The organism is Arthrobacter sp. C152 (assembly GCF_054890965.1).
In genome coordinates this window covers 1-57,671 of sequence record NZ_JBTZSU010000007.1, presented here as the reverse complement: position 1 = coordinate 57,671, position 57,671 = coordinate 1, and the positions used below count along the sequence as shown (strand labels likewise).

The window sequence follows — 57,671 nt, the reverse complement described above, 5'->3', positions numbered from 1 at the left end:
TGGACGACGGCCATGTTCAGCGCATCCCGCTGCACGTTGCCGGGCAGGCGTTCAAGCCGCTTCTCAATGGCGGACAGGTAGCGTGGCAGCTGGCTGAGCTGGGCGTAACCCGTGCGTGCTACAAACCCCGGATAGACCAGCTGTCCCAACTGGCTCTTGATGTCGTTCAGCGCGCTGATCAGGGCAAGGCTGGTGGTGCCCTTCAACTGCTTTTCAATCCGGCGGGTGCTGGCCAGGATGCGTTCCACGACCGCCGTCACGGTAAACACGGTGTCGATCAGCTCGGCCCGCACCAGCTCGTAGAGCTGGTCGAACGCCATGCGGTCCCAGGGCAGCTCCGCAGGAGTGAGCTTGTCGATGGCGGCCAGGGCGCAGTCTGCGATCAGCGCCGCCACGGAACCGTGCGGGTTCTGGCTGAAGGTGAGCTTTTCGGTATTGCTCAGGTGTTCCAGGACGTACCGGTCAGGCGCCGGGACGCGCAGGGCCAGCAGCCGGACCACGCCGCCCCGCATCGCGTCGAGTTGCTCCTCTTCCGTCTGGAAGACACGGAGGGACACTGACGTCCCCCGGTCCACCAGGGCCGGATAACCGGTGACGGTGTGTCCCTTCACCAGGCTGCTGACCTGGCGCTCTATGGTGCCGAACGTCCACTCCGTCAGGCCGTCCTGCTCCGCGAACGTGCCCCCGGCAGGGGATCCCGTGGCAGGGGCGCCGTGGCGGCGGGGCTGCGTCCCGCCGTCGTCCGCTGTGCCGTTCCCGGCCTGGGTCTTTTTGCCGTTGGCGGGCGCCGCGGAGGCCGGTGTGGCGCCGAGCGATTCGGCGATGGCGCGCCGGGTGGCGGGAGCAAGCCGTTCCTGGAGCTCTCCAAGGTCCTTGCCTTCGCCCAGGACCTTGCCCCTGCTGTCCACCACCTTGAAGCTCACGCGCAGGTGCGGGGGCACCGCATCCCAGTTCCAGGAACCGGGCGGAATGATGGCACCGCGGAGGCGCCGCAGCGCGAGCTCCAGCGACGGCTCCAGCCCGTCCGTGGCCGGATCAAAATCCGTTTCGAGGACGGCCACCGCCTGCCGGGCTACATCCGGGGCGGGGACGAAGTTCTTCCGCACCTGCTTCGGCAGTGACTTGATCAGGGCGGTCACCAGCTCAACGCGCTGCCCTGGAATGAGCCAGCGGAACGGCGCGTCCTCCAGCTGGTTTAGGAACAGCACCGGCACTTCCGCCGTGACGCCGTCGGACGGATTGGGTGCCGAGCCCGGGGCCACCGGGTGGAATTCGTAGCTGAGGGGGAGCTCGAAGCCCTTGTGCAGCCAGGTTTTCGGATAGGCGGATTCGTTCAGGCCGTCGGCGTCGTCGCTCAGGAGCAGCGACTTGTCGAAGTCCAGCAGGTCCGGATTCCCGCGCCTGGCATCCTTCCACCACTTATCGAAATGGCGTTCGGACACCACGTCCTGGCCGATGCGGGCGTCGTAGAACTCGAACAGCGTTTCGTCGTCCACCAGCAGGTCGCGGCGGCGCATGCGCGCTTCGAGCTCCTCGACTTCGTTCAGGAGCGCCCGGTTGCGGTGAAAGAACTTGTGGTGCGTACGCCAGTCGCCCTCCACCAGGGCGTGCCGGATGAACAGCTCGCGCGCCACCACCGGGTCCACCCGCCCGTAGTTGATCCTGCGCTGGGCGATGATCGGGACGCCGTAGAGCGTGACCTTCTCGTAGGCCATGACGGCGCCCTGGCGGGTGGACCAGTGCGGCTCGCTGTAGCTGCGTTTCACCAGGTCCGGTGCCACCTGCTCGGCCCAGAGGGGATCGAACTTCGCGGCGACCCTGGCCCAGAGCCGGCTGGTTTCCACCAGCTCGGCGGCCATCACGAACGTGGGGGATTTCTTGAACAGCGCGGACCCGGGGAAAATCGCAAACCGGCTGCCGCGGGCACCGGCATACTCACGCTTGCGCTCATCGAGGATGCCGATATGGCTCAGGAGTCCGGAGAGCAGGCTGATGTGGATGCCGTCGTGGTTGCCCACGGGGTCGGCCAGCCGCTTGTTGTCCAGGCTGATGCCCAGCAGCCGGGCGAGCTGGCGCAGCTGGGCGAAGAGGTCCTGCCACTCCCGGACCCGGAGGTAGTTGATGAATTCGGCGCGGCAGAGGCGGCGGAAGGCCGACGACGAGAGTTCCTGCTGCTTTTCCTGCAGATAGTTCCACAGGTTCAGGTAGCCGGTGAAATCGGAGTTTTCGTCGCGGAAGCGGTTGTGCTTTTCCGCCGCCAGCTGCTGCTTGTCCGTGGGACGTTCCCGCGGATCCTGGATGGTGAGCGCCGCGGCGAGGACCATGACCTCCCGGACGCAGCCGCGTTTGCCGGCCTCGACGATCATCCGGCCCAGCCGGGGATCCACCGGCAACTGCGCCAGTTTCTGCCCGACGGCGGTGAGGCCCCCGCCGCTGGACTCTGCCTTTCCCGTTGCCTTCTGTGGCCGGGGCGGGGCCAGGGCGCCCAGTTCGCGCAGCAGCGTGACGCCGTCGTTGATGGCCCGCGTTTCCGGCGGCTCGACGAACGGGAAGTCCTCCACATCCTTGGGCCCGCGGGCCACGCCCATGGCCGTCATCTGCAGGATGACCGCTGCCAAGTTGGTCCGCAGGATCTCCGGATCCGTGAACTGGGGGCGGGAGTCGAAGTCCTCTTCCGAGTACAGCCGGATTGCGATGCCGTCCGAGACGCGGCCGCAGCGGCCCGACCGCTGGTTGGCCGAGGCCTGGGACACGCGTTCGATCGGCAGCCGCTGGACCTTGGTGCGGTGCGAGTAGCGGGAAATGCGGGCCGTGCCGGTGTCGATGACGTACTTGATGCCCGGGACTGTCAGTGACGTCTCCGCCACGTTGGTGGCCAGCACGATCCGGCGCTTGCTGCCGGGGTGGAAGACCTTGTGCTGCTCCTGCAGGCTCAGCCGTGCGAAGAGGGGCAGTACTTCGGTGTTGGCCAGCCGCCGGTTGGCCTGGATGCGCGCCTGCAGGGCCTCTGCCGCGTCCCGGATTTCGCGCTCGCCGGAGAAGAACACCAGGATGTCGCCGGGCGCCTCGGCAGCGAGTTCGTCGACGGCGTCGCAGACCGCGTCCAAAGGATCCCGGTCCTCTTCGAGTTCGTCATCCGAGGATTCGTCCTCGTCCGTCTTCGGCTGGGAGAGGGGCCGGTAGCGGATTTCCACGGGGTAGGTCCGGCCCGAGACTTCGACGATGGGCGCGGGTTTCTCCGGAGTGCCGAAGTGGTTGGCGAAACGTTCGGGATCGATGGTGGCCGAGGTGATGATGACCTTCAGGTCCGGCCGCTGGGGGAGGATTCGCTTGAGGTAGCCCAGGATGAAGTCGATGTTGAGGCTGCGTTCGTGGGCTTCGTCGATGATGATCGCGTTGTACTTGCGCAGCAGCTTGTCGCGCTGGATCTCAGCCAGCAGGATGCCGTCGGTCATCAGCTTGACCTTGGTTTCCTTGCTGACTTCGCCGGTGAAACGGACCTGGAATCCCACTTCCTGGCCGATCTCCACACCAAGTTCCTCGGCGATGCGCTCAGCCACGGTGCGTGCCGCCAGCCGGCGGGGCTGCGTATGGCCGATCAGCCCGTTGTCCCCGAGCCCCAGTTCCAGGCACATCTTGGGGATCTGCGTGGTCTTTCCGGAGCCGGTCTCGCCGGCGATGATGGTCACCTGGTTGGCGGCGATCGCTGCCATCAGATCGTCGCGGCGCTCGGATACCGGCAGCTCGGCGGGATAGGAAATATGAAAAGTCATGGCTGCAGACAGTCTACTGCGGGGATGCCGGTGCCTTCCGGTTCGACTGTCTGCGGCGGCCGCTGTGACCTAGAAGATGCGGAGGGTGTAGCCGGCGCTTGGCGGGTCCAGCGTGGACCAGTCCTCGTGCGAGGCAGCCGGGGGCGTGTGGCCCCGGCCGCCGCCGAGGAAAGCTGCGGCGGTGGCTGCGGCCCCGAGGAAGAGGATGATGACGATGATGCTTGCGAGGATCTCCATGCCCTCAATGCTTCTCCTGCCAGTGGTCCCCGGACAGTGGCAGGAATGACCAAAAAGCTATAATTCCTGCCATAGTGGGTACATGCTCAAAACTGTGGCTGTGATCGTGGTTCCCGAGTTTTCGATCTTCGAGTTCGGCACCGCCTGCGAGGTGTTCGGGATCGATCGGTCCGGCCGGGGCACAGGCGTTCCGGCTTTCGATTTCAAGGTCTGCACCCCGTCTCCCGGCGATGTCCGGCTGAAATCGGGGCTGTCCATGAATGTCAGCTTCGGATTGGAGGCCACGGAAGACGCTGACCTGGTCATCCTGCCGCCGTATGGTTCGGGCCGGGACCTGCCCGAATCCGTCCTTGAAGCCCTGCGGGCCGCGGATGCCAGGGGAGCGTGGGTGATGTCGATCTGCTCAGGAGCTTTCGGACTGGCCCGCGCCGGGCTGCTCGACGGCCGGCGCTGCACCACGCACTGGCGCTTCTCCGCAGAGCTTGCTGCCCGGCACCCGCTGGTCCGCGTCGATGAGAACGTGCTATACGTCCAGGACGGAAATATCATCTCCTCGGCAGGCACCGCTGCTGGAATCGATGCCTGCCTGCACCTGGTGCGGGTTGAACTGGGAGCGCAGGTGGCATCGGCCATCGCCCGGGACATGGTGGTCCCGCCGCACCGGGACGGAGGCCAGGCACAGTTCATCGAGCGGCCGATCCCCGCTTGCGGCTCGGCACCGATCGAAGCGCTGTTGCGGTGGATGGTGGAGAACCTGGACCGCGAGCACACCGTTAACGACCTCGCCGGACGCGTGCACATGTCCGCCAGGACGTTCGCGCGGAAGTTCAGGTCGGAAACCGGCGCGACGCCCGCTGCCTGGCTCAACTCGCAGCGCGTGCTGCGGGCACAGGAACTGCTGGAATCAACGGACCTGAATATTGACGAAGTTGCCAGGGACTCGGGGTTCGGGCACTCCGTCCTGCTGCGCCATCACTTCGCCAAGGTTCTCGGAACCAGCCCGCAGTCGTACCGCCGGGCCTTCCGCGGGCAGTTGGCCGCAGCCGGCTAGGCTATGGGCCGCCGCCCTCCGGCGCCGTCCGGTCCCGCTCGGCGGCCGCCCGGGCGGTGTCCACCAGTACCCGCCATGGGCCGGTAACCGCGTGTTCGGGCAGTGCAGCCCGGCGCTGGCCGGCCCTGATGGAGTAGAAGAAGCGGTCCGGCCCTGGCGCTTCGAAGGCTGCCGCTGCTGCGCGCGGTGTGCTTGGGACCGCATCCCACGGACACGCCTCGACGAGGGGCTGCCACTGGCTGAGGTCCGTATCCGTCCGGGCATCGACTGTCCAAACCCGGGTCAGCGCCGCGATTCCGCCGGAGCGCTCCACCTTGATCTTCATGGCCTGGTCCCTGGGCTGGGCGCCCGGCTGCCGGCATGCCGGCAGCCGGGCCGCGGCTAAACCTTGACCTTCACAGTGTCCCACGCCTGCCGCACGGCGTCATGCTCCGCCGAGCCGGTGCCAAAAAGCCCCGTGGCGGCCCGGACCGTGGCACGGGCAAACACGGAGAACGTGGCGGCCGGCGGCAATGAACCGCCGGTCAATGCCTCGTACCAGATGTGGCCGGGAGCGTCCCAGGCATAGCCGCCCAGGGCGTCCGCCACGAGGTAGAAAGCCCGGTTGGGAATACCGGAATTGATGTGGACGCCGCCATTGTCCGCACTGGTGCGGACGTAGGAGTCCATGGAGTCCGGCTGCGGGTCCTTGCCCAGCACGTCGTCGCCGTACGCCGTTCCCGGTGCCTTCATGGAGCGCAGGGCCCGCCCCTGCACCTGCCGGGTGAAGAGGCCCTCGCCAATCAGCCAGCTGGCTTCGCCGGTGGCCTGGTTCTTCACGTACTGCTCCACGAGCGCTCCGAAGACATCGGACATGGACTCATTCAGGGCGCCGGCCTGGTTCCGGTAGGCCAGGCCGGCGGAGAACTGCGTCACACCGTGGGCAAGCTCGTGCCCGATGACGCTGACGGACTTGGTGAAGCGTTCGAACACTTCGCCGTCGCCGTCCCCGAAGACCATCTGGCTGCCGTTCCAGAACGCATTGTCATAAAGCCTGCCGAAATGCACGGTCGCCTCAAGGTGCAGCCCGAGCCCGTCGATCGAGTCACGGCCGAACGCGTCGGCGTAGAGCCGGTGCGTGTGGCCGAGCCCGTCGTACGCCTCATCGGTGGCGGCATCCTGCGTGGCCGGCGCACCCTCCTTTCTGGCAAGCCCGCCGGGAAGGGTCTCTGTGCTGCCGGCGTCGTAGATGGTGCGGCTGACCGGCCCCGGCTTGGCCTGGAGCACACCCGGCGCCACGGCAGGAGCGGGCCGGGCGCGGGCAACGTGGAAGGACTCGACATGGCCCAGGGCCTTCCGCGCGGCGGCAGCCGCGGACGAGAACCCCGGCACATCCTGCCGGGCCAGGCGCCGCAGCAGATAGGGCGGGACGATGGAACAAAACGGAACATACATGGCGTAACCCCCTCAGCTAGGTGGTGCCAGCCTATGAAGGGGGACCGACAACCATCGGCAGGCCGGATATATTGTCTCCCCTTCCGCACACGGCGGCAGCGCGCGTGGGTACGGTAGGCCCATGGCACAGACCAAGAAGCCGAAGAAACCCGGCGGAACCCTCCTGACCGTCATCATCGCCTTCCTGGCGAACTTCCTTGTCGCAGCGGCGAAGTCGGTGGCCGCCGTCCTTTCGGGTTCGGCCTCCATGGCGGCGGAGGCAGCGCATTCCTGGGCCGACACCGGAAACCAGGTGTTCCTGTTCCTCGCGGAGCGTCGCTCAGCCCGGCCGCGCGACTCCGGCCATCCCATGGGATATGGCCGCGAAGCCTATGTCTGGTCGATGTTCGCCGCCTTCGGGCTCTTCACCGCGGGCGCGGTGGTGTCCATCATGCACGGCATCCAGGAAATCATTGCCCCGGAGCCGGCGGCCGACTTTACGGTCGCGTACGTGGTGCTTGCCGTGGCGTTCGTCTTTGAGGGCATTTCCTTCGTGCAGGCCTTCCGGCAGACGCGGAAGGCCGCCCGCGAGCTGGAGCGGCACACCCTGGAGCAGGTCCTCATCAGCTCGGATCCCACCCTGCGCGCCGTCTTCGCCGAGGACTCGGCCGCGCTGATTGGCCTGGTGGTGGCCTTCATCGGGGTGTTCCTGCACCAGGTCACGGGCTCGCCGCTGCCCGATGCCGTGGGGTCGATCCTCGTCGGCGTGCTGCTGGCCGTCGTCGCCGTGGTGCTCATCGACCGGAACCGGCGCTTCCTGGTAGGCCAGGGGGTCACGCCCGACATCGAGCGCTCCATGGCGCAGCGCCTGCTGGAGCACCGGGACATCGCCCGGCTCACCTACCTGCATCTCGAATTCGTGGGCCCGAGCAGGCTCTACCTCGTTGCGGCGGTGGACCTGGAGGGGGACCGCCCGGAGCACGAAGTGGCCCGGACCCTCCGGCGGATCGAACGGGACCTGGAGGACCACGCAACCGTGGAGGAAGCCGTGCTGACCCTGGCTACCCTGGATGAGGCCACGCTGCGTTTCTAGACCGCGACGTCCAGGGCAGCAGGGGGCCTGCGGGGCCGCGGCCGCGGCGCAGCAGGTGCGGGACAACGAAAAACCCCGCCGTGTGGAAACGGCGGGGTTTTCTGCTGGTGCCCTCGGTAGGATTCGAACCTACGGCCTTCTGCTCCGGAGGCAGACGCTCTATCCCCTGAGCTACGAGGGCAATCCGGATATCCTGCCTTCCCGGCGGGACGTCCTAGAGCTTAGCACCTCAGTAACCAGAGAACGAATCCGCGTGCACGCGCCGCGCGCCGGCGCTTTTGGCGGCGCGGCGGAGGGACGCCGTGCTGGCCGGCGACCCCGAAACGTACACGTCGCGCGCGGCGATGTCCGGGACAAGGGCCAGCAGCGCAGCCCTGTCCAGCCTGCCCGCCGGGCCTGGGCCGCGGCCACCTCCGGCGGCCAGGCCGGCGGGCGGCTCCGAACCGTCCGCCAGCCGTACCAGCACCCGGACACCTGAGGTCCGGAGCTCATCGGCGTAGGCAACCTCGTCCGCACTCCGGGCGAGGTACAGCAGCACGGCGTCCCGCTGCTGCAGGCCCCCGGACGACACGTATGAGACAAACGGCGTGATGCCGATTCCCGCGGCTATGAGCAGCACCGGCCGCCGCGGGTCCCGCGGAAGGACGAAGTCGCCGCCCACGGAGGTGGCCATCAGCTCGTCGCCGGGCTGCAATTCCAGCAGGGCCTTCTTGGCATGGGACAGCGGCCCGGCAGTGCGCACGCCGAACTTCACCAGGCGGTCCTGCGGGGAACCTGCCAGGCTGAACACGCGGCGCCGCCCTTTTCCATCAGATTTTGCATACGGAAGGTCCAGCTCCATGTACTGGCCGGGCAGGAAGCGCACCGGACGCGAGGGCTTGAAGGAAAACTCCGACGTGCTGGGCGTCAGCGGACGGACGCCCGTGAACTGCAGCCTGACCTTGCCCCGCTGGCCCGCAACGAACGCAAGGAGGTTGCCGAGCAGCAGGGCTGCCTCCGGCGAGTTGGCCAGGAAGCCCAGGTTGTACGGGACGGCAAACACCACTGCGACCAGGGCGGCCAGTGCCAGCTGTTGCCAGCGGCGCGGAGGCAGCGTGAGCGGCTCGGTGAGCATGAACCCCACGAAGAACAGCACGGGGCGCTGCGCCAGGGCCTGCCAGATCCCCATGCCGGCGGACATGCCGGAGCGCATCAGCTCCGCGGAGATGATGGCAGTGGCAAGCAGGACGAACACCGAGGCCATGGGGAACTTCCGTGTCCGGTACAGCACCAGTGCGGCGCCGGGCACCAGCACCCACAGCATGGCGGGCGTCGCGGCCCACCAGGTGGCGATGTTGAGTCCGGTAAGTCCGGTGACGAAGGCTCCGGCAGCGGCCGGGTTGAAGATGTGCCGCCCGCGCCAGGCCAAGGCGTATTTCGACGCCGACGCCAGCACGCAGGCAAGCGCCACGCCGGCCAGGTCCAGGGGCTGGAGGGACGGCCAGAACAGGAAGTACAGCAGCAGCCCGGTGATCAGCGAGGACTCCGTATGGGGGTTGACCCTGAAGAGCGCTGCCAGTGCCCGGTTTGAGGCGTAGGTCAGGCCCAGGCACAGTGCCAGGTGCACCAGCATGGGGAGGATGCCAAACGTCAGCCAGCCCAGCACATTCAGCAGCAGGCTGTAGGCGGCGAGGGCGGCGAGGACCAGCAGGATGAGCCGGTACATGGTGTACCGGCCCACCGCGGTGTCCACGCGTCCGGCCAGGGATGCGGCCGTCCCGGCCGACGGTGTTTCAACAGGGCTCATGAGAACAGTGTCCCTTCAAATTCGGGCGACCAGGCGGCGCTGCCGTCGGAAAAAACCGTCAGCCAGGAGAAATCGAACACGTCCTCCAGTGCGGCGCCGGGGACGAAGAAGAGGGCCGTGGCGAGGGCGTCGGCCACCATGGCGGTGTCTGCGAGGGTCCAGGTGGCGACGGCGGTCCGGACCGGCTGCCCGGTGGTCCCGTCGAGGACGTGGTGCAGTCCGTCGCCCCAGGCGCGCCGGTTGGCAGCGGAGGCGCACAGCGCACGGCCGGCAAGGTCAATGACGCCGATGGCCTTCGCGGGGTCGTACGGGTGCTCAAGCCCCACGGGAATGGGATCGGGTCCCCGTGCCAGCAGGTCCCCGCTGCCGTCAACCACGAAGCTGTCCACGCCGGCGGCCGCCAGTTCGGCCGCCAGCAGGTCCACCGGCAGGCCCTTGCCTGCGGCCCCGATGTCCAGCACCACAGGTGCGCCCGCCGAGAGGGTGCTGCCCTCCCAGGCCAGCACGGACTCCCAGGCCGGCGCGGGCACCGGAGGGCCGGCCGGCACAAGCGAGTACCCGGCGTCATACCCCAGGCGTTCCAGGCTGCCGCCGATGAGCGGGGTCATGGCGCCGCCGGTCAGGCGGTACAGGGTTGCATAGAGGGGCCCGAGGGCGGCGGCCTCGTCCGGGAAGCCGTAGCGGCCAGGCTCCCGCGCCATCGCCGCCACCAGCGAGTCAGGCCGGAAACGGGACCACGCGGCGTCGAACGCTTCAACCCTGTCCAGCAGCCGCGCCCGCAGCGACGGCGGCAGCGGCAAGGCAGTGGAGATGACCCAGCCGGTCCCGATCCCCGTAAACGAAAAGTCCTCCCGGCCGGCGGCCACCCCCTACTGCGCCTCCGCCTTGATCTTCTCCAGGGCCTGGTTGAACCCGCCGCTGGTCAGCGAGGAGCCGGCCACCTTGGACACTCTGAGTTCGTCGATGTTCCGGCCCACCACCTGCGCCGCGATGCCGCCGGCGAATTCGCCCTGGAACTTCCGGGTGTTCGGGTTGGACGGGTGCTGGGTAATCTGCACGCCGGTAACCGTGCCCGCAGCCAGCGTCAGCTGCACGCCCACCGTTTCGGTACCGTTGGGGGAAACGTAGTTCCCGTCCGCGCTGTAGGTCCCGTCCCTGTACACGGACCCGCTGCCCGCCAGCGCAGACGTTCCGGGCGAGGGCGCGGCGGACGCTCCAGCGGTGGTGCCGGGGGAAGCGGGCGCGGGTTCGGCGGCAGAGGGTGCGCAGCCGGCCACCGTGCCGGCAAGGGACAGGCCGGCAATTCCGGCATAGACACCGTTGCGCAGTGCGCCTGCCGGTGCCGCGTTCCTCATTGCAGTGCTTTTCGGCTTGGAGGGTCTCATTAAGGCTCTCGTTTCACTCGTCGGTCACATCCTGCGCCTGTGGCTACGGTCTTCTCAACGCCGGATGGGCCTCAATGGTTCACCGTGTGGCGCGCTTCACAGGCCCGGGCCGGCCGGGCACCCGGCGGGGCCGTCAAATTCTTTGCTGTCACTGGCCCCCGGTAGTCTAGAGGGGTGACTCCCGAAGAACTTTCCCTCGCCATATCCGCCTGCCTCAAGGACGCCGTCGCCGCCGGCGAGATTGCCCTCGCCGCGTCAGCAGTTCCCGAGGACGTGCGAGTGGAGCGGCCCAAGAACCGGGAGCACGGCGACTGGGCCACCAACATCGCCCTGCAGCTGGCCAAGCAGGCCGGCACCAACCCGCGCGAGTTCGCCGGCGTGCTCAGCGCCCGCCTGAAGTCGATCAACGGCGTCTCCGCCGTGGACATTGCCGGCCCGGGCTTCCTGAACATCACCGTGGACGCCGCGGTGGCCGGCGCCCTGGCAAAGGCCATCGTCGAGGCCGGCAAGGAGTACGGGACCAACGCCGCGCTCGCCGGGCGCACCGTCAACATGGAGTTCGTCTCCGCCAACCCCACCGGGCCCCTCCACATCGGCCACACCCGCTGGGCCGCGCTGGGCGACTCCATCGCCCGGGTGCTGCGCGCCTCCGGCGCCGACGTCACTGCCGAGTACTACATCAACGACGCCGGCTCGCAGATGAACACCTTCGCCACGTCCGTCTACTCCCGCCTCCACGGCCTTCCCGTGCCGGACGGCGGCTACCCGGGACAGTACATTTCCGACCTCGGCCACGAGGTCCTCAGCGCCCACCCGGACATCCGCGAACTCACCGAAGTTGCCGCGCTGCCGGTCATCCGGGCTGCCGCCTACGAGGCCCAGATGAAAGACATCAAGGCCACCCTGGCGGACTTCGGCGTCGAATTCGACGTCTTCTTCTCGGAGCAGGAACTGCACGACGCCGGCGCGATCGAAAGTGCCGTTGCGCGCCTTCGCGAACAGGGCCACGTGTTCGACGACGGCGGCGCCGTCTGGCTGCGGACCACCGACTTTGGCGACGACAAGGACCGCGTGCTGATCCGCGCCAACGGCGAGCCAACCTACTTCGCCGCCGACGCCGCCTACTACCTGTCCAAGAAGGACCGCGGCTTCACCGAGAAGATCTACCTCCTCGGCGCCGACCACCATGGCTACATCAACCGGCTCAAGGCCATCGCGGCCGCCGCCGGCGACGACCCCGAGGCCAACATCGAAGTGCTGATCGGGCAGCTGGTGTCCGTCAACGGCGCCAAGCTGTCCAAGCGGGCGGGCAACATCATCGAGCTCAAGGACCTGATCGACTGGCTCGGCAAGGACGCCGTGCGCTACTCGCTGGCGCGCTTCCCCGCGGACTCGCCGCTGACGCTGGACCCGGAGCTGCTGAAGAAGCACAGCAACGAGAACCCCGTGTTCTACGTTCAGTATGCCCACGCCCGCTCCCGCGGTGCCGCCCGCAACGCCGTGGCGGCCGGCGTCGAACGCCACGTGGACGGCCGGGAAAGCTTCGACGCCTCGCTGCTGGACCACGCCACCGAGAACGAACTGCTCTCCTACCTGGGCAGCTACCCCTCCATCGTTGCCAAGGCCGCGGAACTGCGCGAACCGCACCGTGTGGCGCGCCACCTGGAGACCATCGCCGGCGCCTACCACCGCTGGTACGACGCCTGCCGGATTGCCCCCATGGGCGAGGAAGCCGTGACCGACCTCAACCGCACCCGGCTGTGGCTCAACGACGCCACCAGCCAGGTGCTGGCCAATGGCCTGGACCTGCTGGGCGTCTCCGCGCCGGAACGGATGTAACCGCCATGTCAGTAGCTTCGAACACCGCTGCGTCCCCGCTTGCCCCGGAGTGGCTGCAGGTCCCGGCCGACCTGAACGCGCTGCACCGGCCCATGTGGGCCGGCAGCGTGGACCGTAACGACGCAGGCGTCCTCACCGTGGGGGGAGTGGACGTCCATGAACTCAAGGCGCAGTTCGGCACGCCCCTGTTCGTCATGGACGAGTCCGACTTCCGAGCCCGGGCCCGCGCCTTCAAGGATTCCTTCGATGCCGCCTTCGCCGACATCTGCGGCGGCGTGGACGTCTACTACGCCGGCAAATCCTTCCTGTGCACCGCCGTGGTGAAGTGGGTGGAGGAGGAAGGACTGCGCCTGGACACCGCCTCCGGGGGCGAACTGGCCGTGGCGGCCCGCGCCGGAATCGCCGGGGAACGGGTGGCGCTGCACGGCAACAACAAATCCGACGCCGAGATCAACCGCGCCCTGGACATGAAGCTGGGCCGCATCGTGGTGGACAGCCTGGACGAACTGGTCCGGGTGGGCGCACTCGCCCAGGCCCGCGGCGTGCAGGCGAAGGTCATGCTGCGGCTCACGCCCGGCGTGCACGCCCACACCCATGAGTTCATCGCCACTGCGCACGAGGACCAAAAGTTCGGCCTGTCCATGGCGGCGGACACCACCGACGAAGCCGGCGTTTCCGCCGCCGAGGAAGCGGTGGCGGCCGCCTCGGCGCACCCCGGCATTGAACTGCTGGGCCTGCACTGCCACATCGGCTCGCAGATCTTCGAACCGGACGGTTTCGCGCTGGCCGCCGAGAAGCTGCTCAGGTTCCTGGCGGCCATGCAGGACAAGTACTCCATCACCATGCCCGAACTGGACCTCGGCGGCGGGTACGGGATTGCCTACACCCCGGTGGACACCCCGCGCCCCGCAGCGGAGATCGCGACGGCCATGGCCGCCGTCGTGCGTTCCACCTGCGCCGAACTGGGCATCGGTGCGCCGCGCATCTCCATCGAGCCCGGCCGTGCCATCGTGGGCAGCACCACCTTCACCCTGTATGAGGTGGGCACGCTCAAGACCGTCCGCGTGGATGCCCCGGCCGTTTCCGGGGACGGTGACGCGGGCAACAACGTTACGTATCCGCGGCGCTATGTTTCGGTGGACGGCGGCATGAGCGACAACGCCCGGCCGGTGCTGTACGACGCGGATTACTCGGCGATTCTGGCCTCGCGCACATCGTCGGCGGCCCCGCAGCTGTCCCGCGTGGTGGGCAAACATTGCGAGAGCGGCGACATAGTTGTTAGAGATGTATATCTGCCCGAGGACGTGGCAGCCGGTGATCTGCTTGCCGTACCGGGAACCGGCGCCTACTGCTGGGCCCTCTCGAGCAACTACAACTATCTGGCCCGGCCGGGCGTTGTCGCGGTGCGCGACGGATCTGCCCGGCTGATTGTCCGCGGGGAAACCGAAGAAGATCTGCTGAACCGCGACATGGGAGCCTGAATGACGGAAATGCGAACCCTGAAAGTGGCCCTGCTGGGCTGTGGCAACGTTGGGGCCCAGGTTGCGCGGATCCTTATTGAGGACGCCGACGCCCTTGCCGCCCGCACGGGCGCCCGCCTGCAGCTCAGCGGGATCGCCGTGCGCAACGTCAACTCGCCCCGCGACGTTGAACTGCCGCAGGACCTGTTCACCACCGACGCCGAGACCCTGGTCAAGGACGCCGACCTCGTGATCGAGCTGATGGGCGGCATCGAGCCCGCCCGCACGCTGATCCTCTCCGCGCTGCGCAACGGCGCCTGCGTGGTGACCGGCAACAAGGCGCTGCTGGCCCAGGACGGCCCCACGCTGTACGAAGAGGCCGACAAAGCCGGCGTGCAGCTCTCCTACGAGGCCGCCGTGGCCGGTGCCATCCCGATCCTGCGCCCCATCCGTGACAGCCTCTCGGGCGACCGCATCACCCGCGTGCTGGGCATCGTCAACGGCACCACCAACTTCATCCTCGACCAGATGGACACCACCGGCGCCCAGTTCGCCGATGCCCTGGCCGAAGCCCAGCGCCTCGGTTACGCCGAAGCCGACCCCACAGCCGACGTCGAAGGCCACGACGCCGCCGCGAAGGCCGCCATCCTGGCCTCGCTGTCCTTCCACACCCGGTTCGGGCTGGAGAACGTCTACTGCGAAGGCATCAGCTCCGTCACCGCCTCGGACATCGCCGCCGCAAAGGACGCAGGCTTCGTCATCAAGCTGCTGGCCATCGCGGAAAAACTGACGGACGCCGACGGCAAGGACGGCGTGTCCGTCCGCGTGCACCCCACACTGCTGCCGCGCGAGCACCCGCTGGCCGCCGTCCACGGCGCGTTCAACGCGGTTTTCATTGAGGCCGAAAACGCCGGCGAACTCATGTTCTACGGCCAGGGAGCCGGCGGTACCCCGACGGCCTCGGCAGTGCTGGGCGACCTCGTCTCCGCTGCCCGCCGCCTGGTCCTGGGCGGCCCCGGACGCACCGAGACCACCACCGGCCACGTCCCCGCGCTGCCGATCGACGCGGCCACCACCAGCTACTACATCGGCCTGGACGTTGCCGACCAGCCCGGCGTGCTCGCGAAGATCGCCCAGCTGTTCGCCGAACACGGCGTCTCCATCGAAATCATGCGGCAGACCATCCACCGCGACGCGGAATCCAACGTGGAGAGCGCCGAACTGCGGATCGTCACCCACCGCGCGTCAGAGGCTGCCCTCGCAGCCACCGTCGAGGCCGTGAAGGGCCTGGACGTCATCAATTCAGTTACATCCGTTCTGCGGGTAGAAGGAGTCTAAGTGGCTCACCAATGGCGCGGCGTCATCCGCGAATACGCTGACCGTTTGCCCGTAACGGAATCCACCAGGGTCATCACCCTGGGGGAGGGCGGCACTCCGCTGGTGCACGCGCAGAAGCTCTCCGAGCTCACCGGCTCGGAGGTCTACCTCAAGGTTGAGGGCATGAACCCCACCGGATCCTTCAAGGACCGGGGCATGACCATGGCCATGACCGCCGCCGTGGCATCCGGTGCCAAGGCCGTGGTCTGCGCCTCCACCGGCAACACCTCGGCCTCCGCCGCCGCCTACGCAACGGCGGCCGGCCTCAAGTGCGCCGTCCTGGTGCCCGAAGGAAAGATCTCCATGGGCAAGCTCAGCCAGGCCATCGCCCACGGCGCCACCCTGCTCCAGGTGGACGGCAACTTCGACAACTGCCTGGACATCGCCCGCAAGCTCGGCGAGTCCTACCCCGTGTTCCTGGTCAACTCCGTCAACCCCGCACGCATCCAGGGCCAGAAGACCGGTGCCTTCGAAGTCGTCGATGCCCTCGGCGACGCTCCGGACATCCACGTCCTGCCCGTCGGCAATGCCGGCAACATCACGGCGTACTGGAAGGGCTACAAGGAGTACTCCGCGCCCTTCGAGTCGGAAACCGCCGGAACCCTCCCCGCAGTGTCCACCAAGACCCCTGCCATGTGGGGCTTCCAGGCAGCCGGCGCGGCGCCCTTCGTCGCCGGCCACCCGATCACCGAGCCCGACACCATCGCCACCGCCATCCGGATCGGCAACCCCGCTTCCTGGGACGGTGCCGTCGGCGCACGCGACGAATCCGGCGGACTCATCGACGCCGTCACGGACGAGGAAATCCTGAACGCGCACCGCTGGCTCTCGTCGAAGGAAGGCGTCTTCGTGGAGCCGGGCTCCGCCGCGGGCGTGGCCGGCCTGATCAAGAAGCACGCCGCCGGCGAGGTCCCCAGCGGAAAGACCATCGTCATCACGGTTACCGGGCACGGACTCAAGGACCCCCAGTGGGCCCTGCGCACCGAGGACGGCAGCGAAGTCCAGCCGGTCAAGGTCCCCAACGATGTCGTCACCGTGGCAGCCGAACTGGGACTGGAAGAAAAATAGCCTTGGACACCACCTCGCAGGCCGTCGTCGGACTGCACCTCATCGAGCCGGGCCAGCGGGTCACCGTCCGCGTTCCCGCCACCACGGCCAACCTCGGCCCCGGCTACGACAGCCTGGGCCTGGCCTTGGCCCTGCATGACACGCTGACCGTCGAGAGCCTGGACACCGACGAACTGGTGTTCGACCTTCGCGGCGAAGGCGCCGACACCCTGCCGCGCGATGCCAGCCACCTGGTCATCCGGGCCATGGACACGGCGTTTGAACGCCTGGGATACCGCCACGGCGGCCTGAAGGTGACCGCGGAAAACGTCAACCCGCACGGCCGCGGGCTGGGCTCCTCCGCCTCCGCCGTGGTGGCCGCCGTTTCGGCAGCCAACGCCATGGTTCCCGCCGGGGACCGGCGCGGGAAGGACTGGATCCTCCAGCTCACCAGCGAATTGGAGGGCCACCCGGACAACGTCGCACCCGCCATTTTCGGCGGACTGGCGCTGTCGTGGCAGGACAGTGAGCAGTACAGCAGCACCAGTGCGCACGTGGTGGAGTCCGTCATTCCCATCGTGGCGGTTCCCAACTATGAACTGTCCACCGAGGCCGCCAGGGCACTTCTTCCGGCCTCGGTGGGCCACCACGCCGCCGCCATGAACTCGGGACGCGCCGCGCTGCTGATCCACGCGCTCACCGCCAAACCGGAGTTCCTGCTGGCCGGTACCGAGGACTACCTGCACCAGAGCTACCGCGCCGAAGCCATGCGCCCCAGCGCGGCGCTGATCGCGGCCCTGCGCAAAGCCGGGTATGCAGCCGTGGTGTCGGGGGCCGGGCCCACAGTGCTGGTGCTTGCCAACGGCGCAGAACAGGCCGGGGCGGCGCTCGAGTTCATCGAGTCCTTCACCGGCTCGAACACGCCCGACATTGGCTGGCGCGTTCTGAAGCTCGCAGTGGACGTTGAAGGTGCTAAGGTGGACTTGCACCGGCGGTAATTCCGCCTATCTGATCTGCTCCTGCATTCAGTTGCTTTTTGATCGACGACTGTGAATGTATTCCGGTGCCGCCTGCTTGGTCTGTCGCAGGAACCTGCAGCATCCAACTGCCCCTGAACCGTCAGCCCGGTGTTGCGCCACGGGCGCAGCGCAAGGTGAATCAGTATCCGGCCCTGCTGGCCGAAATCCAACCGGCAAGGCCGAAATCCCGGCTGCAGATCTGAACTGCAGCCCAGATCACATCATCGCGCCCAGCTCCCAGTCTGGACGCCGTCGAGGGGGAAGGATCCTTCGTGACCGAAACCACTGAGCTGTCACCAGCTGTGGAACTATCATCTTCTGCAGCCGCTGCGCCGGCTGCAACCGCCAAGAGCAGCGGCCTCGCCGGCCTGAAGCTCGCCCAGCTGCAGGCCCTCGCCAGCCAGCTCGGCATTTCCGGCGGATCCCGCATGCGCAAGGGGGACCTGGTCTCGGCCATCTCCGCCCACCGCGCGGGCACCCTGACCACCAAGGCCCCTGCCAAGGCAGCGGAAAAGCCGGTCGAAAGCCCCGTGGCGCCCGCCGCTGCTGCGCCGGCCCCGGAAGCCGCCGCCGTTGAGGCGCCCGCCTCCGAAGGCACCCGTGCCCGCGGCCGCGGCCGCAGCCGCCGCGCCGTCAGCGACGGGGTCGTCGCCCCCGCAACCGAAGCTCCCGCCGTCGAAACCGCCGCGGCACCGGCCGCCGGTGCCGAAGCCCCGGCCGCTGCTCCGGCGGAAGCCCCCGAGGCAACCGAAGCCGGTGCCGAGCGCCGCCAGCCACGCACCCGAAACCGCCGCCGCGGCGAAGCAGCCGCGGCCCCGGCCCAGGAAGCCCCGGCGGAAACCCCGGTCGAGCAGCCGGCAGCCGAGCAGCGCGCCGAAGCCCCCGCCCCTGCCGCTGAAACGGGCGACGCGGGGCAGCGCACCGAACGCCGTGAAGGCGGCCGCACCCGTGGCCGCGACACCACCTCCCGGGATTCCGACGGTGGCCGCGACAACGCCGGCAGCCGCGAGGCCGGCCAGCGCGACGGCGGACGCGACACCCGCGATTCCGACGACTCCGACGTCGGCAGCCGCCGCAACCGCCGGAACCGCCGCGACCGGAATGACCGCTCCGGCGGCCAGGACCGCGACAACTCCCGCAACGACCGCTTCCGCGACCGCAACGACCGGCGCCGCGGCCGCAACCAGGGTCCTGACGTGGACGATGTCGAAATCACCGAGGACGACGTCCTCCTGCCCGTCGCCGGCATCCTGGACGTCCTGGAGAACTACGCCTTCATCCGCACCTCCGGCTACCTGCCCGGCCCCAACGACGTCTACGTCTCCCTGGCCCAGGTGAAGAAGTACAACCTGCGCAAGGGCGACGCCGTCGTCGGCGCGATCCGCGCACCCCGCGAAGGCGAGGACCGCAACCAGCAGTCCAACCGCCAGAAGTTCAACGCCCTGGTCCGCGTCACCTCGGTCAACGGCAAGACCGCCGAAGAGCTCAAGGACCGCGTCGAATTCGCCAAGCTGGTACCGCTCTACCCGTCCGAACGCCTGCGCCTGGAGACCGACCCCAAGAAGATCGGCCCCCGCGTCATCGACCTCGTGGCCCCGATCGGTAAGGGCCAGCGCGGCCTGATCGTCTCCCCGCCCAAGGCCGGCAAGACGCTCATCCTGCAGTCCATCGCCAACGCGATCACCACCAACAACCCTGAGGTCCACCTCATGATGGTGCTGGTCGACGAACGGCCCGAAGAAGTCACGGACATGCAGCGCACCGTCAAGGGCGAGGTCATTGCCTCCACCTTCGACCGCCCCGCCGACGACCACACCACCGTGGCCGAACTCTCCATCGAGCGCGCCAAGCGCCTCGTGGAAATGGGCATGGACGTGGTGGTCCTGCTGGACTCCATGACCCGCCTGGGCCGCGCCTACAACCTGGCAGCACCGGCCTCCGGCCGCATCCTGTCCGGTGGTGTGGACTCCGCAGCCCTCTACCCGCCCAAGCGCTTCTTCGGTGCCGCCCGCAACATCGAAAACGGCGGATCACTGACCATCCTGGCCACCGCGCTCGTCGAGACCGGCTCCAAGATGGACGAGGTCATCTTCGAAGAGTTCAAGGGCACCGGCAACATGGAGCTGCGCCTGTCCCGCCAGCTGGCGGACAAGCGCATCTTCCCGGCCGTGGATGTCAACGCCTCCGGCACCCGCCGCGAAGAGAACCTGCTCTCGCCCGAGGAAGTCAAGATCATGTGGAAGCTGCGCCGCGTCCTGTCCGGACTCGAGACCCAGCAGAGCCTTGAACTGCTCACCAACAAGATCCGGGAAACCCAGAGTAACGTCGAGTTCCTCATGCAGGTGCAGAAGACGACGCTTGGTGCGAAGTCGGATAACGACAAATAGCTGAGTTCGGGGCGGGCGCTGGAGCGTTCGTGCGGTGGGTGCCGCGCGGATGTTCCGCCCCCGCCCCTTCGCGTTGCAGCTGACGTACTGCGTACGTCAGCTGCAACGCTCCGACAGCGGGCAGGGGCCTTCCCAACGCTCGCAAGCTCGCGTCGGGTCCCTCGGCCCGGCCCTTACGGGCCACTCCCTGGGCGGAACATCCGCGCGGCAGTTACGAGGCTCGCTCACCGTGGCGCGCCGCTTCTTGTGCCTGTTTTAAAATGGGCACGGAACGAAAGAGGTTTAAGAATGTTTGAGTCCGTACAGGGCCTGCTTGATGAGCATGATGCCATCCAGGCGCAGCTGGGGGATCCTGCTGTTTATGCTGACCAGCGGCTTGCCCGGAAGCTGGGGCGGCGGTCGGCTCAGCTTAATGGCATCGTCGAGGCCTACCACAAGTGGGAGGGGCTGCGGGACGACCTTGCTGCTGCCAAGGAGATGGCTGCCGAGGACCCAGAGTTCGCGGCCGAGGTGCCCGAACTCGAAGCTTCGCTTGAAACTGCCGCCGCCAAGCTCCGCCGCCTGCTTATTCCGCGCGATCCTGACGACGCCCGCAACGTGATCCTCGAGGTCAAGGGCGGCGAAGGCGGCGACGAGGCCGCCCTGTTCGCCGGCGACCTGCTGCGCATGTATACCCGGTACGCGGAGTCCCGCGGCTGGAAGACCGAAATCATCTCCGCCACCGAATCCGACCTCGGCGGCTACAAGGATGTGCAGGTGGCCGTCAAAGGCAGCTCGAACGACCCCGCCGAAGGCGTGTACGCCCGGCTCAAGTTCGAAGGCGGCGTGCACCGCGTCCAGCGCGTGCCCGTCACCGAATCCCAGGGCCGCATCCACACCTCCGCCGCGGGCGTGCTGGTCCTGCCCGAAGTTGACGAGCCCGAAGAGCTCGAAATCAGCCCGAACGACCTCAAAATCGACGTCTACCGGTCCTCGGGCCCGGGCGGGCAGTCCGTGAACACCACCGACTCCGCCGTCCGCATCACCCACCTGCCCACCGGCATTGTGGTGGCCATGCAGAACGAGAAATCCCAGCTGCAGAACCGCGAAGCCGGCATGCGCGTCCTCCGCGCACGCATCCTGGCGCACCAGCAGGAGCAGATCGACGCCGCCAACTCGGAGCAGCGGAAGTCCCAGATCCGCACCATGGACCGGTCCGAACGCATCCGCACCTACAACTACCCGGAAAACCGGATCGCTGACCACCGCACCGGCTACAAGGCGTACAACCTGGACCAGGTCATGAACGGCGACCTGGAACCTGTCATCCAGTCCGCCATCGAGATGGACGAACAGGCGCGGCTGGACGCCATCGGCGACTAGCCCCCCGGTATGGCAACAGGGCAAGGCCAGTCCCTCGCGGACGCCGTCACCGAGGCAACCGCCGTCCTGCGGGATGCGGGCGTTCCCAGTCCCCGCGTGGACGCCGAACTCCTCGCCGACCACTTGATGAACGTGGGGCTGGGCCGGCTGCGCGCCCTGATGCTGGGGGACACCCCGGCCCCGGCGGGATATGCCGAACTTGTCGCCGAACGGGCCGGGCGCGTGCCGCTGCAGCACATCACCGGCGTCGCCCACTTCCGCTACCTCGACCTTGCGGTGGGACCCGGGGTCTTCATACCCCGGCCGGAAACCGAGTCCGTCGTGCAGCTGGTGATCGACCACGTGCGCGGCATGTCCCGCCCACGGATCGTCGACCTCGGGACCGGCTCGGGGGCAATCGCCGGATCCATCGCCTCGGAGGTGCCGGGAGCGGAGGTGCACGCCGTCGAATACAGCGCGCTGGCACACGCCTGGGCCTCGAAGAACCTGGCACCCCTGGGAGTCAACCTGGTCCTGGGGGACCTGCGCGACGCGCTGCCGGAACTGGACGGAACGGTCGACGTCGTCGTGTCCAACCCGCCGTACATCCCGGCCGAAGCCGTCCCCAACGAACCCGAAGTAGCCCTGCATGACCCGCCCGAAGCCCTCTACGGCGGGGGAGCGGACGGCATGGAACTTCCGACGGCGGCGGCCGCCTCCGCTGCCAGGCTCCTGCGCCCGGGGGGCTACTTCGTGATGGAGCACGCGGAAGTCCAGGCCGCCTGGATCGCCGCAATGCTCGGCAAGGGACCCTGGAGAAGGATCAGCACGCACCTGGACCTCAACGGCAAGGAGCGCGCCACCAGTGCCATCCTCGCCGGGGCAGACCACACGGAATGAAAGAATAGGCCAGTGACCACAACCTACGACTGCAGCACCGACGACCAGCGCGCCCAGGGACTGGAGCATGCGCAGCGGGCCATCAGCGAAAAGAAGTGCGTGGTGCTCCCCACGGACACGGTGTACGGGATCGGCGCGGACGCGTTTTCGCCCCAGGCCGTCACCATGCTCCTGGTCTCCAAGGGCCGCAGCCGCACCATGCCGCCGCCCGTGTTGATTCCGCGGATCAACGCCCTGGACGGCCTGGCCACGGAGGTCTCCGCCGACGCCCGGAAGCTGGCAGAGGCGTTCTGGCCCGGCGGACTGACCCTGATCCTGCACGCCCAGCCGTCGCTGGACTGGGATCTTGGCGAAACCAAGGGCACCGTGGCGCTGCGCATGCCGGCCGATGACGTCGCCCTGGAGCTGCTGACGCTGACCGGCCCGCTCGCCGTCTCCTCCGCCAACCGCACCGGCCAGGCGCCCGCGCAGACGGCCGCCGCCGCGCGTGAGCAGCTCGCCGATTCCGTCGAGGTGTACCTGGAAGGCGGACCCCGCCCCGTCGCGGGAGAGGCAGGCGTGCCGTCAACCATCGTGGACGCCACCGGCCCGCGCCTGCGCGTGGTCCGCAACGGGGCCGTGAGCCTGGACCAGCTCCGCGAACACGTTCCCGCAGTCCTTGGCCTGGGCGAGATTCCCATGGCGGAGGAACCGGATGCGCCGGAAACGGACGAACCTGGTGCGCCGGAGGCGGAGGAAGCTCCCGCCGCTGGCAGCAGCGCAGTAAGCACCGACAACCTCCCGGGGAACTGACATGCAGCCCAAAGTGGCCGTTGCGGCCGTCACCTTCGACCGGCATGAAGAGCTGGCCCTGCTCCTGGAGGGCCTGGCAGCGCAGACCGCGCCGATCCACTCGATCGCCCTCGTTGACTCCGGCACCGTCCCCGCCACCGGCGTGGTCGAGGCCGGGGGAGCGACGAACATTAACTATCTGCGCTCCGAAGCAAACCTTGGCGGGGCCGGCGGCTTTGCCTACGCCATCCTGGCAGCCATGGCCAGCGGTGCGGAATGGATCTGGCTGATGGACGACGACGGCCACCCGGAGGACGCCAGCTGCCTCGCCGAGCTGCTCCGCACGGCCGCCGAACACCAGCTGGACATCGTCAGCCCGCTGGTCGCCGCGACAGCCGACCCCAACCGCCTGTCCTTCAACTTCCGCATCAACGGGCTGCTGACCAACGACCGCTCGCGCCTGGCGCCCATGGGATACCTCCCCGACATGGTGCACTTCTTCAACGGGGCCCTGATCCGGACCGAGGTCTTCTACAAGATCGGGATCCCGGACGTGAAGTTCTTCATCCGGGGCGATGAAGTGGATTTTCTGTCACGCGTGAAGAAAGCCGGGCTGAAGTACGGCACGCTGGCCACCGTCGCAGTGCAGCACCCCGCCACCTGGACCGAAATGAAGCCCGTGTTCGGCGGCTTCATCACCCCCGTCATCCCCGAGGGTGAGTTCAAGCGGTACTGCTACTTCCGCAACCGCGGCTACCTGACCCGCAAGTACCGGAACCTGCGCTGGTTCAGCGCCGACATCGTCGGTTTCCCCTACTACTTCCTGAAAACCGGGGATTTCAAGGGCCTGGCGAAATGGTTCGCGGCCTATTCCACCGGTTTCCGCGGCAAGGGCTTCGGCTCGCCGGCGGAACTGATGTCCACCAACAGCTAGGCCGCCGTGGAGAACCTGTTCGCCGTCGTCGTGACCTACAACCGCGCCGACTTCCTGCACAACCTGCTCGACTCCTTCACCAGGCTCAGCACCGCGCCGGCGCGCATCCTGGTGGTGGACAACGCCAGCACCGACCACACCGCCGACGTCGTCGCGCGGGCGTCGGCCGCGGGCGGACCGCCCATCCAGTACGAACGGCTGGAGCGGAACGCCGGCGGCGCGGGCGGGTTTTCCCGCGGCGTGGAGCTGGCGCTGGAAGCAGGTGCCGAATGGCTCTGGCTGATGGACGACGACGTCGAGGTGCTCCCCGGCGCTGTGGAGGCACTGGACAGGTTCACGCCCGACTATTCGTGCATGATCGGCCGCAGGTACGACGCCAACGGCAAGCCGTTCTTCTGGCAGCACCACTTCGTCGAGGCCCTGGGCATCTTCCTCCCCGTTTCCCGGGATGTGTTCAAGCATTCGGACGTGTTCCGCACCAACGTGGGAAACTTCGAAGGCATGCTGGTCAGTGCCGCCGTGGCCAGGAGCATCGGCCTGCCCGATCCCCGCTTCTTCATCACGTGGGACGACCTGATCTACGGCTGGCTCGCCGCGCAGAAGACCCCCGTGGTCTACGTCAACGCCTTCGTCATCAGGAAAGTCCGGGCCCAGCGGCAGGTGGACCTGGGCCTGCGCCACCTGAACGACTCGTCGGACCTGAGCCGCCGCTACGTCATGCGCAACCGGGGCCTGGTCGCCCAGTACCTGCGCGCCCATGGCAAGTACAACCGGGCCGGTTTTGCGGCCGGAACCGCCCTGACCTTCCTGAAGGAGCTTCTCCGGCTGGTCCTCGTCGAACGGACCCTCAAGGGGGCCGGGGCGCTGTGGCAGGGGTGGCGCGAATCCCGCAGCATCCTGGCCGACACCGGCTGGGAGCCGATGCCTGCGTTGTCCGCAAATCCGGGACGTTGAACCGGAAGAGATTAGTATCGTCCTAGGCCCCGGCGCCGTCCGACAGTGTTGCGGCGGGGTATTTTGAAACAGGCGCCTGGCCGCCGTGGTAGTGGAAGTCGGCAATCTGAACGTGAGTACGAAATCTGAAACGCGCGCACCTGCCGCGGTACGGGACGAAAAGCCCGCCCTTTGGATCTGGATCCAGCTCTTCCTGGACTCCATGTCCTGGGTCGTGGCCATCGTCCTGGCGCTGCTGCTGCGTTACGAGATGGGCATCCGGGTCGAACAGTTCGCCGGCGCGCTGGTGATCTCCGCCATTGCCATCGTCGCGCAGGTGGGAGCCGGCTACTCGCTGGCCCTGTACCGCGGCCGGTACCCGTTCGGCAGCTTCCAGGAAGCCAGGGCACTGGTCTTCGTCACCGTCATCGCGGCCGCCTCGATCACCGCGAGCCTGCTGGTGCTCTTCGAAGCCATCAACATCGGCCGCAGCGTGGGCCTGATCGCCTTCCCCTTCGCCTGCCTCTTCATGGCCGCCACCCGGTACGCCAAGCGGCTGTACGTGGAGGGCCGGAGCCGGCCCGGGGACGGCGCGCAAAACACCCTGATCTACGGCGCCGGGTTCCTGGGAAACTCACTCGTGACCCGGATGCTGCAGGACCCCGACTCACCGTACTTCCCCGTGGGCCTGGTCGATGACGACCCCGCCAAGAAGCACCTCCGGCTCTCCGGCGTCCAGGTCCAGGGCCGCGGGGACGACCTGCCCGCCATCATCCGCCGCACCCGCGCCACCGTCCTGGTCGTGGCCTTCGCCAACGTCGAGGCCACCGTGGTGCGCCGCATCTCCGACGCCGTGGCAGGACTGAACGTGCGCGTGCTGGTGCTGCCGCCCCTGCGTGACATGCTCGGCAGCGGCGCGCCGGCAGGCTTTTCCGACTTCCGCGACGTTGCGGTCGAGGACCTGATCGGCCGCCGGCCGGTCGATATCAAAGTCGACGAGATCGCCGGGTACATCACGGACAAACGCGTGCTCGTCACGGGCGCCGGAGGGTCGATCGGCTCCGAGCTCTGCCGTCAGATCGTCCAGTTCAGCCCCGCGGAACTGATCATGCTGGACCACGATGAGACCGGACTGCAGCAGACCCAGATCTCCATCACCGGCCGCGGCCTGCTGGCCGGCCGCGATACCGTGCTGGCCAACATCCGTGACGGCGAAGCCCTGCGGGAGATCTTCGAGGACCGGCGGCCCGAAGTGGTGTTCCATGCCGCAGCCCTGAAGCACGCACCGTTGCTGCAGCAGTACCCGGTCGAAGCGTGGAAGACCAACGTCTGCGGCACCCTGAACGTGCTGCGGGCAGCCCAGGGGGCCGGCGTCTCGCACTTCGTGAACATCTCCACCGACAAGGCGGCGAACCCCACCACCGCCCTGGGCCACTCCAAGCGGGTCGCCGAAAAACTGACCGCATGGATGGCGGGGCAGACCGGCCGCACGTTCGTGTCCGTGCGCTTCGGCAATGTCATGGGCAGCCGCGGCTCGATGCTTCCCCTGTTCACCGAGCAGATCAGGGTGGGTGGTCCCGTGACGGTCACCGACCCGGACGTCACCCGGTTCTTCATGACCATCCCGGAGGCCTGCCAGCTGGTGATCCAGGCCGGGGCCATCGGGGCCGGCGGCGACGTACTGATCCTGGACATGGGCGAGCCGGTCCGCATCCTGGACGTGGCGCAGCGGATGATCGCCATGTCGGGCAAGGACGTCGAGATCATCTACACCGGCCTGCGGCCCGGCGAGAAACTGCACGAGGAACTGGTGGGCACCGGCGAACTGGACGAACGCCCGCTGCATCCGAAGATCTCGCACACCCGGGCCACCGAGCAGGATCCGGACAAGCTGGACCTCCACGTCTGGCTGGCCCGCTGCGAGGCCGAGCAGGGCCTTAACGAGGCCATTCCCGACGACGAGTCCGACGACGCCGGCGAGATCCGGGTGGCGTCATGATGCCGCTGGTCCTCGTGGCCGTGATCACCCTGGCGGCCAGCCTGCTCCTTCCCTTTGCGGTCAAACCATGGCTCGTCCGGATGGGGGTGGTGGATGTTCCCTCGGCCCGCTCCTCGCACGTCAAAGTCACCATCCGCGGCATGGGCGTCGCCGCGGCGCTGGCCACGGCCACAGGGTACGCGGCAGCGGTGCTGCTGGGCGTCGTCACCGTGGACCGCTCACTGTCCGCAGTCATGCTCAGCATCATTGCCGCCTGCTCCGCGGTCGGCTGGATCGAGGACCTGCGCGGCATGTCCATCCGTGGCCGCGCGGCCGCCCAGCTGGGCATCGGTGCTGCGGGCTCGGCGCTGCTGATCATCCTCACGGGCCAGTCCTTCTGGTGGCTGCCGCTCGCCGCCGTCGCCATCGCCGCGTACGTCAACATCGCCAACTTCATGGACGGCGTCAACGGAATCTCGGGGCTGCACGGTGTCACCGCCGGCGCCGCCTATGCAGCGGCCGGGATGCTCGCGGAGCAGCCCTGGCTGACCGCGGGCGGAACGGTGCTGGCCATGTCCTTCCTCGGGTTCCTGCCGTGGAACCTGGGCCGCGGGTCGGTCTTCCTTGGCGACGTCGGAAGCTACCTGCTGGGCGCGTCGGTTGCGGCCCTAGCCGTGGCAGGCTTCCTTGGCGGCGTCTACGTCGAGTACGTCCTCTCGCCGATCCTCGTCTACGCCGCGGACACCGGCTACACTCTGCTGCGCCGGATCAAGGCGGGGGAGCGGTGGTACGCATCGCACCGCGAACACGTCTACCAGCGCCTCACCGACGTCGGCTTCTCGCACCTCCAGTCAGCCGCCACCGTCACGGCGTGCACGGCCGCCGTTATCATGCTCGGGTTCGTGGCCGCCACGGCGGCCCTTCCCGTTGTGGCGTTGTGCGTCGCCGGAAGCGTCCTGGTGCTCGCCCTGTACCTAGCCAGTCCGGACCTGATCCGGAGGCGCCGGCGCAGGTCAAGGGTCACGCGTCTTCCTGTGACGTAGCCATGTTCTATCTCGTGTAGAATTTAGGGGCAGCCCAAGCTGCTCCACCACCCTTTTCATCCTGGCGACCAGCCTGTGATGCCGACGATTGGGATCGTATGACCTCCAACGCCGAGTCCGGACCTGCCTCCGGCAACCGACGCGTTGGCTCTTCCGGTCCCACCCGTTCGCTCTGGCTGAACCTGCTCAAGCGCAGCTCGATCGCCGCAACGGCCGGGCTGGCGCTGTGCGCCGTCCCTGCCTTCCTCCTCAACGGGGGAACCGGTGCGGTTTCGAGTTTCCTCGGCGGCCTGCTGGTGATGCTGTTCTTTGGCATCAGCCTCCTGGTGGGCCACTTCGTGGGGCGTAACAACCCTTCCGGTGCCATCGGGATGTTCGTGGCCACCTACTTCATCAAGGTCGTGGGTTTCGCCGTCGTCCTGTTCGTCGTTGGTGCTCCGGCCTGGCTCCACGGCCGCTGGTTCGTCATCGGCGCGGTGGTCGCCGTCGTTCTGTGGCAGGCTGCCGAAATCCACGGTTTCAGCAAAGCCCGCCTGCAGATCTACAACGATCCAGAAGACAAGGGGGCCAGCAATGCGTGACCCGAAGAAGTCCGGTCCTGCCGCACGCGGCAGGCACGGATCAAACGGCTCGGCACCCGCTGACTCCGGGGCTTCGACCGATGGCGGCTACAACGCTGGAATGGCGGTATTCAGCTACATCATTGGCGGAATCATCGTCTGGAGTTTGATAGGGTGGGGACTGGATTACGTGTGGGGAACGCGCTGGATCGTGCTCGCAGGCGCTCTGCTCGGAGCCGTCGGAGGTTTCTACCTTTCCCACAAGCATGGCCTCACCAGCTCCCGCACAAATGCTGGTGACCGCCGTGCTGCCAGCGGACCGTCCCAGGACGGCGACACTAATGCCAAATAATTTCACAGGGGGAACAGCAGGCTGTCAGGCTGCCGGACCCCGCCCAACGCCCAATGATGGACACTGCAGAGAGGAAACGCGTTGATCGCGCTTGCGCTCCCGGCCCAAGATTCAGGAGAGTTCACTCCTCCTGGTATTAACGAAATGCATTTGCCGGCAATCCTGCCGTGGGGTGCCGCAGAAGGATTCTCCAAGCAGATGCTGCTGGTCCTCCTCTCTGTCGTCTTTATCGCCGTCTTCTTCGTGCTGGCCGCACGCAAGCAGCAGCTGGTACCCGGCAAGCTCCAGTTCGCCGGCGAGGCCGCCTACGGCTTCGTCCGCAACGGCATCGCCAAGGACATCATCGGCGGCAGGGACTTCATCAAGTATGTCCCGCTGCTGTTCAGCCTGTTCTTCTTCATCCTGGTCAACAACATCTACGGCGCCATCCCGCTGTTCCAGCTCCCCACGTTCTCGCACGTTGGCGGCGCGTACGTGCTGGCCGGCCTGGTCTACGTCACCTGGATCGCCATCGGCATCAGGAAGAACGGCCTGCGCTACTTCAAGCTCGCCACCGTCCCGTCAGGCGTGCCGTGGTACATCCTGCCCATCGTGATCCCGATCGAGATCATCTCCAACTTCGTCGTCCGGCCCGTGACGCACAGCCTCCGTCTGTTCGCCACCATGCTCGCCGGCCACCTCATCGTGATGATCGCCGGCTCCGGCATCGAGTACCTGATCATGCAGGAGAACATTCTGCTGAAGGGCACCTCCCTCCTCGTCCTTGCCGGCGCGATCGCCATGTACATGCTTGAAGCCCTGATCATGGTCCTGCAGGCCTACGTCTTTACGCTGCTGACCGCGATCTACATCGAAGGCGCACTGCACGCCGACAGCCACTAGGCACGCCGGCAGGGGCGCCTGGCCCCGCGGCAAACACAGTCTTCCCCTCGCGGGGATGAAGCAACCCAAACAACCTGCCACACAAGTGGCATCTTGAAAGGAAAAAAAATGGAAGGCTCCATCAACGGCTCCCTCAACCTCATCGGCTATGGCCTCTCGGCTATCGGCGGTGGTATCGGTGTGGGTCTCGTGTTCGCTGCCTACATCAACGGCGTTGCACGCCAGCCGGAAGCCCAGCGCGTCCTGCAGCCCATCGCATTCCTTGGCCTGGCGCTGACCGAAGCACTCGCCATCCTGGGCCTGGTCTTCGCTTTCGTTCTCAAGTAAACCTTCAGAACTTCAGCGAACATTCAGAACCGAGTAGATAAGGACGGGTGAAATATGCATCAGCTGATCATCTCAGCCGCCGCTGAGGGCGACGTCAACCCCCTTGTTCCCAATGGCTGGGAAATGCTGGTTGTCTTCGTTGGCTTCGCCATCCTCTTTTTCATCGTGGTCAAGTTTGTTGTCCCGATGTTCGAGAAGACCTTCGCCGAGCGTGCCGAGGCCATTGAAGGCGGCATCGCCAAGGCTGAAAAGGCCCAGGCTGAGGCGTCTGCTGCACTCGAAGAGTACAAGCAGCAGCTGACCGACGCCCGCACCGAAGCCAACCGCATCCGTGAGGAAGCCCGCGCCGAAGGTGCCCAGATCCTCGCGGATCTCAAGGAGAAGGCGGCAGCCGAGTCTGCCCGCATCACCGCACAGGCCCACGCGCAGATCGAATCCGAGCGCCAGGCGGCCGTTGTGTCCCTGCGTTCGGAGGTAGGCACCCTGGCCACCACCCTTGCCGGCCGCATCGTGGGCGAAGCCCTCGACGACGACGCCCGCGCAGCTCGCGTCGTTGACCGGTTCCTGGCAGATCTGGAGACCCAGAACGCAGGTGCAGCTAAATAATGGCAGGCGTATCGAGCGAATCGCTGGCAACAGCCCTGGCCGCACTGGAAGCGAAGCTTCCCACGGCGTCGCTGCAGCTGGCAAAGGAACTCTTCGGAATCCTGGGAATGGTGGACAGCTCGGCTGGCTTGCGCCGTGCCCTGACTGACCCGTCCCGCAACGGAGACGAAAAGTCGGCGCTGGTCAGGCAGCTGGTTGGCGGAAAAGTCTCCGCTGATGCTGCTGAGATCGCGGGCGGATTGGCCAGCTCACGCTGGGCAACGGCCCGGGACATCGGCGATGCACTCGAGACTCTTGCCGCAACGGTGGTCATTTCCGTTGCTGAAAACAAGTCGGCCGTTTCTGCCTCCGGAATCACTGGCCTGGAAGAACTGGAGAACGACCTGTTCTCCTTCAACCAGGCTGTTGCCTCCAGCCATGAGGTACAACGTGCTCTGTCCGAGCCGCAGGCAAGCGGTGCAGCCAAGGCTGCGCTTGCCGAAAAACTGGTGCCCGGCATCAGCGAGGAAGCAAAGGTCCTCGTCAGCCAGGCAGTTACCCAGCCGCGCGGCATCAAGGCCACCCGGCTGGTGGAGCGGTTCGCCGAACTGGCGGCCAAGCGGCAGCAGCGCTGGATTGCAACGGTCAGTGTGACCCGTCCCCTGACGCCGACGCAGCTGGCACGCCTGCAGGCGGGCCTGAATGCCCTGTACGGGCGGGAACTGAAGGTCAACGTCAACGTTGATCCGGCACTCATCGGCGGCATCCGCGTCCAGGTGGGCGACGAAGTGCTTGACGCTTCCGTCCTCGCCCGGCTGAGCGAGCTGCAACGCCAGCTGGCCGGCTAGCCGGACAAGCACCAACAAACTGATAGAAACCCCGGTCGCCGTTTGCGGCGATCACAAACAGGAGAGCAGGGACTGCAGATGGCCGAATTGACCATCAACGCCGACGACGTCCGTAATGCGCTGAACGAGTTCGCGGCGTCCTACGAACCCGGGAACGCAGAGCGCGTAGAGGTCGGCCGCGTAACCACCGCTAGTGACGGCATCGCCCGTGTTGAGGGCCTTCCCTCGGTCATGGCGAACGAGCTGCTGCGCTTCGAGGACGGCACCCTGGGCCTGGCCCAGAACCTTGACGTCCGCGAAATCGGCGTCATCATCCTCGGTGACTTCACCGGCATCGAAGAAGGCCAGGAAGTCCACCGTACGGGACAGGTTCTGTCCGTTCCCGTCGGTGACGCCTTCCTCGGCCGCGTCGTTGACCCGCTGGGCGTGCCCATCGACGACCTTGGCGAAATCAAGGCTGAAACCACCCGCGCGCTGGAGCTCCAGGCTCCCGGCGTGACCCAGCGCAAGTCGGTGCACGAGCCGATGCAGACCGGCCTCAAGGCCATCGACGCGATGATCCCGATCGGCCGCGGCCAGCGCCAGCTGATCATTGGCGACCGCCAGACCGGCAAGTCCGCCATCGCGATCGACACCATCATCAACCAGAAGGCCAACTGGGCTTCCGGTGATGTGACCAAGCAGGTCCGCTGCATCTACGTCGCCATCGGCCAGAAGGCGTCCACGATTGCCGCCATCCGCCAGACCCTCGAGGACAACGGCGCGCTGGAGTACACCACCATCGTGGCCTCTCCCGCTTCCGACCCCGCAGGCTTCAAGTACCTGGCACCGTACGCCGGTTCGGCCATCGGCCAGCACTGGATGTACGGCGGCAAGCACGTCCTGATCGTGTTCGATGACCTGTCCAAGCAGGCCGAGGCCTACCGTGCAGTGTCGCTGCTGCTCCGCCGCCCGCCGGGACGTGAAGCCTACCCGGGCGACGTCTTCTACCTGCACTCCCGCCTGCTGGAGCGTTGCGCCAAGCTCTCCGACGAGCTCGGTGCCGGTTCCATGACGGGCCTGCCGCTGATCGAGACCAAGGCGAACGACGTTTCCGCCTACATCCCGACCAACGTCATCTCCATCACCGATGGCCAGATCTTCCTGCAGTCGGACCTCTTCAACGCCAACCAGCGTCCTGCTGTTGACGTGGGTGTGTCCGTGTCCCGCGTGGGTGGTGCCGCGCAGGTGAAGTCCATGAAGAAGGTCTCCGGTACGTTGAAGCTGGACCTGGCCCAGTACCGCGACATGCAGGCGTTTGCCATGTTCGCCTCCGACCTGGATGCCGCGTCCCGCCAGCAGCTGACGCGTGGCGCCCGCCTGATGGAACTGCTCAAGCAGGGCCAGTACTCGCCGTTCCCGGTCGAGGACCAGGTTGTATCCATCTGGGCAGGCACCAACGGCTACCTGGACGATGTCCCGGTTGAGGACATCAGCCGCTTCGAAGCCGAGTTCCTGGAGCACCTGCGCCACAAGTCCTCGATCCTCACCACGCTGGCACAGACCAACGTGCTGGACGACGACACCGTTGCAGCCCTGAAGTCCTCGATCGTCGACTTCAAGAAGGGTTTCTTCGGCCAGGGCGACAACCAGCTGGTAGGCGCCGGCCACGAGGAGCATGAAGCCATCTCCGAGGGCGACGTTGACCAGGAAAAGATCGTCAAGCAGAAGCGCTAGTTCCGCTTCGTCCGGGTGTGCCGGGCCAAATGGCCCGGCACACCCGGCGACGGAATGTTAGGAAAGGATAAGTATGGGAGCCCAGATCCGGGTCTACCGCCAGAAGATCAGCTCGACCACGTCGATGCGCAAGATCTTCAAGGCGATGGAACTGATCGCTACCTCGCGCATCGGGAAGGCCCGTGCGCGCGTAGCAGCTTCACTGCCTTACGCGAACGCGATCACGCGCGCCGTTTCTGCTGTCGCCAGCCAAAGCGAAATCGACCACCCGCTGACCACTGAGCCCGCGCAGATCCGCCGCGCCGCCGTTCTGGTAATTACCTCGGACCGCGGCCTGGCCGGTTCCTACTCGGCCAGCGTCCTCAAGCAGGCGGAAGGTCTCAACGAGCTGCTCCACGCCGAAGGCAAGGAAGTCAAGACCTACCTCGTGGGCCGCAAGGCCCAGGCCTACTTCGATTTCCGGAGCCGCGAGTACGCGCGGGTCTGGACCGGAGGAACCGACGCTCCGGAGTTCGGCACCGCACGGGAAATCGGAGAAGCGCTGCTGTCAGACTTCGCTGCCGACTTCGAAGACGGCGGCGTGGACGAAATCCATGTTGTCTACACCCGCTTCAAGTCGATGGTTACCCAGGAGCCCACGGTCATCCGCCTCCTGCCGCTGGAAGTTGTGGAAGAGCAGGCGTCCGAATCGGATCTGCTGCCGCTCTACGAGTTCGAGCCGGAAACCGAGCAGGTCCTGGATGCGCTGCTGCCGCGCTACATCGAAGCGCGCCTGTTCGCGGCGATGCTGCAGGCCGCTGCCTCGGAGCTGGCTGCCCGCCAGCGCGCGATGAAGTCGGCAGGCGACAACGCAACGGAACTGATCAAGAAGTACACGCGACTGCGCAACACGGCCCGCCAGGCCGAAATCACGCAGGAACTCTCCGAGATTGTTGCCGGTGCCGACGCCCTGGCGTCGTAGCTTCTGCCGCCCTCGGTTCCCGCGGAACCAGCACCACCACAGATAAACTTAACCCCACGCCATCTACTGAGTGAAGTGAGAGAGATGACTGCCACTGCTACCGAACACGTAGCCGCAACGGCCGGTGCCACCGGCCGTATTGCGCGTGTCATCGGCCCGGTTGTCGACGTCGAATTCCCGGCTGACGCAATCCCGTCGATCTACAACGCCCTCACCACCGAGATTACTCTCAACGGTGAAACCAAGACCATCACGTTCGAGACCTCCCAGCACCTGGGTGACAACCTCGTCCGCGCCATCTCCCTGCAGGCAACCGACGGACTCGTCCGCGGCACCTCGGTAGCGGACACCGGTGCGCCCATCTCCGTGCCCGTCGGTGACGGCGTCAAGGGCCACATCTTCAACGTTCTGGGCCAGCCCCTGGACGTTGCCGAGTCGGAGCTGGACATCAGCGAACGCTGGCCGATCCACCGCAAGGCTCCCAGCTTCGCGTCCCTCGAAGGCTCCACCGAGATGCTCGAGACAGGCATCAAGGTCATCGACCTCCTCACCCCGTACATCAAGGGTGGAAAGATCGGCCTGTTCGGTGGCGCCGGCGTGGGCAAGACCGTTCTGATCCAGGAAATGATCACCCGTGTTGCCCGCAACTTCGGTGGTACTTCCGTTTTCGCCGGTGTTGGCGAGCGTACCCGTGAGGGCAACGACCTCTGGGTTGAAATGGAAGAGGCAGGCGTCCTCAAGGACACCGCCCTTGTGTTCGGCCAGATGGATGAGCCGCCGGGAACGCGTCTGCGCGTGGCCCTGTCCGCCCTGACCATGGCGGAGTACTTCCGCGATGTCCAGAACCAGGACGTGCTGCTCTTCATCGACAACATCTTCCGCTTCACCCAGGCCGGTTCCGAGGTTTCCACCCTGCTGGGCCGCATGCCGTCCGCCGTGGGCTACCAGCCCAACCTGGCTGACGAAATGGGCCTCCTGCAGGAGCGCATCACGTCGACCAAGGGCCACTCCATCACCTCGATGCAGGCCATCTACGTCCCCGCTGATGACTACACCGACCCGGCCCCGGCCACGACCTTCGCACACCTGGATGCGACCACGGAACTGTCCCGTGAAATCGCCTCCCGTGGTCTGTACCCGGCCGTTGACCCGCTGACGTCCACCTCGCGCATCCTGGACCCCCAGTACATCGGCAAGGACCACTACAACACGGCCGTCCGTGTGAAGCAGATCCTGCAGAAGAACAAGGAACTCCAGGACATCATCGCCATCCTCGGTGTCGATGAACTCTCCGAAGAGGACAAGATCGTCGTGTCACGTGCACGCCGCATCCAGCAGTTCCTCTCGCAGAACACCTACACCGCCAAGCAGTTCACCGGCGTCGAAGGCTCCACGGTTTCCATCAAGGACACCGTCGAAGGCTTCGCAGCCATCTGCGACGGCGAGCTGGACCACATCGCGGAGCAGGCGTTCTTCAACGTCGGTGGCCTCGATGACGTTGAGCGCCAGTGGGCCAAGATCCAGGAACAGACCAAGTAATATGGCTGAGCTTGAGGTTGAGATTGTCGCAGCGGACCACTTCGTGTGGTCCGGAGCGGCCAAGATGGTCAAGGCCCGCACCAGCGATGGTGAAATCGGAATCCTGCCCGGCCACTCGCCCCTGCTGGCGATCCTGGCCGAAGGTGAACTGGCGATCCAGCCGGTTTCCGGGGACCGTATTGCGGTAGACGTCGACGGCGGATTCTTCTCCGTGGACAACAACCGTGTGGTTATCGTTGCTGACAACGCCCAGCTGGGCGGCTCGGCTACCGCTGGGATCCGCTAGCACGACCTTGATGGACGCAGCAGATTTTCCGTTCATCGCCTTGGCAGTCACTTTCGGATTGCTGATTTTCGCACTGTGCCTTTCGGGGGTGCGCCGCTTCAACCTGCGGCGTGCCCTCGGCACGGTGGACGCCTCCATTTGCATGGCTGGGAACAGCTGGCAGATGGGGGTTTGTCGTTATCAGGACGACTGTCTCGAATGGTTCCGGCTGATCTCGTTGAGCGTCCGTCCCAAGTACACGTTCCGGCGCAGTTCCCTTGAGCTCCTGGGCCGCCGGCAACCTACCGAGGCCGAAGCCGTGAAGGTCCAGCCCGACGTCGTGATCGTCGAACTGCGGTACGAGGGCCATGACCTGCGCCTCGCCATGAAATTCGATGCCTACACCGGCCTGTCCTCCTGGCTGGAAGCGGGACCGGTCATCGGCGTGGGGACCTGGCGCTAGCCAACGTGGACTGGCTCTCAGACATCCGGCTCACGGACGGGCCCCTGTACTGGACCGTCCTGGTATTGGGAACAGGCGCTGCCGCCTTCCTCCTGGTGCCTCCCCGGTGCGCCCCGGCGAGGCTGTGGATCCTGCGCATCATCGGCGCGGCGGCCGCCGCTTTCGCCCTGGTGGGGTCCGTGCACTGGGCCCTGATCAATGTCTTTACCGTCTTTCCCGAGGACCTTCCGGACCCGGTGCTGATGTGGCTGGTGCCCGGCGTCGCGGCCGTCCTGCTGGCCCTTCTCAGGCTGCCGTGGACGGGCTGGCGTGGACGCGGGGCAGGAGTGCTGGCGGCTCTCTTGGTGGTGCTGCTCTCGGCACTGCAGATCAACGCCTATTTCGGGCTGAACAGGACCGTCAGCGACCTCGCGGGGACCGCGTTGGCCCGCATCCCCGCCCTGGAACAGGACCTCATACGCCATGCCGGTGAATCCGACGGGCTGCCGCTGAAGGGCTGGAAGCCCGACGGGGACCTGCCCGCCGGGGGCGTCCTGCGGAAATCCGCGATTCCCGGAACAGCGTCCGGAATGAACAACCGTGATGCCTACATCTACCTGCCCCCGGCCTACTTTGCCCGCAACCGTCCCGCCCTTCCAGTCCTGGTCCTGGTGGCAGGCCAGCCCGGCGGCCCCGCTGACTGGCTCACCGGTGGCGCCATCCGGGGACACATGGACTCCTTCGCTGCGGCCCACGGCGGGGTGGCGCCGGTGGTGGTGATTCCCGATCCCAACGGCTCCCAGTCGGCCAACACCATGTGCATGGACAGCAAGATCGCCAACGCGGACACCTACCTGTCCCAGGACGTGCCGCGCTGGATCAGTTCCACGCTGGCCATCGACACCAACCACAGCCACTGGGCGGTGGGCGGCTTCTCCTTCGGGGGAACCTGCGCTGTCCAGATGGGCACCAGGCATCCCGACGTCTTCGCCGAAGTCCTGGCGTTCTCCAGCGAAGCGGAGCCGGCCATCGCCAAGGAACGCCAGAAGACCATTGACGCTTCCTTCCCGGGGAACCCGGAGGAATTCACCAAACAGTTGCCCCTGGAGATCATGAAACACCAACGGTTCGAGGCCAGCGGCATGTACCTGACCGCGGGCCAGAACGACCCCGAATTCGTGGGGTACCTCCACACCCTGGCGACGGCAGCGGAGTCTGCCGGCTTCACCGTCCGGGCGTACGAAGTGGAACACACCGGCCACTCCTGGGACACCTCGTCGAAACGGATCGCCGATGCGCTGCAGTTCCTGACAGACCAGTGGGGGATCCAGCCGTGAGCGCCCCGACCCGGGACCGCACGGTGGCCCTGATGTGGTCCAGCGTCGGCCGGCCGGCGGTCCGGCAGGCCCTGGAGACGCTGAAGTCGATGCCGCTGACCCTGGTGGTCCTTGCGGTCTTCCTGGCCGCCGGGGCCGCGACCGGCAGCTACCTGGAAGGGCCGCCCGAGCAGCTGTTGTGGCTGGCGTCGGTCAGCGGTCCGGGACTGCGCGACGGCAACTGGTGGCAGCTGTTCACCAGCATCTTCTTCGCCACCAATCCGCTCGCGTACGTCACCGCATCCCTGATGATCGTCCTGCTGCTGGGACTGGCGGAGCGAAGGCTGGGCCGGCGCGCCGCCGTCGGACTGTTCTTCGGCGGCCAGTTCGCTGCCGTGACGGTCTTCCTGCTGGTCACCCAGCTGGCAGTGTACGGCGGCGACGGCTGGCTGGACCGGATGGTCAATGACCGGCTGATCGGGCCGTACGCTCCCGTCCTGACCGCGGGGCTGGCCGCCAGCGCCCGCATGCCGCTGCTCTGGCAGCGCCGGCTCCGTACGGCGGTGCTCTCGATCTCCCTCCTGCTGGTTCTTTACGTCGGGCACGCCGAGACCGTGATCGGCCTGATCGGCGCGCTGCTGGGCCTCCTCGCCGGCTGGTGGATCCAGGGGGACCAGGGGCGGCTGCACCGGCACCGGTCCACCGGCCGGGAGACGAGGAACCTGCTGGCGCTCACCGTAGCCGTCTTTGCCGTGGGGCCCATCCTCACCGGGATCACCCGGGCTCCCACCGGGCCGCTGGCCTTGCTGCGCGATGTGGTGCTCAGCCCCATGCCCACCCTCAGCCAGTTGGTCTTCAACTGCGGCGCCACCGTGGACCCTTCCTGCCTGGAGACGGGCCGGGCCGGATTTGCGGGACCCTTCGGGCTTGCCCTGGCCATCGTCCCGGTCATCCTGCTGCTGATCTGCGCTGACGGCATGCGCCGCGGCCGCCGGCTGGCACTGAACATCGCCCTTGGCATCCAACTGGCGGTGACGGCCCTGGCGGCCGTCTACCTCACCCTGTTCGCCCTGGTCCCGTCACGGCTGCAGGGCCCGCACGCAACACCCCTGTCCTCAGCCTTCGCCCACGTGCTGCCCCTCGTCGTCGTGCCGCTGCTGCTGTCCGTGGTGCTGTGGCTCAACCGGAGGCAATTCCGCGTGCAAACCCAGCCCGGGGCCCGGCGCACACTTGGCGTGGTGGTCGGCGGGACCTGGCTGACCCTGGCCAGTTTCTACACCGTTGCCTGGCTCGGTTCCGGCGGCCTGAACCGCGACGGGGGAGTGCTGGGACTGCTGGCCGAGTTGGCACGGCAGTACGTCCCCGTCCCCATACCGCAGAATTTCCGCCGGGTCTTCGGGGCCCGGGACAGCGCCGAGGCGTTCCTGTTTGCCTATTCCGGCCCCGTGTTCTGGCTCATCACCCTGGTGGCGGTGTGGTGGGTGCTGGTGGGCCGGCACCACGGCCATGTCTTCAGGCGGCAGGACAGGGACCGCGCCCGGGAACTCCTCCACCAGGGCGGCGGACCGCTGTCCTGGATGGCGCTGTGGGAGCCCAACACCTACTGGTTCAGCCCGGACGGCAAGGGCGCGGTGGCCTTCCAGCAGCATGGCACGGTGGCGCTGACCCTCGGCAACGCGTTCGGGGACCGCCGGCACGAGCAGGCCGTCACGGAGGGGTTCCTGGACTACTGCCGCAGCCAGGCGCTGATCCCGGCGCTCTACTCCTGCGACGACACGCTGTGGCCGGTCCTGCGGGACCGGGGCTATTCGCGGGTAGCGGTGGCACAGGAGACCCGCCTCGCCCTGCACGAGCTCGAGTTCAAGGGCAAGGAGTGGCAGAACGTCCGGACCGCGCTGAACCGCGCGGCGAAGCTTGGGGTCGAGGCCGTCTGGGGCTCCTACCATTCGCTGCCCGCGGCCCTGCGCTCCCGGCTCAATGAGGTGTCAGAGGAATGGGCGGCCGGCAAGTCCGTTCCGGAAATGGGCTTCACCCTCGGCGGCGTTGACGAGCTCGACGACGAGGAAGTCCTTTGCTGCCTCGCCGTTGACGGCAACGGCACGGTCCACGGCGTGACCAGTTGGCTTCCGGTGTACGACGGCGGGCGGCTGGTCAGCCGGACACTGGACGTCATGCGCCGGGGCACCGAGGGATTCCCGGGGGTGATGGAGTTCCTCATTGCTTCCGCCGTGCTGGAGCTGCGGGATTCCGTGGATGTGATTTCGCTGTCGGGCTCACCGCTGGCCAGCCGGCCCGACGTCCAGCCGGACTCCGGTGCTGACGCCGGTGCCGACGGCACGGCCGGCGGCGGCTCCCGTGATGAGGAGGCGGAGAACCTGGTCCGGATCCTGGACCTGGTGGGCCATGCCCTGGAGCCTGTCTACGGGTTCCGCTCGCTCGCGGCTTTCAAGTCCCGGTTCAAGCCCGAGTACCGCGCCCTGTACCTCTACTACCAGGACCCGCTGCACCTGCCGGCGATCGGCAGGGCCCTCACCAGGGCCTACCTCCCGGGGCTGTCCCTGGCCCAGGGGGCCCGCCTGGTGCGGAAACTGGTGTCATGATGCTGGTGCCATGATGTCCGGGCCGGAAGGATTTCCCTTATAGCGCCGGGAAACAAGGCGGTTTATCCGCGGTTGTTCCAAGGAGCCGGAATGCCTCCGGGCCACGGCATAAAAAATGATCCCCCGGCGCAATTGCCGGGGGATCATCGAATTCCGTTGACGGCCGCGCAGGCGGCCGGACGGGGTAAGACTAGACGACCGTTACGCCGGTGGCCTGCGGGCCCTTGGCGCCCTGGCCGATCTCGAACTGAACGCGCTGGTTCTCGTCGAGGGTCTTGAAGCCGCCGGTCTGGATCTCCGAGTAGTGAACGAAGACGTCGCCGTCGGAGTCGTCCGGGGTAATGAAGCCGAAGCCCTTTTCAGCGTTGAACCATTTGACGGTTCCCTGTGCCATTTATTTCTCCTCATTGTGGAACTTATTTAAGAACGGCACACCTCGCGCCGGTCTTGGTCACTCCGCGAGAAGAATCCTGGATTGCCTTGCCTGGAAAGGGCTGGCGCTGCAGGAGCTTCGCGCTCGCAACATGTCTTGCGAGCATGAAAAACACCTACACAAAGACTGAGACAAGAATTTCATGCCCGTTCCCGCAGGTCAACGGCCCGAACAGGAAATCGGATAAATTTTGGGTAAAAAGCCCGTAACTAGAACAGCCGCGATTCGATGTCATCGACGCCTCGCATGGCGTCGTAGTCGAGGGTGACGCAGTCGATGCCGCGGTCGTTGGCGAGGACCTTGGCCTGCGGTTTGATCTGCTGGGCGGCAAAGATCCCCCGGACGGGCGCCAGCAGCGGGTCGCGGTTCAGCAGCTCCAGGTAGCGCGTCAGCTGTTCCACGCCGTCGATGTCACCGCGGCGCTTAAGCTCAATCGCCACGGTGGCTCCGTCGGCGTCCCGGGCCAGGATGTCCACCGGCCCGATCGCGGTGAAGTACTCCCGCCGGATCAGGGAGTATCCCGGCCCCAGCGTCTCGATCTGCTCGGCCAGCAGCCGCTGCAGGTCCGCTTCCACCCCGTCCTTGATCAGGCCCGGGTCCACCCCGAGGTCGTGGGAGGACTCACTGAGTTTTTCGTGGATGTTGATGATGAGCCGGTCATCGGTCTTGGCCGACTGGACGGTCCACTGCTCCACCACGCCGAGTTCCAGGTCCACGTCGTCCGGCGAGGACACCCGGAGCGTGGCCGGCGGGCTCATCCAGTTCAACGGCTTGTAGGAGCCGCCGTCCGAGTGCACCAGCACGGAACCGTCCGCCTTCACCAGCAGCAGCCTGATGGCCAGCGGGAGGTGGGCTTTGAGCCGGCCAACATAATCAACGGAGCAATGGGCTATCACAAGTCGCACGCCGTACAGACTACCCGGTGGGCCGCCGGTGGGCCGTGCCGGCGCCCGGCGCCGCCCGCGGCCTGGGGCAGAATGGATACATGCCGCGCTCCAACCGTCCCCGCCGTCCAGCCTCCGGCAAGGGTGCCGCCTCCGGCAGGGGAGTGGGGCGCAGGAACAGTGCCGACGTGCCTGAACTGGACCTGGAACGGGCCCGCGCCGGCATCGCCCGCCGCGAGAGCGCACCCGACGGTGAGTGGATGGTCCGGACCATGACCGCGAAGAACGCCGAAAAGACCTACATCTGCCCCGAATGCTCCACGGCCGTGCTGCCCGGGGTCGCGCACCTGGTGGTCTGGAAGGACGACCACCTCTTCGGTGCCGCGGCCGGCCTGGCCGAACGCCGGCACTGGCACACCAACTGCTGGATGTCCCGCAGCTACCGCTACCGCTGACGTCTTCCGCCGCAGCCCTGCCCGGCTCTCGCTAAGCTGGCAGGCATGACTTTTGATCCGGCGTCGTACGACTTCACCCCCTCCGCGGGCCCCGCTCCCATCCGTGCCTCCACTGTGCTGCCCGCGCACCGGGAGAACATCGAGCTGCAGACCGGGGACGGCCACACGCTCGTGGGTGAGCTTGCGCTTCCGGAATCGGGGCCGGTCAGGGCCACCCTGATCACGCTGCACCCGCTGCCCACGCACGGCGGGTTCATGGACTCGCACGTGTTCCGCAAGGCCTCCTACCGGCTGCCCGCGCTCGCCGGCATCGCGGTGCTGCGGTTCAACACCCGCGGCACGGCATCCCCGCGCGGCACCAGCACCGGCGGCTTCGAAGAGGGCATCGGCGAGCGGCATGACGTCGAGGCGGCGGTGCGCTTCGCCGTCGAGCGCGGCCTGCCCAACCGCTGGCTGGTGGGCTGGTCCTTCGGTACGGAGCTGGCGCTGATGTACGGGGCGGTGGAGCCCGTGGCCGCGCAGATCGAGGGGGCGGTGCTGCTGTCACCGCCGCTGCACCGGGCAACGGACAAGCACCTGCAGCAGTGGGCGGAGTCGGGCAAGCCGCTGACAGTGCTGGTGCCGGAGCACGACGACTTCCTGCGGCCTGCCGAAGCCGCCGAGCGATTCGCGCTGGTGCCGCAGGCGCGGGTGGTGGGCGTGGAAGGCGCCAAGCACCTGTGGGTGGGGGAGAAGTACGCCGCCCGGGTGCTCAATGACATCGTGGCACTGGTCAGCCCCGGCACCGCCGGTGCGCTGCCGCAGGAATGGGACGGCCCGACGGCGACGGCCGCCACGTAGGCGGGGAACGGCTTAGTGCTGGTCCTGGCGGACGATGTAGATCTCCCGGACCAGGAGCATGACGGCGGCGGCGGTGGGAATGGCGATCAGGGCACCGAGCACGCCAAGCAGGCTGCCGCCGGCAATCACCGAGATCACCGCGACGGCGCCGGGAACCGCCACAGCCTTCTGCATGATGCGCGGCGAGATGAAGTAGGCCTCGAACTGCAGGTACGCGAAGTAGCAGACGGCGTACACCGCGGCGGCCTGCCAGCCCTCGGTGAGCGAGACGAGAACCACCACGATCCCGGCGATCATGCCGCCCACGAGGGGGATGAAGGCGAGCAGGGCCACCACGAACGCCAGCAGCAGGGCAAAGGGAATGCCCACAATGGACATGACGATGAACGCGAACGTGGCGTTGAGCAGGGCCACGCAGGCCTGGCCGATGACGTAGTTGCCCACGGACCGCGTGATCTCCTCAGACAGGGCGGCCACCCGCTTGCGGCGTGTGCGTGGGGCCAGTCGGTAGCCCCACTTCTTCATGGAGGGCAGCGCCGCGAGGAAGTACAGGCTCAGGACCAGGACAATCAGCGTGCCGAAGAGGGCGTTGGCCACGGTGGACCCGAAGCCCACCACGCCGCCGAAGATCCCGCCCATGGCGGCGGGGTCGTTGACGAACTTGGCCAGTTCCTCGGAGATCCGGTCGCGGATGCCGAACTGGTTGTCCACGCTGTGGAAGAAATCCGAGTCCATGAAGCTGCGCACCCAGTCCGGCGCCTGCTGCACGATTTCGGACACCTGCTCCACGATGGTGGGAATCAGCGTGGCGAAGAATCCCACCACGGCGCCCATCAGGACCGCCACCGATACCAGGATTCCGGCCGGGCGGGGGATCTTCCGGTTCTCCAGCCAGCCCACCACCGGTTCCAGGCCCAGGGCGATGAACAGCGCCGCCACGATCCACAGCAGCAACTGCGTGGTGTGCGAACCGATCCAGTAGACCAGCAATGCCAGGCCCACACCCACCGTTCCCATGAACCCCATGTACAGCGGATGCTGGGGCGACATGCGCGGCCCGGGGTGCCCGAACTGGGGCTCCTCGTCGGTGTCAAGGTCCGCTTCGGGTGCCTGTCCCGAGTACTCGGGCGGCATTTCAAAGCGGAGCCTGGGCTGGGCGCCCGGCAGCGGCTGCCGGAGCCTGCGCACCACCAGGCCAAGGGCCGCAGCGGCGGTGCCCCTGCGCCGGGCCGCCGCCGGCGGAGCCACCGGGGCCGGGGCGTGGCCCCTGGAATCCCCGGAATTTCCGGCTGCCGTGGAGGGCGGGTCCGTCATGTCAGTCACTGGTTTTGGGGGCCTGTTCCGTGTGAGGCGCCGCCTCGGCGGGCCGGTGTGATGATCATCGCAAACACTATCAGCAGCCTTGTCAAGGGGAGCGGAAGGCGCCATCCGGGAGCCCTCACGGCCCGGCCCGCGGCGCCGGAAACCGGGCCCGTGGTAACAAAAAGGTTACTATTGAAGGCAAACCCCCGCTGATGATAGGTGATCCCTTGCGTTTAAAGACTGCAGTCGCACTCGTGCTGCTCGGCCTCCTGACACTTTTGGCCGGCATCGGCCAGAGGACCATCTGGGCTCCATCGGAGACATTCACTGCCGCCGTCCCGGCTGGCACCGCTGCCGCTCCACTGACCGTCATCGACCAGAAACTGCGGACCCTCCACGAGGGCCCGGTCAAGGTGACCGTCCAGGGCGACGGGAACTTCATCCTGGCCGCAGGCAGGCCGGACGACGTCCAGGCCTGGGTCGGCCAGACCGCACACAACACCATCTCGGGGGTTTCCGAGGACGAAAAATCCCTGCAGGTCGAACACGCGGACGGTGACGCCACCGCGCCGAACCCCGCCGGATCGGACCTCTGGGTTTCCAGCGAGAACGCCAGCGGCGAACTGGAATACACCTGGACCCCGCCCGCCGACGGCGACTGGACCCTGCTGCTTGCCGCCGACGGCACCAAGCCAGCCCCGGCCTCGGTGTCCATGACCTTCCCGAACGACACGTCCACCCCCTGGGCCGTTCCCCTCATGGTGATCGGCGGCCTGCTGATTCTGGGCGGCATCGCCCTGGCCGTGCTTGCCGGCCGCCACAAGGACGGCGGTGCCGGCGGAGAGGGCGACCGCGGGGTCAGCGGCTACGTACAGCGCGCCCGTGCCCGCAACCAAGCCAAGTCTTCCTCCAAGGTGACCATGCTGGCTGCGGGCCTGACCGCTGCCGTGCTGGCGGGAACCGCCGCCGGCGCCCAGGCCGCCAGTCCGGCGCCGACCCCCAGCGGGAACGCTTCTTCACCGGCGGCTGCCGGCGGCCAGGCGGTGCTGCTGGACTCGCAGTTCCGCCGCATCCTGGAGCAGGTCTCCAGCGCCACGGACGCAGGCGACGCCGCCAAAGACGCTGCGAAGCTCGCGGAGCGGGTGGCCGGTCCGGAGCTGGAAGTCCGCACGCAGAACTACAAGATCCGCTCGCAGGTGGGATCGTACGAGCCCCGCATGCCGGTGCGCTCCACCAAGCTGCTGACCACCGTGGTCACCAGCGACCGGAACTGGCCGCGGTCGGTGCTGGCTGTGACCCAGGGCGACGGCAACGTGGTCCCGCAGATCCTGACCCTGGTGCAGAAGTCGCCGCGCGAAAACTACAAGCTGACGGAGACCACCCCGCTCCAGCCCGGGACCACCTTCCCGACCATCAACCGGGGAGGCACCCAGACCCTGGCCCCCGCGGACAAGGCCGGCCTGCTCTACAGCGGCGAGGAGGCCATGTCCGGCCTGGCGGACAGGCTGACGTCCGCCGACTCGCCCTTCAAGGACAAGCTGGTGGAGGGCGACTCGTCGCCGTACATCGCCGACACCCTGTCCTACCAGGCGGAGGTGGCCAAGGCCGGCGAGAACGGCAACTTCACCTTCACGCACAAGGTGGTCCCCGAAAGCACCGTGGTGTTCCGCACCTCGGACGGGGGCGCCCTGGTCCTGGGCCGGATCAACTTCGGCTTCGAGGGGACCCCCAAGGCCTCCGGCGACAAGCTCACCATCGGTGACGACGCTGCCGCCCTGGCCGGCGGCAAGGAAACCACCACGGGCATGGTCCTGAGCTTCGCCGAATCCATGGCGGTCTACGTTCCGCCGGCTGGTTCCAGTGACCCGATGAAGCTCATTGCGGCCACCCGCGGCCTGGTCGGGGCCAGCTTCAAGTAGCCCCTGACTGTATTACCACCGGCGGCGGCCGGAGTGGCTAGAGTGGGAATCATGAGTTCGCCAGCTTCCCGTCCAGTCCCTCCTGCCGCCGCCAACCCGATTAACCTGCGCGGCGCCGTCGACCTCTCATCGCTGAAGCGCCCGGCAGCTCCTTCCGGCGCCCAGCCCGGTTCCGGCGCCGGGGCGGCCCCGCCGGCGCAGGCCGGCGGACCGGCGGGTGGACCGGAACTGAAGGTCAACGTCACCGAGGCCAACTTCCAGCAGCTAGTGGAACTGTCCGCGCAGGTGCCGGTGGTTTTCGCGCTGTGGGCCTCCTACTCACCGGAGTCCGCGCGGATGCTCGAAACCCTGGATCGCGTGGTTGCCGGCTACGGCGGCCGGCTGGTCCTCGGTGCCGCCGACATCGAAGCCTTCCCGCAGCTCGCCCAGGCCTTCCAAGTGCAGGCCGTGCCCACCGCCGTCGCGGTCCTGAAGGGGCAGCCGGTGCCGCTCTTCCAGGGCGCAGCGGACGAGCAGCAGGTCCGCGGCCTGTTCGACGAACTGCTCAAGGTGGCCGCCGCCAACGGGGTCACCGGAAGCCTGAACGGGGGAGCGGCCGACGCGCAGGAGCCGGCGCCGCTTCCGCCGCTGCACCAGGCCGCCTTCGACGCAATCGAGGCCGGCGACTACACAGCCGCCGCCGAGGCCTACCGCCAGGCCCTGAAGGAAATGCCCTCCGACCACGACGCCAAGGCAGGGCTGGCGCAGGTAGAGCTGATGGCGCGGCTGCAGCCGTTGTCCGCCGGGGACAGCGAAGGCCTCCGCGCGTTGGCCGCCAACGAACCGGACAACCTGGAGGCCCAGCTTGGCGTGGCGGACCTGGATGTCGCCGGCGGCCACGTCGACGACGCCCTGAACCGGCTGGTGGCCTTCATCGGCAGGAACTTCGGCCCGGAGCGCGAAACCGCCCGGATCCGGCTGCTGGAACTGTTCGACGTGGTGGGCGCCGCTGACGGGCGCGTCGCCAAGGCACGGCAGGCGCTGGCCCGGGTGCTCTTCTAGTGCCGGGCCTGTTCGATCCCCTGGCCCTGCGCTCCCTCGAGCTGCAGCACCGGGGCTGGGTCTCACCCATGTGCCAGTACAGCTGCGATCCCGACGACGCCCCCGGCGTTCCCAACGACTGGCACCTGGTGCACCTGGGCGGGTTCGCCGTCGGCGGCGCCGCGCTGATCCTCACCGAAGCGGCCGCCGTGAACGCCCAGGGCAGGATCAGCCCACGGGACGCCGGGCTGTACAACGACGAGCAGGCCGGGGCCTGGCAGCGGATCATCAGCTTTGTCCACCGGAACGGTTCCGCCAAGGCCAAAATCGGGGTGCAGCTGGCGCACGCCGGCAGGAAGGCGTCCACGTACTGGCCCTTTTCCGGCCGGCACGGCAGCGTCCCGGCGTCCGACGGCGGCTGGGACACCGTGGGCCCGTCGGCCACGGCCTTCGAGGGCTACGCCGCGCCTGCGGCCATGAGTGAAGAGCAGATCCAGGACGTCATCGCCGATTTCGCGGCAGCCGCGGCCCGCGCTGTCGAGGCAGGCTTTGACACCGTGGAAATCCACGGTGCGCATGGCTACCTGCTGCACCAGTTCCAAAGCCCGCTGATCAATTCACGCGAGGACCGTTGGGGCGGCGACGAGGCAGGCCGCAACCGGCTGACGCTCGCCGTGGTGGACGCGGTCCGGGCCGTCATTCCCGATTCGATGCCGCTGCTGCTGCGGATCTCGGCAAGCGACTGGGCTCCGGGCGGGGTGGAACTTCCTGCCTCTGTCCGCCTGGCGCGGGAAGCGGCTGCGCACGGCGTGGACCTGGTGGATGTCTCCAGCGGCGGGGCCGTGGCCCACCAGAAGATCACGCCCGGGCCCGGCTACCAGACAGGGTTCTCGGCCGCGATCCGCGCTGAGGCCGGTGTCCGCACCGGAACCGTGGGGTTGCTGACCACGCCGGGGCAGGCGGAGCACGCCATCGCCACGGGCCAGGCGGACGGCGTCTTCATCGCCCGGGCGGCGCTGCGGGACCCGCACTGGTGGCTCCGCGCGGCCTTCGAACTGGGCCACGACCTCGCCTGGCCGCCGCAGTACGAGCGCGCCGTTCCGCGGCGCACCTTCTGAGGCCGGTCCGCAGATGACCGGCCGGCCCGCGCAGGCAGGGCAGGCCCGGCCAGGTCAGCCCAGGAGGTCATCCACGTAGCACCAGCGCCACAGCTCACCCGGTTCGATGCTGCGCATCACGGGGTGGCCGGTCTCCCTGAAGTGGCGGCTGGCATGCCGGCCGGGGGAGGAATCGCAGCATGCCACATTTCCGCATGCCAGGCACATCCGCAGGTGGACCGGGGACGTTCCCTCCCGTACGCAGCCAGCACACGAGGGGTTGGCGGGGGCCGGGGCCGGCATGGCGGCCGTGAGGTGGGCGCACACGCCGCCCGGCTGGGACAGGCCCTCGCCGCCGCCGTCCACCCCGGTCCCGAGTTCGTGGAGGGACGCGTCGAGCATGGACTCCTCGACGTCCAGCCGTTCCAGGACCTCACTGAGCACCTCATGCGCGAAGTCCCCGCCGCGCCTGAGCTCCAGGATCTTGTCGCGTTCAGCCTCGAGCATTGCCATCCGGAGTTGTGCATAGCGCTGGCTGGGGGTGGCTGCCTCCGAGCCAGGCCTGCCCAGCCGCTCCCACGCCGCTAGCCCGCGCTCCTGGGTGCGCCGCCTGAGCATGTCCGTGACCTCCGGCGGGTCGCTGTCGCGGCGCAGCTGCTCAAGCCGTTCCATCCCGGCGGCGGTGGCCAGTTGCATCAGTGCGGCCTGGTTCAGGGCGTCCTCGCGTTTGTCCGGTCCGGGCACTCCCAGCACCCGGATCAGCGCCGGCAGCGTGAACCCCTGGAGCACCAGGGTCCCGGCCACCACCACCATGGCGGCCAGGACCAGGACGTTGCGGTGTTCCAGGCCGTCCGGCAAGGTCAGGACCGCCGCCAGGCTCACCACACCGCGCATGCCGGCCCAGGAGACAATGGCGGCGAACTGCCAGGGTGGCGCCGGGTCCTTCCGGCGCACAGCGGGGACCAGGCGGGGCAGATAGGTGGCCGGAAAAACCCAGACGGGCCGCAGCAGCAGCACCGCGAGCAGGATCACGGCGCAGCCAAGCCACACCCGGCCTGCCCCCAGCGAGTCATCCTGGACGCTGTCGATGATGCTGCGTACCTGAAGGCCGATCAGGAGGAACACCGCGTTCTCCAGCAGGAACTGCACGGTGTCCCAGTTGCTCCGGGCGCTTTGCCGGGCGGCCCCGTTCGGCATGGAGGGCGCCTTCGTGCCCATGGCCAGGCCGGTGACGACGACGGCGAGGACCCCCGACGCGTGGATGGCCTCCGCGGGGAGGAAGGCGACGAAGGGGGCCATCAGCGATGTCGAGGTATTGATGGCCACGTTGCTGATCCGCTTCCGGATTTCGGTGAGGACATATGCGGCAGCCAGTCCCACTGCCAGGCCGCCGCCGGCTGCCAGGACGAAACCGCCGGCCACATCCAGGGCGGACACGGAACCGGCGATGGCCGCCACCGCGGCGCGCAGGCACACCAGTGCCGTGGCATCGTTGACCAGCGATTCACCTTCCAGGATGTTCACGATGCGCCGGGGCATGCCGACCCTGCGCGCGATGGCCGTGGCGGCCACGGCATCCGGCGGGGCCACCACCGCGCCGAGGGCTATTGCTGCGGCGAGCGGGATTTCCGGGAACAGCCACCACACCACCAGGCCCACGGCCAGCGTGCCGAAGATGACGTAGCCCACCGACAACAACCCGATGGAACGCCGGTTCGATGTGAAGTCGAACAGCGATGTCCGGAACGCGGCCGCATACAGCAGCGGCGGCAGCAGGCCGACCAGCACCAGCTCGGGGTTCAGCTCCACCGGCGGGATGAACGGCAGGAAAGAGGCTGCCACGCCCGCCACAACGAGCAGCAGCGGAACCGGGACGTTGACCGTGCGGCCAAGGGCGCTTGCGGCGCAGACCACCGCAACGATGGCCAGCAGGCCCAGCGCAATATCCATGAGGTTAGTCTGGCACCGACCGCCCACCGTGAGGCTAGGCTGAGCGGTATGACAACTCCGATGCCCGGCCGCGCCCCGGAGGCGGTACCCGTTGCCGCGCTGTCCATCCGTGGCCTGGCCAAACGGTTCGGCGGAAAAATCGCCGTGGAAGGGATCAGCCTGGAGGTCCCGGCGGGTTCGTTCTTCGGAATCGTGGGGCCCAACGGCGCCGGCAAAACCACCACGCTGTCCATGGCCACCGGGCTCCTGCGCCCCGACTTCGGCACTGCCCTGGTCCACGGCGTGGACGTCTGGCAGCATCCACTGGACGCCAAACGGCTGATGGGAATCCTGCCCGACGGGGTGCGGCTTTTCGACCGCCTGACCGGAGAGCAGCTGATCACCTACGCGGGGCTGCTGCGCGGGATGCAGCGGGACGTGGTGGCGGCCCGGGTGGGGGAGCTGCTGGCCGCCATGGACCTCACCGAGGACGCCGGGACGCTGGTGGTGGACTACTCGGCGGGCATGACCAAGAAGATAGCGCTCGCCTCCGCCATGATCCATGCGCCGCGGGTGCTGGTGCTCGACGAACCCTTCGAAGCCGTCGATCCCGTGTCGGCAGCCAACATCCGCTCCATCCTGGACCGCTACGTCGCGTCCGGGGGCACCGTGATCGTGTCCAGCCATGTCATGGACCTCGTCCAGCGGATGTGCGACCACGTGGCGGTGGTTGCCCGCGGCCGCCTTCTGGCCGCAGGAACCGTGGACCAGGTCCGCGCGGGAGCTTCCCTGGAGGACCGGTTCGTGCAACTGGTGGGCGGCCACAGCCACACGGAGGGGCTGGAATGGTTGCGCACCTTCTAAGGCTCAAGCTCACGCTGCTGCGCAACGGGCTTCGCCGCAGCCGCTGGCAGCTGGTGGGCATGGCCATCGCCGGGCTCTATGCGCTCGGTGTGGTGGCGACGCTGATCCTTGCCCTGGTCCTGCTGCGCACAGCCAGCCAGGAAATCGCGCACACCGCGGTGGTCCTGGGCGGAGCCGCAGCCGTGCTTGGCTGGGGCATCATTCCCTTGGTGGCGTCCGCCACGGACATGACCCTCGACCCCGCCCGCTTCACCACCTTCGCGATCCCCATGCCGCAGATGCTGGCCGGGCTGGCCCTCGGCGGCCTGATCGGGATCCCCGGGCTGGCTACCCTGCTGGTGGCGTTGTCCACGGTCGTGACCTGGTCGCGCGGCGCGCTGCCGGCGCTCGCCGCCCTGCTGGGTGCGTGCCTGGGTGTGATGACCTGCGTGGTGCTGGCCAAGGTGGCCACCACCGCGACGGCCAGCCTCGCCGCATCCCGGCGCTTCAAGGACACCAGCTCCATCGCCTTCATGGTGCCCCTGGTCCTGCTCGGCCCCATCGTGGCAGCCGTGGGCCGCGGCATCTCCGCCTCCGCCGGGTTCCTGCCCGACTTTGCCCGCACGCTCTCATGGACTCCCCTCGGCGCGCCGTGGGCCCTGGCCGGCGATGTGGCGGCCGGCCGCGCAGGGTCCGCTGCGCTGAAACTGCTCCTTTCCCTGGCGACCCTCGCCGCCCTGGCCTGGTGCTGGAAACTGCTCCTGGAGCGCGCACTGGTCACGCCCCCGTATGCCGGCGGCACGAAGCGCAAGGGCAGCCGGCTGGGACTGCTGGGTGTTCTGCCGGCAACTCCCGCCGGCGCCGTCATGGCACGGTCGCTCACTTACTGGCTCCGCGACCCCCGATATTCCGGATCCTTGGTGGTCATTCCGCTGCTTCCTGTGGTGCTGGCGTTCCAGGGGACGCAAACCGGGAACTACGGCAGCCTGGCCTTCCTGGCCCCGCTGTCCGCCTTCATCCTGGCCTGGTCCATTTCCGCCGACGTGTCCTATGACAACACGGCGTTCGCCCTGCACCTGGCCACAGGCGTGTCCGGATTGGCGGACCGGCTGGGCAGGGCACTGGCCTGCCTGGCCTTTGCGTTGCCGGTGGTGCTGGTGTTCTCGGTGGGCTACGCCGCCTTCAGCCACGACTGGGCGGCCCTTCCCGGCCGCCTGGGATTCAGCCTGGGAATACTCTTCACGGGCCTTGGCCTGTCCTCGGTGGTCTCGGCCCGCTACACGGTCACGGTTCCGCTGCCCGGTGACAGCCCGTTCAAGAAGCCGCCCGGCAACGTGGGGCAGACCCTGGCCGTGCAGTTCCTGGGCATGGCCGTCCTGGGTGTCCTGGTCCTGCCCGAAGCTGCGCTGCTGCTGGCTGAGGGGATCACGGGCAACGCTGTCTTCGGCTGGCTCACCCTGGGCGCCGGCGTGGTGCTGGGGCTGCTGCTGTTCGGGGCCGGTGTCCGGCTGGGCGGCAAATGGCTCGACGCCCGGGGACCGGACCTCCTGGCGCAGGTTTCGGTGAACCGCTGACAGTTACGGAAGGGAACAGCATGGAAGTAGTCATCCTCGGCGGCAGCAAACAGATTGGCAGGCTGGCGGCGGACGCCATCGAGGAACTGGTCCGGCGCAAGCCGGACGCGGTCCTGGGCCTGGCCACCGGTTCCTCGCCGCTGCCCGTCTACGACGAACTGGCGGCCCGGCACGGTGCGGGCCTGGATTTCAGCCACACGTCGGCCTTCGCCCTCGACGAATACGTGGGGCTGCCGGCGGGACATCCGGAGTCCTACCGGGAGGTGGTCCGCAGGGAATTCACCAACCGGGTCAACATCGCCCCCGGGAACGTCCACGGGCCGGACGGCGCCGCCACGGACATCCCGGGTGCCTGCGCGGCCTATGAAGAGGCGATCCGGACGGCGGGCGGAATCGACCTGCAGTTGCTGGGCGTCGGCACGGACGGCCACATCGCGTTCAACGAACCTGGTTCCTCCTTTGCCTCACGGACGCGGATCAAGAGCCTCATCGAGCAGACCCGCCGGGACAATGCCCGGTTCTTCAAGAGCCTGGCCGAGGTGCCCCACCATGTCCTGACGCAGGGCCTGGGCACCATCATGGAAGCCCGGCATGTGATCCTGCTCGCCACGGGCGCGCAAAAGGCGCAGGCGGTCCGTGACTTCGTGGAGGGGCCGGTGGCCGCCATCTGCCCGGCGTCGGTGCTGCAGTTCCATCCCCACGCCACCGTCCTGGTGGACGAGGCCGCCGCTTCCTCCCTGCGGCTCGCCGATTTTTACCGGCACACCTACGACCACAAGCCCGCCTGGCAGGGCCTGTAGCACCGGCCGGGGCCGTGCGTCCCATGCCGGACAGGGCGGCGGCGGCCCCCGCGGGAGGCCGGTTTCCTCGTCCCGGGGGCGTGCCGCCGTCGGACGCCGGGCCGGTGGAACGGCTAAGATGGGTGGCATGACTAGCATGACGGACCCTCTCGAAAACGACCCGATGCGCGAGCTTTCCGGGGCTGGAACGTCCACGGCCACCATTGAGCGCGAGGAACTGCGCCAGGAAGTGGAACCGGGGGACCGGGAGCGCTTTTCGCACTATGTGCGGAAGGAAAAGATCATGGAGTCGGCGATGACCGGCGAGCCCGTCATCGCGCTGTGCGGCAAGGTCTGGACGCCGGGCCGGGATCCCAAGAAGTTCCCGGTATGCCCCACCTGCAAAGAGGTGTACGAGGGCCTGCGCCCGGGCAATGACGGCGGCAAGGGTCCCGGAGGGGACTCGGGCAGCAACAAGTAGTGACGGAGACGCTCTTTGGCGGCCCCACCCTGCCTCCGGCTTATCCGGAACGTGCAGCCTGGGGAACCGCCCCGAAACTCCGTGCCTGGCAGCAGGAAGCCCTCGACCTTTACCTGAAGAACAGTCCGCGCGACTTCCTCGCGGTGGCAACCCCTGGCGCAGGCAAGACCACGTTCGCGCTGCGGATCGCCTCGACGCTCATCGACTCCGGGGCGGTCAACCGGGTCACGATCGTGGCCCCCACGGACCACCTTAAGCGGCAGTGGGCGGACGCGGCAGCCCGGGTGGGCATCGCCATCGACCCCAACTTCAAGAACTCCGACGGCCAGCACGGGCGCGGGTTCATCGGCGTGGCCGTCACGTACGCCCAGGTGGCCAGCAAGCCGCTGCTGCACCGCGCCAAGACCGAGGCCGCCCGCACCCTGGTGATCCTGGACGAAATCCACCACGGCGGCGAGGCCCTGTCCTGGGGCGACGGCCTGCGCGAGGCGTTCGATCCCGCGGTGCGCCGGCTCGCCCTGACGGGTACGCCGTTCCGTTCCGACACCTCGCCCATCCCGTTCGTAGAATACGCCGAGGACCGGGACGGCATCCGGCGTTCCAAGGCCGACTACACGTACGGCTACGGCAACGCGCTGCGCGACCACGTGGTCCGGCCCGTGATGTTCATGGCTTACTCCGGCCAGATGCGCTGGCGCACCAGTGCCGGTGAGGAGATGGCGGCGTCACTGGGCGAGGCCGCGGTCACGAAGGACATCACCAGCCAGGCATGGCGGACCGCCCTTAACCCGGCCGGTGAATGGATCCCCGCCGTCCTGGCCGGTGCCGACAAGCGCCTCAGCGAGGTCCGGCGCACCGTTCCCGACGCCGGTGGCCTGGTCATCGCCACCGACCACGAGGACGCCCGCGCCTACGCCGGCCAGCTGAAGAAGATCACGGGCGAGTCGCCCACGGTCATCCTGTCCGACGACGCGAAGGCCTCCAGCAAGATCGAGGAGTTTTCCGCCGGCGACAAGCGCTGGATGGTGGCGGTGCGCATGGTGTCCGAAGGCGTGGACGTTCCCCGCCTGTCCGTCGGTGTCTACGCCACATCCACCTCCACGCCGCTGTTCTTCGCGCAGGCCGTGGGCCGCTTCGTGCGTGCCCGCAAGCGCGGCGAGACGGCGTCGGTGTTCCTGCCCTCGGTCCCTACGCTGATGGCGCTGGCCAACTCCATGGAGATGGAACGCGACCACGCCCTGGACCGGCCGGAGAAGGAGGACGGCGACGGCCTGTTCAACCCCGAAGACTCGCTCATGGCGGAGGCCAACCGCGAAGACAAGGCCTCGGACAGCCTGACCAAGGGCAAGTTCGAGGCGCTGGACTCGCAGGCTTCCTTTGACCGCGTGTTGTTCGACGGCGGCGAGTTCGGCACCGGCGGCGAGGTGGGGTCCGACGACGAGATGGACTTCCTGGGCATCCCCGGGCTCCTCGACGCCGAACAGGTGGGGACGCTGCTGCGGCAGCGCCAGCACGAGCAGCTGAACAGGAAGAACCGGAAAGCCGCACCGGCCGCGGAGCCCGCCGCGCCAGCCGTTCCGGACCACCGCATGCTGATGGACCTGCGCAACGAACTGGCCAAGAACGTGGCTGCGTGGGCTGCCAGGACCGGCACGCCCCACGGTGTGGTGCACACGAAGCTGCGGACGGTCTGCGGTGGACCGCCGGTCGCCCAGGCCAACGAGGAACAGCTGCAGGCGCGGCTGCGGAAGCTCCAGGACTGGTTCATCGGCCGCAAGTAGTGCTCAGGCGACGTCCACGCCGCCGAGCTCCATTTCAGCCACCGCCTCTTCGAGGTCCTCGGCGATGCCTGCGGTCAGTGACCTGAGGACGGTCACGCCGTAGCCTGCCTGGACCGCGTCTAGCGAGGTGGCCTTCACGCAGTAGTCGGTGGCGATGCCCACCACCACCACGTCCTCGACGTCGTGGCTCTGCAGCCAGTCATCCAGTCCGATGGCGTCCCCGTCGGCCAGCCGTTCAGCGTCGGCGGCGGCGGCCAGTCCGCCGGGTTGCCGTTCACCGGTGGGGACAGCGTCTTCGGGTGCCAGCAGCCCTTCGAAACCGGAGTACGCGGCGGCGTACTGCCCCTTCCGGAAGTAGGCCTGGATGTATTCGGTGTCGAGGTCGGGGTGCAGCTCCGCGCCCCGGGTGCCGGCCACGCAGTGCGGCGGCCAGCTGTCCTTGTAGTCGGGAGTGTCGGAAAAATGGCTGCCGGGATCGATGTGCCAGTCCTGGGTGGCCACCACATGGTCGAACTGGCCGTGGTGGGCGTCCAGGTATTCGCTGATGGCACCGGCCACGGCCGCGCCGCCGGGGACAGCGAGCGAACCGCTCTCGCAGAAATCGTTCTGGACGTCAACGATGATCAAGGCCCGGGACATCAGTCCTCCTCAGTTGTCTTCATAGAGAGTGGGGATCGCAGCCTCGCCGCGCTGGAGCCGGTTGACCACCGGCGGCAGTTCCGCCATTGACTCCGCGTGCCGCTGGCGGGCCCGCACCACTCCCTCGTGGCCGGTCCATCCCGGCAGCAGCTCGCCGTTCTTCATGAACTGCTGCAGCAGCGGCCGGTCGTTGCCGTCGTCCTCGGGACGATGGGCCACGCCCACCACTTCAGCGGTGGCGGTACCGCGCTCGTTCAGCTTGCGCAGCGCGTATTTCCGCCCGCCGACGCTCGCCTTGTTCTTGGCTGCCTTGGCCACGGACACGAAATTCCCGTCGTCGTCCGTGCGGCTGACGAGCTTGTACACCATGCTGGCGGTAGGGGCCCCCGAGCCTGTCACGAGCGAGGTGCCCACGCCGTAGGAGTCCACCGGTGCGGACTGCAGCGCTGCGATGGCGTACTCGTCAAGGTCGGACGTGACAACGATCTTGGTGTTTTCGTTGCCGAGGTCATCCAGCAGCCGGCGCACCCACTGCGCCTGGTCCACCAGGTCGCCGGAGTCCAGCCGGACCGCGCCCAGCCGGTGCCCGGCCAGGTCAACGGCCGTGCGGACAGCCTTTTCGACGTCGTACGTGTCCACCAGCAGCGACGTGCCCTCGCCAAGCGAGGCTATCTGCGCCTCGAAGGCGTCCCGCTCAGTGTCATGCAGCAGGGTGAAGGAGTGGGCCGCGGTGCCCACGGTCTTCACGCCGTAGCGGATACCGGCCTCGAGGTTGGACGTGCTGTCAAAGCCGGCAATGATTGCCGCCCGTGCCGATGCCGGGGCCGCTTCCTCGTGCGTGCGCCGTGACCCCATTTCGATGCAGGGCCGGCCGTGCGCGGCACTGACCATCCGGGACGCGGCGGAGGCGATGGCGGTGTCGTGGTTAAGGACGGAGAGGATGTACGTCTCCAGCATGCACGCCTCTGCAAACGTGCCCTCGACAATGAGGATCGGGGAGTTGGGGAAGTACGCCTCGCCTTCCGCGTAGCCCCAGATATCGCCGGAGAACCTGTAGTCGCGCAGGTATTCCAGAGTCTCCGCGTTAACTACCCGGGTACGTTCCAGGAATTCCAGTTCCGCCTCGCCGAAGCGGAAGTTGGCGATGCCTTCCAGGAGGCGGCCCGTGCCTGCCACGATGCCGTAGCGCCGGCCGTCCGGCAGCCGCCGGGCGAACGCCTCGAACACGGACCTGCGGTGCGCCGCGCCCGAATGGAGGGACGCCTGCAGCATGGTCAGCTCGTAGTGGTCGGTGTAAAAGGACGTGCGGGGATGCTCCCAGCCGGCTGAGGTGCTCACGAAAATCACTCTATCCCCCACCGCCTCCCACGTCTCGCTTCGCTTCGCCGCGGGGCCCTCGACGGCGTGGCCCTCCCCACCGCCTCCCACGTCTCGCTTCGCTTCGCCGCGGGGCCCTCGACGGCGTGGCCCTCCCCACCGCCTCCCACGTCTCGCTTCGCTTCGCCGCGGGGCCCTCGACGGCGTGGCCCTCCCCA

At 67.6% G+C, this 57,671-nt stretch carries 51 protein-coding genes and 1 tRNA gene (1 of these 52 running past the window's edge); 38 read left to right on the top strand and 14 right to left on the bottom strand.

What is annotated here, in order from left to right:
* Positions 1–3,773: the 5' portion of an ATP-dependent RNA helicase HrpA gene (gene hrpA, locus ACYSM9_RS07055; protein WP_461856269.1), read on the bottom strand. Its footprint begins 196 nt before the window's first position; only the first 3,773 of its 3,969 coding nucleotides appear in the window; the start codon lies at positions 3,771–3,773; its stop codon lies beyond the left edge, outside the window.
* A 69-nt stretch (positions 3,774–3,842) separates the two neighbouring features.
* Positions 3,843–4,010, bottom strand: a complete 168-nt coding sequence (locus ACYSM9_RS07050) for a hypothetical protein (protein ID WP_461856268.1) — start codon at positions 4,008–4,010, stop codon at positions 3,843–3,845.
* An 82-nt stretch (positions 4,011–4,092) separates the two neighbouring features.
* Between ACYSM9_RS07050 and ACYSM9_RS07045 the strand changes: the two genes are divergently transcribed.
* Positions 4,093–5,061 (top strand): GlxA family transcriptional regulator, encoded by a 969-nt coding sequence (locus ACYSM9_RS07045; RefSeq protein ID WP_461856266.1) that lies wholly within the window; start codon positions 4,093–4,095, stop codon positions 5,059–5,061.
* A gap of 1 nt (position 5,062) precedes the next feature.
* On the opposite strand, the gene ACYSM9_RS07040 is transcribed toward ACYSM9_RS07045, so the two are convergent.
* Positions 5,063–5,386 carry a protealysin inhibitor emfourin gene (locus ACYSM9_RS07040; protein WP_461856265.1) on the bottom strand — a complete coding sequence of 108 codons (324 nt, stop codon included), beginning with the start codon at positions 5,384–5,386 and terminating at the stop codon, positions 5,063–5,065.
* 56 nt (positions 5,387–5,442) lie between these two features.
* Positions 5,443–6,495, bottom strand: coding sequence for a M4 family metallopeptidase (locus tag ACYSM9_RS07035; protein ID WP_461856264.1), 1,053 nt, complete (start codon positions 6,493–6,495; stop codon positions 5,443–5,445).
* Positions 6,496–6,616: 121 nt separating this feature from the next.
* Here ACYSM9_RS07035 and ACYSM9_RS07030 point away from each other — a divergent pair, with 121 nt between their 5' ends.
* Positions 6,617–7,567: a cation diffusion facilitator family transporter gene (locus ACYSM9_RS07030; RefSeq protein ID WP_461856263.1), complete on the top strand. Its 951-nt coding sequence runs from the start codon at positions 6,617–6,619 to the stop codon at positions 7,565–7,567.
* A gap of 105 nt (positions 7,568–7,672) precedes the next feature.
* Here the strand turns inward: ACYSM9_RS07030 and ACYSM9_RS07025 are convergent.
* From ACYSM9_RS07025 to ACYSM9_RS07010, 4 genes are all read right to left on the bottom strand, one after another.
* Positions 7,673–7,748, bottom strand: a tRNA-Arg gene (locus ACYSM9_RS07025).
* Positions 7,749–7,796: 48 nt separating this feature from the next.
* A complete protein-coding gene (locus tag ACYSM9_RS07020; protein ID WP_461856262.1) occupies positions 7,797–9,353 on the bottom strand; it encodes an FAD-dependent oxidoreductase in 1,557 nt (518 codons plus the stop codon).
* Positions 9,350–10,219 (bottom strand): FAD:protein FMN transferase, encoded by an 870-nt coding sequence (locus tag ACYSM9_RS07015; protein ID WP_461856261.1) that lies wholly within the window; start codon positions 10,217–10,219, stop codon positions 9,350–9,352. Before ACYSM9_RS07015 ends, ACYSM9_RS07020 begins: the two co-directional genes overlap by 4 nt.
* Before the next feature lie 3 nt (positions 10,220–10,222).
* A complete protein-coding gene (locus tag ACYSM9_RS07010; RefSeq protein WP_461856260.1) occupies positions 10,223–10,708 on the bottom strand; it encodes an FMN-binding protein in 486 nt (161 codons plus the stop codon).
* 204 nt (positions 10,709–10,912) lie between these two features.
* On the opposite strand from ACYSM9_RS07010, the gene argS reads away from it, so the two are divergent.
* The 26 genes from argS (at position 10,913) to ACYSM9_RS06880 (ending at position 40,160) form a co-directional block, all read left to right on the top strand.
* Positions 10,913–12,577, top strand: coding sequence for an arginine--tRNA ligase (argS, locus tag ACYSM9_RS07005; RefSeq protein ID WP_461856259.1), 1,665 nt, complete (start codon positions 10,913–10,915; stop codon positions 12,575–12,577).
* A gap of 5 nt (positions 12,578–12,582) precedes the next feature.
* Entirely contained in the window at positions 12,583–14,058 is a 1,476-nt protein-coding gene (lysA, locus tag ACYSM9_RS07000) for a diaminopimelate decarboxylase (RefSeq protein ID WP_461856258.1), read from the top strand.
* Positions 14,059–15,375, top strand: coding sequence for a homoserine dehydrogenase (locus ACYSM9_RS06995; protein WP_461856257.1), 1,317 nt, complete (start codon positions 14,059–14,061; stop codon positions 15,373–15,375).
* The gene (gene thrC, locus ACYSM9_RS06990) at positions 15,376–16,482 is read left to right on the top strand and encodes a threonine synthase (RefSeq protein WP_461856256.1); all 1,107 of its coding nucleotides are present in this window, start codon (positions 15,376–15,378) and stop codon (positions 16,480–16,482) included.
* A gap of 2 nt (positions 16,483–16,484) precedes the next feature.
* The gene (thrB, locus tag ACYSM9_RS06985) at positions 16,485–17,459 is read left to right on the top strand and encodes a homoserine kinase (RefSeq protein WP_461856255.1); all 975 of its coding nucleotides are present in this window, start codon (positions 16,485–16,487) and stop codon (positions 17,457–17,459) included.
* Between the two features lie 293 nt (positions 17,460–17,752).
* Positions 17,753–19,867, top strand: a complete 2,115-nt coding sequence (gene rho / locus ACYSM9_RS06980) for a transcription termination factor Rho (protein ID WP_461856254.1) — start codon at positions 17,753–17,755, stop codon at positions 19,865–19,867.
* A gap of 288 nt (positions 19,868–20,155) precedes the next feature.
* A complete protein-coding gene (prfA, locus tag ACYSM9_RS06975) occupies positions 20,156–21,229 on the top strand; it encodes a peptide chain release factor 1 (RefSeq protein WP_461856253.1) in 1,074 nt (357 codons plus the stop codon).
* 9 nt (positions 21,230–21,238) lie between these two features.
* Complete coding sequence (gene prmC / locus ACYSM9_RS06970) at positions 21,239–22,108, top strand: peptide chain release factor N(5)-glutamine methyltransferase (protein ID WP_461856252.1); 870 nt, start codon at positions 21,239–21,241, stop codon at positions 22,106–22,108.
* Between the two features lie 12 nt (positions 22,109–22,120).
* A complete protein-coding gene (locus ACYSM9_RS06965; protein ID WP_461856251.1) occupies positions 22,121–22,900 on the top strand; it encodes an L-threonylcarbamoyladenylate synthase in 780 nt (259 codons plus the stop codon).
* Between the two features lies 1 nt (position 22,901).
* Positions 22,902–23,813 (top strand): glycosyltransferase, encoded by a 912-nt coding sequence (locus ACYSM9_RS06960; RefSeq protein WP_461856250.1) that lies wholly within the window; start codon positions 22,902–22,904, stop codon positions 23,811–23,813.
* Between the two features lie 6 nt (positions 23,814–23,819).
* Positions 23,820–24,767 (top strand): glycosyltransferase, encoded by a 948-nt coding sequence (locus ACYSM9_RS06955; protein ID WP_461856249.1) that lies wholly within the window; start codon positions 23,820–23,822, stop codon positions 24,765–24,767.
* 112 nt (positions 24,768–24,879) lie between these two features.
* Positions 24,880–26,745: a polysaccharide biosynthesis protein gene (locus ACYSM9_RS06950; RefSeq protein WP_461856248.1), complete on the top strand. Its 1,866-nt coding sequence runs from the start codon at positions 24,880–24,882 to the stop codon at positions 26,743–26,745.
* Complete coding sequence (locus tag ACYSM9_RS06945) at positions 26,742–27,767, top strand: MraY family glycosyltransferase (RefSeq protein ID WP_461856247.1); 1,026 nt, start codon at positions 26,742–26,744, stop codon at positions 27,765–27,767. Before ACYSM9_RS06950 ends, ACYSM9_RS06945 begins: the two co-directional genes overlap by 4 nt.
* Positions 27,768–27,865: 98 nt before the next feature.
* The gene (locus tag ACYSM9_RS06940) at positions 27,866–28,348 is read left to right on the top strand and encodes a hypothetical protein (protein ID WP_461856246.1); all 483 of its coding nucleotides are present in this window, start codon (positions 27,866–27,868) and stop codon (positions 28,346–28,348) included.
* Positions 28,341–28,679: an AtpZ/AtpI family protein gene (locus ACYSM9_RS06935; protein ID WP_461856245.1), complete on the top strand. Its 339-nt coding sequence runs from the start codon at positions 28,341–28,343 to the stop codon at positions 28,677–28,679. Before ACYSM9_RS06940 ends, ACYSM9_RS06935 begins: the two co-directional genes overlap by 8 nt.
* 81 nt (positions 28,680–28,760) lie before the next feature.
* Positions 28,761–29,561, top strand: a complete 801-nt coding sequence (gene atpB, locus ACYSM9_RS06930) for a F0F1 ATP synthase subunit A (protein ID WP_461856244.1) — start codon at positions 28,761–28,763, stop codon at positions 29,559–29,561.
* 108 nt (positions 29,562–29,669) lie between these two features.
* Positions 29,670–29,888 carry an ATP synthase F0 subunit C gene (gene atpE, locus ACYSM9_RS06925; protein WP_003804776.1) on the top strand — a complete coding sequence of 73 codons (219 nt, stop codon included), beginning with the start codon at positions 29,670–29,672 and terminating at the stop codon, positions 29,886–29,888.
* A 54-nt stretch (positions 29,889–29,942) separates the two neighbouring features.
* Positions 29,943–30,494 (top strand): F0F1 ATP synthase subunit B, encoded by a 552-nt coding sequence (locus ACYSM9_RS06920; protein ID WP_461856243.1) that lies wholly within the window; start codon positions 29,943–29,945, stop codon positions 30,492–30,494.
* Positions 30,494–31,321 carry a F0F1 ATP synthase subunit delta gene (locus ACYSM9_RS06915; RefSeq protein WP_461856242.1) on the top strand — a complete coding sequence of 276 codons (828 nt, stop codon included), beginning with the start codon at positions 30,494–30,496 and terminating at the stop codon, positions 31,319–31,321. The genes ACYSM9_RS06920 and ACYSM9_RS06915 overlap by 1 nt, the downstream gene beginning before the upstream one ends.
* Positions 31,322–31,399: 78 nt before the next feature.
* Positions 31,400–33,037, top strand: coding sequence for a F0F1 ATP synthase subunit alpha (gene atpA / locus ACYSM9_RS06910; RefSeq protein ID WP_461856241.1), 1,638 nt, complete (start codon positions 31,400–31,402; stop codon positions 33,035–33,037).
* Positions 33,038–33,110: 73 nt separating this feature from the next.
* Positions 33,111–33,998, top strand: a complete 888-nt coding sequence (locus tag ACYSM9_RS06905; protein WP_461856240.1) for a F0F1 ATP synthase subunit gamma — start codon at positions 33,111–33,113, stop codon at positions 33,996–33,998.
* 84 nt (positions 33,999–34,082) lie between these two features.
* Entirely contained in the window at positions 34,083–35,537 is a 1,455-nt protein-coding gene (gene atpD, locus ACYSM9_RS06900; protein WP_461856239.1) for a F0F1 ATP synthase subunit beta, read from the top strand.
* Between the two features lies 1 nt (position 35,538).
* On the top strand, positions 35,539–35,823 hold the full coding sequence (locus ACYSM9_RS06895; RefSeq protein WP_018760117.1) for a F0F1 ATP synthase subunit epsilon: 285 nt from the start codon (positions 35,539–35,541) through the stop codon (positions 35,821–35,823).
* A 10-nt stretch (positions 35,824–35,833) separates the two neighbouring features.
* Positions 35,834–36,265: a DUF2550 domain-containing protein gene (locus ACYSM9_RS06890; RefSeq protein ID WP_461856238.1), complete on the top strand. Its 432-nt coding sequence runs from the start codon at positions 35,834–35,836 to the stop codon at positions 36,263–36,265.
* A 5-nt stretch (positions 36,266–36,270) separates the two neighbouring features.
* Positions 36,271–37,581, top strand: a complete 1,311-nt coding sequence (locus tag ACYSM9_RS06885) for an alpha/beta hydrolase (protein WP_461856237.1) — start codon at positions 36,271–36,273, stop codon at positions 37,579–37,581.
* Between the two features lie 32 nt (positions 37,582–37,613).
* Positions 37,614–40,160 (top strand): bifunctional lysylphosphatidylglycerol flippase/synthetase MprF, encoded by a 2,547-nt coding sequence (locus ACYSM9_RS06880; protein ID WP_461856413.1) that lies wholly within the window; start codon positions 37,614–37,616, stop codon positions 40,158–40,160.
* Positions 40,161–40,350: 190 nt separating this feature from the next.
* Here ACYSM9_RS06880 and ACYSM9_RS06875 read toward each other — a convergent pair whose 3' ends face one another.
* Positions 40,351–40,554, bottom strand: coding sequence for a cold-shock protein (locus tag ACYSM9_RS06875; protein WP_003804766.1), 204 nt, complete (start codon positions 40,552–40,554; stop codon positions 40,351–40,353).
* Positions 40,555–40,802: 248 nt separating this feature from the next.
* Positions 40,803–41,498, bottom strand: a complete 696-nt coding sequence (nucS, locus tag ACYSM9_RS06870) for an endonuclease NucS (protein ID WP_461856236.1) — start codon at positions 41,496–41,498, stop codon at positions 40,803–40,805.
* Positions 41,499–41,578: 80 nt separating this feature from the next.
* Here nucS and ACYSM9_RS06865 point away from each other — a divergent pair, with 80 nt between their 5' ends.
* Together ACYSM9_RS06865 and ACYSM9_RS06860 are read left to right on the top strand one after the other, a co-directional pair.
* Positions 41,579–41,932, top strand: a complete 354-nt coding sequence (locus ACYSM9_RS06865; protein ID WP_461856235.1) for an ATP/GTP-binding protein — start codon at positions 41,579–41,581, stop codon at positions 41,930–41,932.
* Between the two features lie 45 nt (positions 41,933–41,977).
* On the top strand, positions 41,978–42,772 hold the full coding sequence (locus tag ACYSM9_RS06860) for an alpha/beta hydrolase (protein WP_461856234.1): 795 nt from the start codon (positions 41,978–41,980) through the stop codon (positions 42,770–42,772).
* A gap of 12 nt (positions 42,773–42,784) precedes the next feature.
* Here ACYSM9_RS06860 and ACYSM9_RS06855 read toward each other — a convergent pair whose 3' ends face one another.
* The gene (locus ACYSM9_RS06855; RefSeq protein WP_461856412.1) at positions 42,785–44,086 is read right to left on the bottom strand and encodes an AI-2E family transporter; all 1,302 of its coding nucleotides are present in this window, start codon (positions 44,084–44,086) and stop codon (positions 42,785–42,787) included.
* A gap of 200 nt (positions 44,087–44,286) precedes the next feature.
* On the opposite strand from ACYSM9_RS06855, the gene ACYSM9_RS06850 reads away from it, so the two are divergent.
* The 3 genes from ACYSM9_RS06850 to ACYSM9_RS06840 are packed head-to-tail and all read left to right on the top strand — an operon-like array spanning position 44,287 to position 48,131.
* On the top strand, positions 44,287–45,993 hold the full coding sequence (locus ACYSM9_RS06850) for a hypothetical protein (protein WP_461856233.1): 1,707 nt from the start codon (positions 44,287–44,289) through the stop codon (positions 45,991–45,993).
* Positions 45,994–46,044: 51 nt separating this feature from the next.
* A complete protein-coding gene (locus tag ACYSM9_RS06845) occupies positions 46,045–47,034 on the top strand; it encodes a co-chaperone YbbN (protein WP_461856232.1) in 990 nt (329 codons plus the stop codon).
* Positions 47,034–48,131, top strand: coding sequence for an NADH:flavin oxidoreductase/NADH oxidase (locus tag ACYSM9_RS06840; protein ID WP_461856231.1), 1,098 nt, complete (start codon positions 47,034–47,036; stop codon positions 48,129–48,131). The genes ACYSM9_RS06845 and ACYSM9_RS06840 overlap by 1 nt, the downstream gene beginning before the upstream one ends.
* 54 nt (positions 48,132–48,185) lie before the next feature.
* Here ACYSM9_RS06840 and ACYSM9_RS06835 read toward each other — a convergent pair whose 3' ends face one another.
* Positions 48,186–50,060, bottom strand: a complete 1,875-nt coding sequence (locus tag ACYSM9_RS06835; RefSeq protein WP_461856230.1) for a Na+/H+ antiporter — start codon at positions 50,058–50,060, stop codon at positions 48,186–48,188.
* A gap of 48 nt (positions 50,061–50,108) precedes the next feature.
* Between ACYSM9_RS06835 and ACYSM9_RS06830 the strand changes: the two genes are divergently transcribed.
* From ACYSM9_RS06830 to ACYSM9_RS06810, 5 genes are all read left to right on the top strand, one after another.
* Entirely contained in the window at positions 50,109–50,903 is a 795-nt protein-coding gene (locus ACYSM9_RS06830) for an ABC transporter ATP-binding protein (RefSeq protein WP_461856229.1), read from the top strand.
* Positions 50,885–52,456, top strand: coding sequence for a transporter (locus ACYSM9_RS06825; RefSeq protein WP_461856228.1), 1,572 nt, complete (start codon positions 50,885–50,887; stop codon positions 52,454–52,456). The genes ACYSM9_RS06830 and ACYSM9_RS06825 overlap by 19 nt, the downstream gene beginning before the upstream one ends.
* 20 nt (positions 52,457–52,476) lie before the next feature.
* The gene (gene nagB / locus ACYSM9_RS06820) at positions 52,477–53,256 is read left to right on the top strand and encodes a glucosamine-6-phosphate deaminase (protein ID WP_461856227.1); all 780 of its coding nucleotides are present in this window, start codon (positions 52,477–52,479) and stop codon (positions 53,254–53,256) included.
* 118 nt (positions 53,257–53,374) lie between these two features.
* Positions 53,375–53,716 (top strand): DUF3039 domain-containing protein, encoded by a 342-nt coding sequence (locus tag ACYSM9_RS06815; RefSeq protein WP_461856226.1) that lies wholly within the window; start codon positions 53,375–53,377, stop codon positions 53,714–53,716.
* Complete coding sequence (locus tag ACYSM9_RS06810) at positions 53,716–55,497, top strand: DEAD/DEAH box helicase (RefSeq protein ID WP_461856225.1); 1,782 nt, start codon at positions 53,716–53,718, stop codon at positions 55,495–55,497. The genes ACYSM9_RS06815 and ACYSM9_RS06810 overlap by 1 nt, the downstream gene beginning before the upstream one ends.
* 3 nt (positions 55,498–55,500) lie before the next feature.
* Here the strand turns inward: ACYSM9_RS06810 and ACYSM9_RS06805 are convergent, their stop codons facing one another.
* Positions 55,501–56,136, bottom strand: coding sequence for an isochorismatase family protein (locus ACYSM9_RS06805; protein WP_461856224.1), 636 nt, complete (start codon positions 56,134–56,136; stop codon positions 55,501–55,503).
* 9 nt (positions 56,137–56,145) lie between these two features.
* Positions 56,146–57,474, bottom strand: coding sequence for a nicotinate phosphoribosyltransferase (locus ACYSM9_RS06800; protein WP_461856223.1), 1,329 nt, complete (start codon positions 57,472–57,474; stop codon positions 56,146–56,148).
* Positions 57,475–57,671: the final 197 nt, after the last annotated feature.

Excerpts from the sequence above, each read along its gene's own strand:
- ACYSM9_RS07045 (WP_461856266.1), top strand. The coding sequence starts at position 4,093 with ATGCTCAAAACTGTGGCTGTGATCGTGGTTCCCGAGTTTTCGATCTTC.
- ACYSM9_RS06845 (WP_461856232.1), top strand. The coding sequence starts at position 46,045 with ATGAGTTCGCCAGCTTCCCGTCCAGTCCCTCCTGCCGCCGCCAACCCG.
- ACYSM9_RS06915 (WP_461856242.1), top strand. The coding sequence starts at position 30,494 with ATGGCAGGCGTATCGAGCGAATCGCTGGCAACAGCCCTGGCCGCACTG.
- ACYSM9_RS06875 (WP_003804766.1), bottom strand. The coding sequence starts at position 40,554 with ATGGCACAGGGAACCGTCAAATGGTTCAACGCTGAAAAGGGCTTCGGC.
- prmC (WP_461856252.1), top strand. The coding sequence starts at position 21,239 with ATGGCAACAGGGCAAGGCCAGTCCCTCGCGGACGCCGTCACCGAGGCA.
- ACYSM9_RS07035 (WP_461856264.1), bottom strand. The coding sequence starts at position 6,495 with ATGTATGTTCCGTTTTGTTCCATCGTCCCGCCCTATCTGCTGCGGCGC.
- ACYSM9_RS06880 (WP_461856413.1), top strand. The coding sequence starts at position 37,614 with ATGTGGTCCAGCGTCGGCCGGCCGGCGGTCCGGCAGGCCCTGGAGACG.
- ACYSM9_RS07050 (WP_461856268.1), bottom strand. The coding sequence starts at position 4,010 with ATGGAGATCCTCGCAAGCATCATCGTCATCATCCTCTTCCTCGGGGCC.
- ACYSM9_RS06815 (WP_461856226.1), top strand. The coding sequence starts at position 53,375 with ATGGGTGGCATGACTAGCATGACGGACCCTCTCGAAAACGACCCGATG.
- atpD (WP_461856239.1), top strand. The coding sequence starts at position 34,083 with ATGACTGCCACTGCTACCGAACACGTAGCCGCAACGGCCGGTGCCACC.
- ACYSM9_RS06920 (WP_461856243.1), top strand. The coding sequence starts at position 29,943 with ATGCATCAGCTGATCATCTCAGCCGCCGCTGAGGGCGACGTCAACCCC.
- ACYSM9_RS06805 (WP_461856224.1), bottom strand. The coding sequence starts at position 56,136 with ATGTCCCGGGCCTTGATCATCGTTGACGTCCAGAACGATTTCTGCGAG.
- prfA (WP_461856253.1), top strand. The coding sequence starts at position 20,156 with ATGTTTGAGTCCGTACAGGGCCTGCTTGATGAGCATGATGCCATCCAG.
- ACYSM9_RS07020 (WP_461856262.1), bottom strand. The coding sequence starts at position 9,353 with ATGAGCCCTGTTGAAACACCGTCGGCCGGGACGGCCGCATCCCTGGCC.
- lysA (WP_461856258.1), top strand. The coding sequence starts at position 12,583 with ATGTCAGTAGCTTCGAACACCGCTGCGTCCCCGCTTGCCCCGGAGTGG.
- ACYSM9_RS06850 (WP_461856233.1), top strand. The coding sequence starts at position 44,287 with ATGATAGGTGATCCCTTGCGTTTAAAGACTGCAGTCGCACTCGTGCTG.
- ACYSM9_RS06825 (WP_461856228.1), top strand. The coding sequence starts at position 50,885 with ATGGTTGCGCACCTTCTAAGGCTCAAGCTCACGCTGCTGCGCAACGGG.
- ACYSM9_RS07030 (WP_461856263.1), top strand. The coding sequence starts at position 6,617 with ATGGCACAGACCAAGAAGCCGAAGAAACCCGGCGGAACCCTCCTGACC.
- ACYSM9_RS07010 (WP_461856260.1), bottom strand. The coding sequence starts at position 10,708 with ATGAGGAACGCGGCACCGGCAGGCGCACTGCGCAACGGTGTCTATGCC.
- ACYSM9_RS06830 (WP_461856229.1), top strand. The coding sequence starts at position 50,109 with ATGACAACTCCGATGCCCGGCCGCGCCCCGGAGGCGGTACCCGTTGCC.
- ACYSM9_RS06860 (WP_461856234.1), top strand. The coding sequence starts at position 41,978 with ATGACTTTTGATCCGGCGTCGTACGACTTCACCCCCTCCGCGGGCCCC.
- atpE (WP_003804776.1), top strand. The coding sequence starts at position 29,670 with ATGGAAGGCTCCATCAACGGCTCCCTCAACCTCATCGGCTATGGCCTC.
- ACYSM9_RS06895 (WP_018760117.1), top strand. The coding sequence starts at position 35,539 with ATGGCTGAGCTTGAGGTTGAGATTGTCGCAGCGGACCACTTCGTGTGG.
- nagB (WP_461856227.1), top strand. The coding sequence starts at position 52,477 with ATGGAAGTAGTCATCCTCGGCGGCAGCAAACAGATTGGCAGGCTGGCG.
- atpA (WP_461856241.1), top strand. The coding sequence starts at position 31,400 with ATGGCCGAATTGACCATCAACGCCGACGACGTCCGTAATGCGCTGAAC.
- ACYSM9_RS07040 (WP_461856265.1), bottom strand. The coding sequence starts at position 5,386 with ATGAAGATCAAGGTGGAGCGCTCCGGCGGAATCGCGGCGCTGACCCGG.
- ACYSM9_RS06835 (WP_461856230.1), bottom strand. The coding sequence starts at position 50,060 with ATGGATATTGCGCTGGGCCTGCTGGCCATCGTTGCGGTGGTCTGCGCC.
- ACYSM9_RS06945 (WP_461856247.1), top strand. The coding sequence starts at position 26,742 with ATGATGCCGCTGGTCCTCGTGGCCGTGATCACCCTGGCGGCCAGCCTG.
- ACYSM9_RS06935 (WP_461856245.1), top strand. The coding sequence starts at position 28,341 with ATGCGTGACCCGAAGAAGTCCGGTCCTGCCGCACGCGGCAGGCACGGA.
- ACYSM9_RS06960 (WP_461856250.1), top strand. The coding sequence starts at position 22,902 with ATGCAGCCCAAAGTGGCCGTTGCGGCCGTCACCTTCGACCGGCATGAA.
- ACYSM9_RS06855 (WP_461856412.1), bottom strand. The coding sequence starts at position 44,086 with ATGACGGACCCGCCCTCCACGGCAGCCGGAAATTCCGGGGATTCCAGG.
- ACYSM9_RS06890 (WP_461856238.1), top strand. The coding sequence starts at position 35,834 with ATGGACGCAGCAGATTTTCCGTTCATCGCCTTGGCAGTCACTTTCGGA.
- ACYSM9_RS06905 (WP_461856240.1), top strand. The coding sequence starts at position 33,111 with ATGGGAGCCCAGATCCGGGTCTACCGCCAGAAGATCAGCTCGACCACG.
- ACYSM9_RS06995 (WP_461856257.1), top strand. The coding sequence starts at position 14,059 with ATGACGGAAATGCGAACCCTGAAAGTGGCCCTGCTGGGCTGTGGCAAC.
- ACYSM9_RS06940 (WP_461856246.1), top strand. The coding sequence starts at position 27,866 with ATGACCTCCAACGCCGAGTCCGGACCTGCCTCCGGCAACCGACGCGTT.
- ACYSM9_RS06865 (WP_461856235.1), top strand. The coding sequence starts at position 41,579 with ATGCCGCGCTCCAACCGTCCCCGCCGTCCAGCCTCCGGCAAGGGTGCC.